Genomic DNA, 57671 nt, shown 5'->3' with positions numbered 1-57671 from the left:
GAACCTGCCGGCGCTCCCCGGAGGCAGCACCGGAGCCCGGGTGCCGCAGGTCGACGACGAGCCGCTGGTGCTGACGCCCACGGCGCCGCTGACGCCGATCCTGGCGAGCCCCGGCGGGTGGGGCGGCAACCGGTGCGTCACCAACCCGACGACGCTCGCCACCGTCCCGATCCCGTCGAACTACGTCCTGCCCAGCGACAACAAGAACCAGAGCGCCGCGTTCCTCGCCGCCGACGGGCGCACGGTCGTGCAGACCCAGCCGCTGGCCCGGTGCGCGGCGGGCGGCCCGGCGACGAGCTACGTGCGGTTCCCCGACCAGGACATCTACGGCCCCGGTGTCCTGGGCTCGCACGGCGGCTCGGGCATGAGCGCGCTCGGCGGCTCGATCCGCGTCGGCGAGCTCCGACCGGGCAGCCAGGGCCCGCGCCACGCCCTCAAGATCAACCTCTACGCCAAGGGCGAGCTCGCCCAGTGCGCGACGCGCGCCGAGTGCTTCCGCTGGCCGGCCGTGAAGTCCGACAGCTACGCGGTCGGCTGGTACGGCGCGAACGGCGGCAACACGAACACCGCGATGCGCATGGGGGCACTGCTCGCCATCCCGCCGTCGGTGAACATCGCGAACATGGGCCTGACCACGGTGCCCGGGCGCCAGATCGCCTGGACGCTGCAGAACTACGGCGCCTACGTCGTCGACGACACCTACGGCCCGTCCTTCGCCCTCAACGCCGAGAACGGCCCGGGCGGCAACACCCGCACGCAGTTCCGCAGCGACTACGGCATGGACTTCGAGGTCTACGCCAGCTCCGCGAACGCCTGGAGCCGCGACATCCAGCGCATCCGCCAGGCGCTCCAGGTCGTCGACAACAACGGCCCGTCGTCCGTCGGCGGGGGCGGCACGCCGCGCCAGCCGCTGCTGCCCGAGCTCGTCGAGCCGCTGATCTCGATCCCGCCGACGATCCCGACCCCGCCGGCGACGACCGAGACCAGCGCCCCCGGGCCCGTCACCTCCACCCCGGCCGTTCCGGGCGGCTGACGCCGCCGGACGGAGCAGGGGCGCTGACCGAATGCGACGCATCGCTGGTCAGCGCCTCTGCGCCACCCCTGAGATCACCCATCCGGACCTTCCCGTGACAGTTCTGTTACTGAACGCTGTCGCGACTGCCGGAGCCTTGGGGGGACCGACTGGTGACGACACCGACCACTTCTTCGTCCGTCCACGGCCGGCGTCACGCGCGGCGCTCGCTCGCCGCGTCCGCGGTGCTCGCCGCCGTCCTCGCGGTCGTCTCCGTCGTGGTGGCACCGTCGGCGGTGGCCGACACCGTCCTCGGCCAGTTCCGGAACGCCGCCGACCGGTGTCTCGAGAACCCGAACAGCGCGACGGCGCCGGGCAGCCGCATCACGGTGAACACCTGCGGCCCCACCACGCCGGAGGCCCAACAGTTCAGCCGCTGGTCGGACGGATCGATCCGGACCCCGGCGAGCCTGTGCCTGGACACCGCGGGCGGCGGGTCCGGCAACAACACCGCCGTCGTCCTCGCGGCCTGCAGCACCGCGGCGACGTCGCAGCGGTGGTCGGTCCGGACCGACGGGACGATCCTCAACCAGAAGGCGAACCGGTGCCTCGCCCCACAGGGCAACGGCGCCACGCCCGGCACCGCGGTGGTCATCACCGGGTGCTCGACGGCGACGGCGCAGCGCTGGACCGTCCCGGCCGTCTCCACCACCACCACCACGACCACGACACCGACCACCACCACGACGACACCGACGACGACGACGACCACCACCCCACCGACGACGACCACGACCACGACCACGACCACGACCACCCCGCCCCCGACCGGCGGGCGTGACCCGCTGCGCCAGCCGTTCGCGTCGACCTCGATCTGGAACATGCCGATCGGCAGCGGCGCCGTGTACGTGCCCGCGAACCTGCCCGCCCTGCCCGGCGGCTCCACGGGCGCGCGGGTCCCCCAGATCGACGACGAGCCGATCGTGCTCACCCCGACCGCCCCGCTGACCCCGATCCGGGCGAGCTCCGGCGGGTGGGGCGGGGACCGGTGCAAGCTCCAGCAGACCACCCTCGCCACCGTCCCGATCCCGGCGGGCTTCGTGCTGCCCAGCAACAACAAGAATGAGAGCGCGTCGTTCCTCGCCGCCGACGGCCGGACGGTGGTCTCGACCCAGCCGCTGGCGCGCTGCGTCGCCGGCGGGCCCGCCTCGAGCTACGTGCGGTACCCCGACCAGGACATCTACGGCCCCGGCATCCAGGGCTCCCACGGCGGCTCGGGCATGAGCGGGCTGGGCGGCTCGATCCGCGTCGGCGAACTGCGCCCCGGCACCACCGAGGGCCCCCGGCACACCCTGAAGATCAACCTGTACGCCCGCGCCGAGCTGGCCCAGTGCGCGACGCGCGCCGAGTGCTTCCGCTGGCCCGCCGTGAAGTCCGACAGCTACGCGGTGGGCTGGTACGGCTCGGTCGGCGGCAACACCAACAACGCCATGCGCATGGGCTCGCTGCTCGCCATCCCGCCGACCGTGGACATCGCGTCGCTGGGTCTCACCACCGAGCCCGGGCGCCAGATCGCCTGGACGCTGCAGAACTACGGCGCCTACGTCGTCGACGACACCTACGGCCCGTCCTTCGCCCTCAACGCCGAGAACGGCCCGGGCGGCAACACCCGCACGCAGTTCCGCAACGACTACGGCATGGACTTCGAGGTCTACGCCAGCTCCGCGAACGCCTGGAGCCGCGACCTGCAGCGCCTGCGCCAGGCCCTCGCCGCCGTCGACAACAACTCCCCCACCAGCGTCGGCGGCGGAGGCACACCGCGCCAGCCGCTGCTGCCCGAGCTGGTGGTGCCGGGCGCGGCCGCGGCGCCGACCTCGGCGACGCCTCCGGCGACCACCGAGACCAGCGCCCCGATCCCGGTCACCTCGACGCCCGCCGTCCCCGCGAACTGACGGGCCGGAGGCCCACCACAGGACGCGGCGCCGGCACGCCACAGACCACGCGACGCAGGAGCGTGGTCTGTGGAACCGGCTTGCCGCGACTCCTAGCCCTCGAGCTCCCGGGCCACCGCGCGCACGACCTCGGCCAGCTGCTTGGTGTGGCGGCGGTCCGGGTAGCGGCCGCGGCGCAGGTCGGGCTGCACCCGGGCCTCCAGAACCTTGATCATGTCGTCGATGAGGCCGTGGAGCTCGTCGGGCGAGCGGCGGGCGGCCTCGGCCACCGAGGGCAGGGGGTCGACGAGGCGGACCTGCAGCGCCTGCGGCCCGCGCCGGCCCTCCGCGATGCCGAACTCGACGCGCTGCCCGGACTTGAGCGCCTCCACCTCACGCGGGAGCGCCCCCTTGGGCACATAGACGTCGGCCCCACCCTCCTGGGTGAGGAAGCCGAAGCCCTTCTCGGCGTCGTACCACTTGACCTTGCCGGTCGGCACCGTCGTCTCCCGTTCTCTGCGCTGAGCCTGCTCACGACGAAGAAGCGCCCCGGCGACCGCCGGAGCGCTGACGTCCAGCTTATCCCCGTCCGGGTACCGCGATTCGGCTGAGCGGACGCCGTCCGGGCGGAGCGAGCAGGTGGGTGCGGGTGGCGCTCAGGCCGTCGCGGTGTTCGAGAGGCCGAGGAGCTCGACGGACTCGGCGCGCATCTCGACCTTGCGGACCTTGCCCGTGACCGTCATCGGGAACTCCTCGACGACGCGGACGTAGCGCGGGATCTTGTAGTGGGCGAGGCGGCCCGAGGAGAACTCCCGGATCGACTCGGCGGTGAGGGGCTCGGTGTTCGGCTTCTGGCGCACCCACGCCATGAGCTCCTCGCCGTAGCGCTCGTCGGGCACCCCGATGACCTGCGCGTCGATGATGTCGGGGTGCGTGTAGAGGAACTCCTCGATCTCGCGCGGGTAGATGTTCTCCCCACCGCGGATGACCATGTCCTTGATCCGGCCGGTGATGTTGATGTAGCCCTCGTCGTCCATGACGCCGAGGTCGCCGGTGTGCATCCAGCGGGCGCGGTCGATCACCTCGGCGGTCTTCTCGGGCTGCTCCCAGTAGCCGAGCATCACCGAGTACCCGCGGGTGCACAGCTCGCCGGGCTCGCCGCGGGGCACGGTGCGCCCGGTCTCCGGGTCGACGATCTTCGACTCGAGGTGGGGCATCGTGCGCCCGACCGTCGACACCCGGCGGTCCAGCGAGTCGTCGGTGCGGGTCTGGGTCGAGACGGGGCTGGTCTCGGTCATCCCGTAGGAGATCGCGACCTCGCTCATGCCCATCCGCTCGACGACCTGCTTCATCACCTCGATGGGGCACGGCGAGCCGGCCATGATCCCGGTGCGCAGGCTGGTGAGGTCGTAGGACTCGAAGTCCTCCAGGCCCAGCTCGGCGATGAACATCGTCGGCACGCCGTAGAGCGAGGTGCAGCGCTCCTCCGCGACCGCCTCGAGCGTCAGCGTGGGGTCGAACCCGGGCGCCGGGATGACCATCGTCGCCCCGGAGCTGGTGCAGGCCAGGTTGCCCATCACCATGCCGAAGCAGTGGTAGAAGGGCACCGGGATGCACACGCGGTCGGCGTCGGAGTAACCGATCAGCTGCCCGACGAAGAAGCCGTTGTTGAGGATGTTGTGGTGCGAGAGCGTCGCGCCCTTGGGGAAGCCCGTCGTCCCGGACGTGTACTGGATGTTGATCGGGTCGTCCGGGGTCAGCTCCGCCTGCACGGCGCGGACGCGCGCGACGTCCCCGGAGCGGTCGAACAGACCCGTCCACTCGTCGGAGTCGATGAGCACGACGCGCTGCAGGGCCGGCCGGTCGCCGCGGACCTCCTCGATCATCGCGGCGTAGTCCGAGCTCTTGAAGCTGCGCGCGGCCACCAGCAGCGACACCCCGGCCTGGTCGAGCACGAACGCGAGCTCGTGGGTGCGGTACGCCGGGTTGATGTTGACCAGGATCGCGCCGATCTTGGCGGTGGCGTACTGCAGCAGCGTCCACGGCGAGCAGTTCGGCGCCCAGATGCCCACACGGTCGCCGACGGCCACCCCGAGCTCGAGCAGGCCCAGCGCCAGCGCGTCGACCTCCGCGACGAACTCCGCCCACGTGTAGCGCTCGCCGCGGGTGCGGTCGACCAGGGCCTCGGCGTCCGGGCGGGCGCCCGCCGTGCGGTCGAGGTTGTCGCCGATCGTGTCCCCGAGCAGGGGGATGTCGGAGATCCCCGACGTGTAGCTGGGCACGAGGGGCTGGGCGGGCGCCGTCACGTCGACCTCCGGGAGCGAACGTTGTGGTGCCGACCACGATGTCACGCGGCCCGACCCCTCGTCACCGGCTGATCGTCCCGGCCGCACGATGTCGCGGAACGGGTCCGCGGCGCAGCGATGAGTTCCCGCCCCGGCGACCGTCCACCCCCCGAGTGCCCCCGACCCGAGAGGCAGGCCCCCATGCGAGCCGCCCAGCGCCGCTACATCGACGAGTTCCTGCCCCACGTGGCGGCGGAGCGCCGCGATCTCGCCGACCAGCTCGAGACCCTCGACGACGCCGCCTGGGCGACCCCGTCGCTCTGCGGGACGTGGACCGCGCACGACGTCCTCGCGCACCTGACCTTCTCGGTCGAGGAGAAGACGCTGCCCCTGCTGGTCGAGGTCGTCCGGGCTCGCGGTGACATGAACGCCGTGTTCGACCGGGAGGCCCGCGAGCGCGCTGCCGCGATGAGCCCGGCGGCGCTGCTCGAGCGGTTGCGCGCCACGGCCGACCACCCGCACCGGCTCGGGCTCAGCGGGCCCACCGACCCGCTGGACGACATCCTGGTCCACGGCCAGGACATCACCCGCCCCCTCGGCCTCGTGCGGCCGATGCCCGTCGAGCGGGTGCTGCTCGTGATCGACGCCTGCTGGGGCAGCCCGGTGTGGGGCACGAAGAAGCGGTTCGCGGGCGTCCGGGCCGTCGCGACCGACGCCGACTGGGCGCGGGGCGAGGGCCCCGAGGTGCGGGGGCCGATCGGCGAGCTGCTGCTCGTCGCCACCGGCCGCCCGGCGGGTCTGGACGCGCTCTCGGGCCCCGGCGTCGCCGAGGTCGCCCGGCGGACGGCGCCGAGCCCGCAGCGCTCGTAGCCCGTCAGCGGTAGACCCGCGTCGTGTGCTCGGTGGTCGCGACGACACGACCACGCTTGATCACGGCGCGGCGGTGCGCGCGGTCCAGGAGGGCGTCGGTGGCGGTGGGCGCGGCCAGCAGGACGAGGTCGGCGACGGCGCCGACGTGCAGGCCGTACCCGTCGCCGATCCCGAGGATCCGCGCGGCGTCGTCGGTCGCCATGCGGATCAGCGTCGCCAGGTCGTCCGGGCCGCCCAGGTGCGCGGTCTGGGCGAGGAACAGCGCGATCTCGAGGACGTCGGCGTTGCCGAACGGGGTGAAGCCGTTGCGGATGTTGTTCGACGACAGGCCGGTGCGCACGCCGGCGTCGAGCAGGTCACGCACGGGAGCGATCCCCCGGCGCACGTTCGCGTCGTCGGAGCGCCCGCCCAGGTGCACGTCGGTGGCCGGGAGCACCACGACGGCGACACCGGCGTCGGCGAGGTCGGCGATGGTGCGCTTCCGCGCGTCGGCGCCCAGGCTCGCCAGCGACGTCATGTGCCCGACGGTGACCCGCCCCGCCATGCCGTGGGCGCGGGTGCGGTCGGCGATGTACCCGGCGAGGGCGTAGCGGGGGTCGGAGGTGTCGTCGGCGAAGTCGGCGTGCAGGTCGACGGGCACCCCGAACCGCTCGGCCAGCGCGAACACGCGGTCGACGTGGTCCCGGCACTCCTCGGGCGTCGATTCCATGTAGCTGCAGCCGCCGACGACGTCGGCACCGGCGCGCAGGCACTCGACGAGCAGGTCCTTGGTGCCCGGGCTCTGCAGGATGCCCTCCTGCGGGAACGCCACGACCTGCAGGTCGACGAGGTCGGCGTGGGACTCCCGGAGCCCGAGCAGCACCTCGAGACCGAGCAGCCCGACGACGGGGTCGACGTCGGCGTGGGCCCGGATCGCGGTCGTGCCGTGGACGACGGCCTGCTCCAGGACCTGCGCGGCCCGCGCGCGGACCCCCTCTCCCGTGAACCCGCGCTTGAGTTCCCGGGTGACCTCGACCGCCCCCGCGAGCGTGCCGTCGACGTTCGGCTTCTCGGCGTCGAGCAGCGCCTTGTCGAGGTGCAGGTGCGGTTCGATCAGCCCGGGGATCACGGCGTCGCCTGCGCAGTCGACGGTCTCCCGGGCGTCGTGGCCGGCCGCGTCCGCCGCTCCGATCGCCACGATCCGCCCGTCCCCGACGGCGATGTCGACCGGCGCGTCACGGCCGGTCACCCGCGCGTTGCGCAGCAGCAGGTCCGTCATCCGCACGCTCCTCGGCCCGTCCGGCGCCGGGACGGCGACGTCGCGCGGGGGTGCCCCCGCGATGCTGGGACGATGCGGGCATGTCCGGACCCCAGCCCGTGACGGTCGACGGCGCCGTGCTGAGCGCCGACGACGTCGAGAAGGCCACCGAGACCCTCGTCGCCACGCTCGCCGACGCCGACGAGGCGGGGTGGTACGGCGCGCTCGAGGTCGAGCGGCCGTGGTCGTCGCACAACCCGCGCCTCGACGGCGAGTTCGCCCGCGCGGGCGCCATCCACCGCTACCTGTGCCGCGAGCTCGCGTCCCTGCTCGTCCTCGGGGCGCGGATCACCGCGCGGGCGTCGCGGCCGCAGCCGCCGTTCGACGACCCCGCGTTCTTCGCCGCGCTCGACGAGGACCGCGTCGACATCCGGGCCAAGAAGCTCTTCCTGTTCTCCCCCGAGCGCATGGCGCTCTCGATCGACCGGATCGGGCACTACACCGGCACCCCGGCCGCGGCCTTCCAGCGCCACGTGCTCTTCACCAACTACGCGATGCACGTCGAGGCGTTCCTCGAGCGCTTCCCCGACGCGGACCGGCCGGCGCGCGAGGGCACGCAGATGCCCGCCTACCACCACCGCACCGAGGCCGGCGACGGCGTGAGCCTCGTGAACATCGGGGTCGGGCCGGCCAACGCGAAGACGGCGACCGACCACATCGCGGTGCTCCGGCCCGACACGATGATCATGATCGGGCACTGCGGCGGGCTGCGGAACCACCAGCAGAAGGGCGACTTCGTGCTGGCCACCGGCTACCAGCGCGCGGACCACGTCCTCGACGAGGTGCTGCCCCTCGACGTGCCCGTGGTCCCGAACCACCGGCTCAACACGTTCCTGCTCGACGCGCTCGCCGCCGCCGGGCGGCCCTACCGCCTCGGCATCGTGCACACCACCGACAACCGCGACTGGGAGTTCAACCAGCAGGCAGCGCTGCGCGCGATGCGCCTGAGCCGCAGCGTCGCCGTCGACATGGAGTCGGCGACGATCGCGACCAACGGCTTCCGCTACCGCGTCCCCCACGCCACCCTGCTGTGCGTCTCGGACAAGCCCCTGCACGGCTCGCCGAAGCTCGCCGCCGGCGCTCAGGAGTTCTACGAGGCCTCCAAGCGCCACCACCTCGACCTCGCGCTGACGGCCCTCGAGTCGGTGCGCCGCGAGCACCCCGAGGGCCTGCCCGGCCAGGAGATCCGCGCCGTCGACGAGCCCCTCTTCGGCGGCCCGCCGGACCTGTGACGGGCCTGCGGCCCACGTGAGGGATGTGGGTCGTCATGACGACCCGACTCACTCACGTGCGACGGAGTCGCCTCCGAACAGGCGACCCGCGCGGGCACGGAAGCCGCGCTCGGTGAGCGCGAGGATCGCCCGCAACGGCGGCGGGGCGTCGGCGACGAGCACCCGGCGCTCGACCGGGGTGGCGTGCGAGACCACCCAGGGCACGACGAACGTGAGCGTGGCGAGCCCGAGCGTGCCGCGGAATCGCTCCTGGAGCCGGGCGTAGTCCTCCACCCGGACCCGGTCGACGATGATCGGGAAGACGTCGCGCTCCTCGTCGGCCACGTGGCGCACGAGGAGGTCCGCCACCTCCCGCAGGACCGCGGCGAGCTCCGGGGTCGCCGCCTCGGCGGTCGCGAGCACGCAGGCCCGGTCGAGCAGGGGGTCGAGCCGCTCGTGGTCCTCGGTGAGCGCGACCAGCGCGGTGCGGTCGCCGGCGATCTCCTCGAGCAGGGGCCAGACGTCGTCGTCCTCCACCCGGTGGTGGTTGAGGATCTCGGACGTGACCCCGCGCAGGTAGCGGCGCAGCAGCCGGAGACGCCGTCGATCCGGGGTCCGCACCAGATCCTCGGCCACGGACGCCAGGCGGGTCATGTCCGTGGTCATGGCGCGGTGCACGACGCGGTAGTCGGTCAGGTCGGGCGCGGGCTCCCCCGGCGTCCGGCTCGTGAGGGCGTTCGGGGTCGTGGTGGTCATGGCACGTCTCCATCGCGTGGAAGGCACTTCCGATGGAGCCACACTAACTCGAATTTAGTCACGGTCAAACCGAATGACTCTCAGCGACCGGACGGATGCACCGCCACCTCGGTGGCCTTCACCGCGAACCACAGCTCGTCGCCCGGCTCGACGCCCAGCTCGGCGACGGCGGCCGGGGTGACGTCGGCGGCCAGCCCCTCCCCCCACGCCGGGCCGCGCCCCGAGGCGCCGGCGCGCAGCCGGACGACCTCGCCCTGCGGCTCCATCGCCGCGAGCCGCACCGGCACGACGTTGCGCGGGCTGCCCGCGGGGCGCTCACGGTGCACGGCCACCGAGCGCGGCGCGAACACCGCGACGGCCGGGTCACCGTGGTCGAGGGGCTCCGAGGCGGCGCCGGAGACCAGGGTCCCGTCGAGGGTGTGGAGCCCACCGGCGCACGCCGTGCCGGTGACGAGGTCGAGGCCGGCGATGCGCGCCGCGAACCCCGAGCGCGGGCGCGCGAGCACCTCGGCCGTCGGACCCTGCTCGACGACCTCGCCGTCCGCCAGCACCACGAGACGGTCGGCGAGGACGACGGCGTCGAGGACGTCGTGGGTGACGAGGAGAACGGTCTGACCTCCCACGACGCTGTCGCGCACGACGCGGCGCAGCACCGCCCGGACGGCGGGCGCCGCGTCGACGTCGAGGGCGGCGAAGGGCTCGTCGAGCAGCAGCAGGTCCGGCTCGACGGCCAGCGCCCGGGCGATCGCCACCCGCTGGGCCTGCCCGCCCGAGAGCTCGGACGGGCGGCGGTCGGCGAGCTCGGCGACGCCCATCTCGGCGAGCCAGCGGTCGGCGACCGCCCCCGCGGCCCGACGACCTTGCCCCGCGCACCGCGGCCCGAAGGCGACGTTCTCGTGCGCGGTCAGGTGCGGGAAGAGCAGCGCCTGCTGGCTGAGCAACCCGACCCGCCGCCGGTGGACGGGCACGGTGATGCCGGCGTCGGTGTCGGTGAGGACCCGGTCGGCGAGGGTCACGGTCGCCGACTCGGGGTCGAACAGGCCCGCCAGCGTCCCGAGCAGCGTCGACTTGCCCGACCCGTTCGGCCCGAGCACCGCGACGACCTCGCCGTGGGCGACCTCGACGGCGACGTCGAGGGTGAAGCCGCCGCGGCGGGTGGTGACGCGGGCGGCGAGGCCCGGGTTGTCGGCGGTGTCGGCGGTGTCGGCGGTGTCGGCGGTGTCGGCGGTGTCCGCGCGAAGGGCACCATCGACCGCTCTCCTTGGCTCACGGTGCCCTTCGCGCGACCCCGGCCCGGCTCCCGCGGCGCTCATCGGACCCCGCTCGCGTCGCGGGTCCGGGTGGCGACGATGACGACGACGGCCACGACGACGAGCAGCAGGGAGAGCGCCACGGCGGAGTCGAGGTCGTCCTGGGAGTCCAGGTAGATCAGCAGCGGGAGGGTGCGGGTGGTGCCCTGCAGGCTGCCGGCGAAGGCGACGGTCGCGCCGAACTCCCCGAGCGCACGGGCGAAGGCCAGCACGGCGCCGGAGACCAGGCCGGGCAGGACGACGGGGATCGTGACGCGGCGCAGGGCGGTCATCGGCGAGGCGCCGAGGGTCGCGGCCACCGCCTCGTAGCGGTCGCCCGCCGTGCGCAGCGCGCCCTCGAGGCTGACCACGAGGAACGGCATGGCGACGAAGGTCTGGGCGATCACCACGGCCACGGTGGAGAACGGCACGGTGACCCCGAACCAGGCGTCGAGCAGCTGCCCGACCGGCCCGGTGCGCCCAAGCAGGAACAGCAGCGTGAGGCCGCCGACCACCGGCGGGAGGACGAGCGGCAGCAGGACGATCGAGCGCCAGACGGGCAGACCGGGCAGGTCCGACCGGGCGAGCACGAGCGCGAGCGGCGTCCCGAACAGCAGGCACAGCGCCGTCGAGGTCAGCCCCGTCTGCAGCGAGAGCCGCAGGGCGTCGAGGGCGGCGTCGCTGGTGATCAGCGTGAGGAAGTTCGGCCAGTCGGCCCGCAGCACCAGCCCCGCGACCGGGACCGCGATCAGCCCGAACCCGACGACCGCGGGCACCCACACCGGCCACGGCAGGGTGTGCCCCGTCGAGCCGGTGCGGCTGCTGCGGGTGCGCGGCGACGAGGGGGCGGCGCGCGTCACCTCAGCCGGAATCCCGCCTGGGTCAGCGCGGCGTCACCCTGGGGCCCGGTGACGAACCGGATCCAGCTGTCGGCGAGGCCGGCGTCCTGGCTGCCGGCGACCGCGCCGATGAGGTAGCTCTGCGCCGCACCCTGGGCGGTGGCCTGCGGGAAGTCGATCCCCTGCACCTGCCCGTCCGCCGACCTCACGTCGGTGACGTAGACGAGGCCCGCGTCGACGTTGCCGGTGGTGACGCGCTGCAGCACGGAGCGGACGTCCTGCTCCTCGCTGACCGGGTCGAGGGTGACGCCCGCCGCGCGCTCGGCGGCCTCGGTGGCGGCGCCGCACGGCACGGCCGGGGCGCAGACCGACTCGGTGACCTGCGGGCCGACGAGGGACGGCAGGCCGGTGACCTGCTTCGGGTTGCCCGGCCGGACCGCGACCTGGAGCTGGTTCGTCGCGTAGGTGACCGGCTGGCCCTGGATGCGGCCGGCCTGCTGCGCGGTCTGCATCGTGCGGGTGCTCGCGGTCGCCAGGACGTCGGCGGGCGCGCCCTGCACGATCTGCTGGGCGAGCGTGTCCGAGCCGCCGAAGTTGAGGCGGACCTCGGTGCCCGGCTCGGCCTGCTCGAACTGGGTCTTGAGCTGTCCGTAGACGTCGGTGAGCGATGCCGCGGCCGAGACGGTGAGCGTGCGCGGGGGCGCCTGCTGCTCGCCGCCGGAGCCCCCGCACGCCGCCACCCCGAGGGCGACGGCGGCGGCCAGGGCCGCGAGGACGAGTCGGGGGACGCGGGTCACGCCATGCCCCCGGGCGTCTCGACGATGATGTGCGTCGCCTTCACGACCGAGACCGCCAGCGAGCCGACCTCGAGCCCGAGCTCCTCGACCGCCTCGGTGCTCATCAGCGACACCACCCGGTGCGGCCCGCACTGCATCTCCACCTGCGACATCACCTTGTCGCTGGCGATCGCGGTGACGAGGCCGACGAAGCGGTTGCGGGCCGAGCGCCCGACGCCCGAGGGGTCCGGGACGCTGTGGGCCTGGGCGCGGGCGAACGCGGCGAGGTCCGCCCCGGCGATGACCTTGCGCCCGCTCGCGTCCATCGAGACCGGCAGGGCGTCCCCGTCGGTCCACCGGCGGACGGTGTCATCGCTGACGCCCAGCAGTCGGGCGGCCTCGGCGATCCGGAAGTGCGTCACGTCCGGGGAGTCTAGAGCCGCCGATGCGCCTGTACAGCCCCGGACCTCGCCGCAGGTCCGGCGCGGCGCCTGCGACGGCGCCGGCGACGGGCGTCACTGCCCTCGCGCGCAGGCCGGGAGCGGTGGGATGGTGCGGGAGTGGACTTCGCACCCAGTGCCGCGGCGCAGGACTACACCGACCGCATGCGGGCCTTCCTCGACGAGGCCGTGCTGCCCGCCGAGAAGGTCTACGAGGAGTGGCGGGAGGAGCGGCGCGGGACGACCGCCGAGCACGAGCTGCCGCCGATCGTCGAGGACCTCAAGGCCGAGGCCCGCCACCGGGGCCTGTGGAACCTCTTCCTGCCCGACGTCTCGGGCCTGTCCAACCTCGAGTACGCGCCGGTCGCCGAGGTGTCGGGCTGGTCGCCGGTCATCGCCCCCGAGGCGATCAACTGCCAGGCGCCGGACACCGGCAACATGGAGACGATGCACCTGTTCGGCACCCCCGAGCAGAAGCAGAACTGGCTCGAGCCCCTGCTCGCCGGCGAGATCCGCTCCGCGTTCGCGATGACGGAGCCCGCGGTCGCCTCCTCGGACGCCACCAACATCACCACCTCGATCCGCCGCGAGGGGGACGAGTACGTCATCACCGGCAAGAAGTGGTGGATCTCCGGCGCGTCCGACCCGCGCTGCCAGATCTTCATCGTCATGGGCAAGACGGACGTCGACGCCCCGACGCACCGCCAGCAGTCGATGGTGCTCGTCCCCCGCGACACCCCGGGGCTGACGATCAGCCGCGCCCTGCCGGTGTTCGGCTACCAGGACCAGCACGGGCACTGCGAGATCGAGCTCAACGAGGTCCGCGTCCCGGTGACGAACCTCCTCGGCGAGGAGGGCGGCGGCTTCGCCATCGCCCAGGCCCGCCTCGGCCCCGGCCGCATCCACCACTGCATGCGCCTCATCGGCATGGCCGAGCGCGCCGTGGACGCCATGGTCCGGCGGGCGAACGAGCGCGTCGCGTTCGGCAAGCCGCTGTCCGAGCAGGGCGTCGTGCGCGAGCAGATCGCGGAGAGCCGCATCGAGATCGAGCAGGCCCGCCTGCTCGTGCTCAAGGCCGCCTGGATGATCGACAACGTCGGCTCGCGCGGCGCGGCCACCGAGATCGCCGCGATCAAGGTGATCTGCCCGCGGATGGCGTGCAGCGTCATCGACCGCGCGATCCAGATCCACGGCGGCGGCGGGGTGTCCGACGACTTCCCGCTGGCCTACGCCTACTCCTGGGCGCGCGCCCTGCGCCTGGCCGACGGCCCGGACGAGGTGCACCTGCGCACCGTCGCGCGCCAGGAGATCAAGGCGCACTGAGTACGTGAGCGATGTTCCCGGCTATAGCCGGGAAGACCACGCACGGGTCAGGCGCGGGCCGAGCGGGCCGAGCGGCTCGGCGCGGGCGAGAACAGGCCCAGGCGCCAGGCGTGGCTGACCGCCTGCGCGCGATCGCTCGCCCCGAGCTTGCGGAACAGGTGCCCGGTGTGGGACTTGACCGTGTGGTCGGAGAGGTAGAGACGCCGGCCGATGTCGGCGTTGGTCAGCCCGCGGCTGACGCCGATGAGCACCTGCACCTCGCGCACGGACAGCTCGAGGCGCTGCTGGGCCTCGAGGTCGACCACCACGTCGCGCAGGGCCCCGTCGCCCACCATCTCGCCGGCGGGGGCGCCCGCGGGGCGCGGCACGAGGTCGTCGCCCGCCGCCGTCGACGCCGCGCTGCGCACGAGTGTGCGGATCATCGCGCGCGGTGCGTCCCAGCGCAGGAAGCCCGCGGCCCCCTCCGCGAGGGCCTGCTGGGCGGGCGCGTCGGCGCCCGCCGAGCCCGCCACGAGGACCGCCGCGCCCGGGACGTCGGCGAGGACGCGGCGCACGACCGCCAGCCCGGTCGGCTCGGTCTCGGAGATCCCGACCACCGCGAACGCCCGCGGCGTCGCGGCGAGGCGCGCGAGCAGATCGTCCGCGTCCCGGGCGGCGGCGACCGGGTCGGGGGCGGCGACGGCGCGGACGAGCAGACGCAGGCGACGACGGTCCTGCGGTCGCTCGTCGTGGACCACACAGGTCGCGCCGGTCCCCCCGTCGTCAGACACCCCGGTAGAGGTACCTCATCGGGACGATCTCCGGTGCAACGACGCGCCACGCGACGATCCAGGGAATGACAGGGGTGTAAGTCGCCGGATCGGGTATCACCCACATGCGTCTCGCGTGTTTCGCTTGTCGACGCTGCGTCGACCTTCTTGCATGGGCGCCGACCGTCCTCCACTCGCGGGGGACACCGACGACTGAGGAGTGCCCATGCCGGGTCGCCGTGTCCTGCTCGCCGCGGTCGCGGTGGGCGCGGCCCTCGCGGCAGGCCTCATCGCCCCGTCGGCCTCCGCCCTGCCGACGAGCGAGTCGTGGGCCGCCGAGCTCGCGGTGGACGGTGGCGACGACAGCAACGTCGTCGTCCGCGATGAGGCGGTGCGCCTGGGCGATCTGGCGCCGCGCCGCACCTCCACCGGTGACGTGCCGGCCGAGGGCGACCTGCTCCTCGCCCCGCGCCGTCCGGCCGCCGTCACCGACCGGGTCGCGGCCGAGGTGACCGCCGACGTGCCCGCGGGCGCGCAGGTGATCGTCGCGGTGCGCGGCATCCGGGACGACGGCACGTGGGGCGAGTGGGACGAGGCGGACGCGGGCGATCCCGCGCAGCTCTCCGAGCTGACGTCGGAGATCCAGGTCCGGATCACGCTCGTCGCGTCGGCCGACGGCCGGAGCCCGGCCCTGCGCCGGCTCTGGCTGACCGCCGACCGTTCGCCCGTCGGCTTCGGCGTCCCGGCCCCGGCCACCGCGCTCACCTCCCGCGTCTTCGCGACCCGGATCGGGCTCGTCGGCAACGACACCGCCAACGGCCACGAGGTCGAGCGCAACGACCGCTTCGTCGCCCTGCCCTCGCGCCGCGGCCTGAGCCCGCGCGGCGGCGGCGACTACACGGTGCGCGTCTGCTCCACTGCCACGCGCTGCACCTGGGCGCCGGTGTGGGACGTCGGCCCCTGGAACACGCGCGACGACTACTGGAACCCGCCGGAGGTGCGCCGGACCTTCGCCGACCTGCCCCGTGGACGCCCCGCCGCGGAGGCCGCCTTCGTCGACGGCTACCGCAACGGCCGCGACGCCACCGGGCGCCGCGTGACCAACCCCGCCGGCATCGACCTCGCCGACGGCACGTTCCGCGACGACCTCGGGCTCACCGACAACGCCTGGGTCACCGTCACCTACCTGTGGACCGGGCGCGGCCCGTCGGGCACGGCGCTCGACCGACGCACGCGGCTCGACGTCCGGGCCGCCCCGGCGCCCGACGCCGCGGTCGTCGGCTCCGTCGCCCCGCAGGCACGCATGTCCTACGAGTGCGCGGCGCAGGCCGCGGGCGGTCGCACCGGGGTCGGCACCCGCTGGATCCGCCTCGGCACCGCCCAGTACGTCCCGGCCGAGCTCGTGGAGGCACGCGATGTCCCGTCCTGCTGATCCCTCCGTGCGGGGTGGCGCGCTCGCCGTCGCCGCCGGGGCCCTCGGACTCGCCGTGGTCCTCGCCGTCCCCGCCGCCGCGGCCACGCCGACGCCCGGCGAGAGCTGGTCCGCCGAGATCGCCCTCGAGGGCGGCGACGACCGGGGCGTCGTGCTCACCGACGGCGCCGTCCGGCTCGACGGCGTCCCGAACGGCGAGGTCGTGCTCGCGCCGCGACGCACCCTCGGGCTCGTCGACGGCATCGCCGGCGTTCCCGCGGTCGACGTGCCCCGCGGCGCGGCCGTCGTCGTCGAGGCCCGTGGCCTGCAGCGCGACGGACGCTGGGGTGACTGGGTGCGGGTGCCCCGGGAAGGCGCCGCCGACCTCGGCGACCCGACCGGCGAGATCGGGATCCGCATCCTGCTGCGCCGCGCCGACGGCGGCGAGAGCCCGGTCCTGCGCGGGCTGTGGCTGACGACCACCGCCGCGGCCCCACCGACCAGCGTGACCACCCGGACCTCGACCGTCACCGTCTCGCCCAGCACGCGACCGACGACCACGACCACCACCACCACCGAGCCGACGACCACCACCACGCGGCCGACCACGACCACCACCCGGCCGACCACGACGACCACCTCGGCGACGCCCACGAGCACGACGACCACGGCGCCCCCGTCGTCGACCACGACCACAAGGCCGACGACCACCACCACGACGCCGCCGGTGACGACGAGGACGACCACGACGCCGCCGGTGACGACGACCACGTCGGCCACCGCGACGACCACCTCCGAGCCCGAGCCGACCACCGAGCCCGAGCCGACCACCGAGCCCGAGCCGACCACCGAGCCCGAGCCGACCACCGAGCCCGAGCCGACCACCGAGCCCGAGCCGACCACCGAGCCCGAGCCGACCACCGAGCCCGAGCCGACGACCACCACGCCGACGAGCACCACCACGACGACCACGACCACCCCGCCGGTGATCCCGCCGCCGGGCCTCGTGCCTCCGGGCCTGCCGGCGCTGCCCACGACGCTGCCGGTGCCCGTCCCCGTGGCGACGTCGGACGCGGGCGAGACGAGCTCCTGGTGGGGCTCGGACCTGATGGGCTGGCTGGCGCGGGCGTTCTGAGCCCCGCTCGCATGGAGCGAGGGTCACCTCGAGTGCGTGGTGCGCAGCGAAGGACGCCCTCGCTGCCTCACCCGGCGCGCGTCAGCCCGGCACGCCGACCGTCTGCGCCGTGAGCACGCCGTCGACGTCGCGCACGCCGATCAGGCTCACACGGGTCCCGCGGGGCAGCGCCGTCACCGGGCCCGGGCGCGGCTCCTGGTCGACGACGCGCGTGGCGGGCGAGGTCCGCACCGCGATCAGCCGCCCCTCCGGGGTGCGGACGGCGAGCAGCCCGTCGGACGTGCTCTCGAGCGTTCCCACGAGCGGCGTGCCCTCACCCGCGGGTGGAGGACAGGTCTCGCAGCCGACGGCGAGGTGGCGGTCCGCGATCACCCCGCCGACGCCGCCGAGGACGAACGCCGTGAGCACCGCCAGCCCGATCACCCAGCGCCGTGGTCGGCGACGTCGATCCGTCGGGGGCGGGGGCAGCGGCTCCCCGCGGGGGTCGGTCTCGTACTCCGCGGGCAGGTAGTCGTCACGGCGGTCGTCGGGGTAGTCGGGGTGGTCCGCGTACTCGTCGCGCCCGCTCACGGCCGCGGCTCCTCGCCGTCGCGCGGGACCAGCACCCGGTCGCCGAGGCGGAGGCCCTCGCGCACCTCGATCGAGGTCGCGTCGGCGATGCCGGTGGTGACGGTGACGAGCCGGTTCGGGCCCCGGCCGTCGGGCGGGGGCGTGAGGACGGTGCCGCGGTTCGGGCCGGTGGGCCGCACCGCCGACGGCGGCACCACGAGCACGCCGACGGCCCGGCTGACGAGGATGCGGACGTCGGCCGCCTGGCCGACGCGCATCGTCTCCGGCGGGAGGGCGGTGGCGACGGTGACGCCGTAGGCGCCGTCCGGACCGGGCGCGGGCTCGACGCCCACGACCTCGCCGAAGACCGTCGGGCCGACCCCGTCGACGGCCGCGGCCGCGGCCTGACCCGGGGCGACACGGGCGACGTCGCGGGGTGCCACCGACGCGCGGACGACGAGGGCGCCGAGGTCGGCGAGGCGCACGAACGGCCGGCGGCTGGGCGCGTCGTCCGGGGTGGGCGCGCCGGCGAGCACGCGGTCACCGACCTGCCCGGCAACGGCGGTCACCGTGCCGTCGCGCGGGGCCCGCAGGACGGTGCCGTCGAGGACGCGGGTCGCCTCGGCGAGCTCCGCGCGGTCGCGCGCGGCCGTCGTCTCGAGGCGCCCGAGCAGCACCGTGTCGGAGGGGACGGCGTTGCGGGCGGCCTGGAGGTCGCGGACGGAGGCCCCGACGGCGACCTGGGCGGCGCTGACCCGCGCGCGCGTCGGGCCGTCGTCGAGGGTGGCGAGCACGTCCCCCGCGCGGACGACGGTGCCCGGCACGACGGGGATCGTCGTGACCTCGCCGCTCACCGCGAACGACACCTCGGACTCGCCCGCGCTGCGCACCGCGCCCGGGACGCGGACCTCGGTGACGACGTCGGCCCGCACGACCGGCACCACGGACGCCGACGAGCCGGCCAGCAGCTGGGGCTGGCGCAGCAGGGTCCAGGTGCCGGCGACCCCGGCGACGAGCAGGAGCACGAGCACGGTCGGCAGCAGCCAGCCCAGGCGGCGCCGACCGGTGGACATGGTCGCTGACGGTAGTGGGCGGCGACGCCCCGTCCGCGGAACCGATCGCCCGGGCGTGTCAGGGCGGCCGACGGCGCGTCAGTCGGCGATCAGTCGGCGATGGCGACGAGGTGCCCGACGGTGTCCCGGTCGGCGGCCGCGCGCAGGATCTCCGTGGCGACGTCGGCGCGGGCCACCCGGTGCCCGCCGGCGAGGTGGCGGTCGAGGGCGCGCCGGTAGCGACCGGTGCGGGGGCCGTCCGTGAGCCGCGGCGGGCGCACGATCGTCCAGTCCAGCCCGCTCGCGCGGACGATCTCCTCCATCCGGGTCAGGTCGGCGTAGTGGTCGCGCAGCACCCACTGCAGGATCGGCTTGACCAGCCCGCGCAGGAGTGGGCCGTCGCCCTCGCCCGGGAGCCCGGCCGCGCTCACGACGAGGAGACGACGGACCCCGGTGCGGCGCATCGCCGCGATCGCCGCACCCACCCCGTCGCTGCACACGCTCGTCGGCCCGCGCCCCCGCGTGCCCAGCGCCGACACCACGACGTCGGCCCCGCGGACCGCGTCCTCGATCACCCCGTCCTCGTCGAACCCGGCCCGCACCACCTCCACCCCGGGCGGCACCACCGAGCCCGTGCGGGCCACGGCCACCACCTCGTCGCCCTCGGCGAGGGCCTGCGCCACGACTTCCCGCCCGGTCCCTCCCGACGCCCCGAACACCACGATCCGCACGGCCCCTCCTTGGTTAGTGAGCACTCACCAACTTAGAATGACGGGGTGCCCCGGACCCGGTCAAGCACCTCGACGCGCGAGCGCATCCTCGACGCGGCGCTCGCGGTCATGCGCTCGCACGGCGTCGCCCGCGCCACGACGAAGGAGATCGCGCGCGAGGCGGGCTTCTCCGAGGCCGCGCTCTACAAGCACTTCGACGACAAGACGGCGCTCTTCGTCGCCGTCCTCGTCGAGCGGGTGCCCTCGCGACTGGGCGAGGTCCTCGACGGCCTACCCGACCGCGTCGGCACCGGCGACCTCGAGGAGATCCTCGCCGAGGTGGCCCACGAGGCGCTGGCGTTCTACGGCGAGACCTTCCCCATCGCGGCCTCGGTGTTCTCCGAGCCCGCGGTGCTCACCGCCCACCGGGCTGCGCTCGACCGCCTGGGCACCGGTCCGCACGTCGTGTTCGACGCGGTCGCGGACTACCTGGCGGGCGAGGCACGGGCCGGGCGGGTCGACCCCGCCGCCGACCCCAGGGCCGCGGCGCTGCTCCTGCTCGGCGCGTGCCAGGCCTCGGCGTTCCTGACGGCCTTCCGCGGCAACGGCCCGCCCCCGGACGCCGCCGCCGAGACCGCCTCCGCCGAGGCCGCCTCCGCCGAGGCCGAGGCGCTCGCCCGCGCCGCCGTCCGGGGGCTGCGGGGGCCGTAGACGTGTGGGCGCCGGCCCCGACGGGCACTACGGTCCTCTCAGGCCGGTCCGGCGCCCCTGGTGCGCCTCTCCAGAGGGACCAATTCTCCGCACCGCACACCGCAGTTGCGATCTCCTCGCGGCGCGGTGCCCGCATCTGCGGAGGGAGCCTGCGACCTGCGGAGACGCCGACCACTCGCGGTCGTCGACGCGGTTAGGGTGGGAAGTGATGAGCGTTCTCGACCTCGGTGTGCCGGCCGTCCCCGGGTCCGCCACCGCCACCACGGACACCTCAGGGCGGCCTGACGACGCGCGTCTGGTCGACTCCTGGGGCCGTGTGGCCACCGATCTGCGGGTGTCGCTGACCGACCGCTGCAACCTGCGCTGCACCTACTGCATGCCCGCCGAGGGCCTGGAGTGGATGCCGAGCGAGGAGGCGCTCACCGACGAGGAGGTCGTGCGCCTCGTGCGGGTCGCCGTCGAGCGCCTCGGCGTCCAGGAGATCCGGTTCACCGGCGGCGAGCCCCTCCTGCGCAAGGGCCTCGAGGACATCGTCGCGGCCACCGCCGCGCTGACGCCCCGGCCCGAGATGTCGGTGACCACCAACGCGCTCGGCCTCACGCGTCGCGCGGCCGGTCTCGCGGCCGCCGGGCTGGACCGGGTCAACGCCTCGCTGGACACGCTGCGCCGCGACCGCTTCGCCGAGATCACGCGGCGCGACCGGCTCGACGACGTCCTCACCGGCCTGCGGGCCGCCCGCGAGCACGGCCTCGACCCCATCAAGATCAATACGGTGCTCATGCCCGGCCTCAACGACGACGAGGCGCCCGACCTCCTGGCCTGGGCGCTCGAGGAGGGCTACGAGCTGCGCATCATCGAGCAGATGCCCCTCGACGCCGGACACTCGTGGCAGCGCGACCGCATGATCACCGCCGAGCAGATCCTCGCCTCGCTGCGCACGCGGTTCACGCTCTCCGACGACCCGGCCGAGCGCGGCGGCGCCCCCGCCGAGCGCTTCCTCGTCGACGGGTGGACCGGCCACGACGGCACCCCGGCCAAGGTCGGTGTGATCGCCTCGGTCACACGGCCGTTCTGCGGCAACTGCGACCGCACGCGACTCACCGCCGACGGGCAGGTGCGCAACTGCCTGTTCTCGCGGACCGAGAACGACCTGCGACGGTTCCTGCGCGGCGGCGGCTCCGACGAGGAGATCGCCGACGCGTGGCGCGTGGCCATGTGGGGCAAGAAGCCCGGCCACGGCATCGACGAGCCCGGGTTCCTGCAGCCCGACCGGCCCATGAGTGCGATCGGAGGATGATGACCGCTCCCACCGCTCCCACCACCGCCGCGACGGCCCCGCCCGTCAGCGTCACCGTGCGGTACTTCGCCGGCGCCAAGGCCGCCGCCGGCACGCGCAGCGAGGACGTCACGGTCCCCGCCGGCGCCACCGTCGACGACCTGATCACGGCATTGGCCGCCGACCACGGCGACGCGCTCGCCCGCGTGCTCGCCGCCGCCAGCTTCCTGCTCGACGAGGTGGCCGTCCGCGACCGGACCCTGGTCCTCGCCGAGGGCGCGGTCGTCGACGTCCTGCCGCCCTTCGCCGGCGGCTGACCGCCACGCCCGAACGCGCCACGCACCGGCCCGCCGAGGTGTTCTCCAGGACATGAGCATCGTCCACGGCACCCCTCTCGGGCCTCTGCACCTCGACGCCTCGCCGCGCGGGCTGACGCTGCTCGGGTTCTCCCCCGCCGCGTCCGACGAGCCGCGTGACGCGGACGCCGAGCGCGTCCTCGACCTCGCCCGCCGCGAGATCGACGCCTACTTCGCGGGCACGCTGCGGGAGTTCACCGTCCCCGTCGACCTCGACGCCCACCCCGCGTGGGACCGCCGGGTGCTCGACGGCCTGGCCTCGGTCGGCTACGGCGAGACCGTGAGCTACGGCAAGCTCGCCGCGGCGGTGGGCCTCGAGCCCGTCGACGCCCGGCGGGTGGGCGGGGCGATGGCCCGCAACCCCGTCGCGATCGTCGTGCCGTGCCACCGCGTGGTCGGCGCCGACGGCAGCCTCACCGGCTACGCGGGCGGGCTCGAGCGCAAGCGCACCCTGCTCGACCTCGAGGGCCGCGACCAGCTCCTGTTCTGATCCTCGACAGGATGACGCGGGTCAGTAGCCGCGACGCAGGTCGGCCAGCTCCTCGAGCACCAGGCAGACGTCGTCGACGTCCTCGACCTCGTAGGGCGCCTCGGCGGCGACACCGATGATCACGTCGTCGGCGCCCGGCTCGTGGTCGGGGACCAGACCGACGGCGACGACGGCCGTCGCGCCGACCTCGTCGCGCAGCGCCGCGACGCCTTCGGGCGCGACGACGCGCGCGCCGCCCTTCGCGCCGGACAGGAACATCAGCTCGGCGACCTCGTCGGCCGGCCGGTCCGACACCACGGCGACGGTCGTGTCGCTCAGGGCCACGAGGACGTTGAGCGCCTCGGAGGACTGCTGCTCCGCCCGGGCCTGCGCGGGGTCGCCCTCCTCGGCGGCGAGCGCGCCGTCGAAGACGCACGCCACGAGCAGGGTCGGCGTCTCCGCCACCCGGCCGAGCGCGCTCCAGAGGGCGTCGTCCGCCGCCACGGCCACCTCCTCGGGCGAGGCCGTGATCAGCCTGGCATGACGTTGACGGCGTGGTCCAGCGCCGCCCAGAGGTACTGCGTCGCGTAGGCCCGGTACGGGCGCCAGGCCTCGGCGCGGGCGACGAGGTCGCGGTCCTTCGTCGGCAGCCCGAGGCGTTCGGCGGCCACGCGGACGCCGAGGTCGGTGGGCAGGAACGCGTCCGTGTCGCCCAGGGCGCGCATCGCCACCGAGTCGACGGTCCACGGCCCGATCCCCGGCAGCGCGCCGAGCGCGGCGCGGGATCCGGCGACGTCGGCCGGGTCGAGGACGACGGCACCGTCGGCGAGGGCGGCGACGAGCGTCAGCAACGTCCGCCGCCGGGTCCGGGGCATCGCCAGCTCCTCGGGGTCGACGGCCGTGAGCGCGGGCGACGACGGGAAGAGGTGGGTGAGCGTGCTGCCGGGTCCGGCGAGGTCCTCGGGCAGCGGCGTGCCGTACCCGCGCACGAGACGGCCGGCGTGGGTGCGGGCGGCGGCGGTGGAGACCTGCTGCCCGAGGACCGCGCGCACCGCGAACTCCTCGGGGTCGGGCGCGCCGGGGACCCGCCGGCCGGGCGCGGCGTCGACCAGCGGGGCCAGCACGGGCTCGGCGCGCAGGGTGTCGTCGACGGCCACCGGGTCGGCGTCGAGGTCGAGGAGGCGCCGGGCGATGCGCTCGGCCGCGTCGGCGTCGGCGGGGTCGGTGAGGGTCAGGGTGGCGTCGATGCCGGCCTCGCCGGGCCGCAGCGCGACCACCCCCGGCCCGCCGGGCAGGGCGAGCGTGCGGCGGTAGGCGCCGTCGTGCCACTCCTCGACGCCGGGTACGGCCGTCGCGACCAGGTGGCCGAACAGGTTGTCCGGGCACAGCGGCGCGGTGAAGCCGAGCGTCCGGTGCACACGCGCATGGTGTCCGATCGGTCCAAGCCCCGCGCCGCGGGCGGTCCCTACGGTGTCGTCCATGCCTCCGCGTCTCGCCGTCGTCGAGCTCGTCGTCTCCGACATGGCCGCCTCGCTCGCCTTCTACCGCCGCCTGGGCCTCGACGCGCCGCCCGAGGCCGACACCGCGCCCCACGTCGAGGTCGAGCTCGCCGGCGGGCTGCGCTTCGCGTTCGACACCGTGGACACCGTCCGGTCCTTCGACCCGTCCTGGACGGAACCGACCGGCGGGCCGCGGCGCTCCGTGGCGTTCGCGTGCGACTCCCCCGCCGAGGTCGACGCGCTCTATGCCGAGCTCGTCGGGGCCGGGTACCACGGCGCGCTCGAGCCCTGGGACGCGTTCTGGGGCATGCGCTACGCCGTCGTCGACGACCCCGACGGGGCGCCGGTGGATCTCTTCGCCGCGCTACCGCAGTAGGAGCTCCGTCGGCGTGGTGTCGGCGAGGGTGCGGACCTCCCGGGCGAGGTGCGGCTGGTCGGCGAAGCCCTCGACGGCGGCCACCTCGGCCCACGGGGTGCCCGCCCGCGCCCGGGCCAGCGCGCGCTGCAGGCGCAGGATGCGCCCGAGGTGCTGGGGGCCGTAGCCGAACACCGGCAGGCAGCGCCGGTGCAGCGTGCGGGTGGTGGTGCCCAGCGCATCGGCGAGCCCGGCGACGTCGGCGCCGCGCGCCAGCGCGGAGAAGACGCGGGCGCCGAAGGGGTCGTCGCTCGCCGGGACCGTGCCGGCGACGTCGCGGAACGCCCGCACGGGGTCCTCGGCGGCGCGCTCGGCGAGCTCGCGTGCGGCGGCGTCGGACCACACCGCCTCGAGGGACACCGTGGTGTCGCGCAGCTCGTCGGCGCGGACACCCAGGCTCACGGGACCGCGCCCGTGGGAGAAGCGCAGGCCGACATGCCGCGCGCCGCCGCCGTCGTGGCGGCGGGCCCCGGCGTCGGGGCCGGCGACGACCAGCGCGCGGCCGTTCCAGATCAGGTCGAGGCAGCCGTCGGGCAGGATCGTCGTTGCGCCGCCGTCGCTCGCCCAGAGCACCATCCCGGGCCCGACCGGTCGCTCGCGGTAGCCCCCCACGGGTCCATGGTGCCCGTCAGCCGACGAGGTCGCGATAGGCCCGCCAGTGCCCGGCGGGGGTCTCGACGGAGCGCGCGGCCAGGACGGCGTGGGCGACGGCGCGGGTCACACAGTCGGCGCCGGCGGTGAGCAGCTCCTGCACCGCGGCGAGGTCCGGGGCGGCGCGCCCGGTGGTCGCGAGGCCGAAGAACGTGTCGCCGTCGGTCATGCCGTGGGCGGGGCGCACGGCACGGGCGAGGCCGCTCTGCCCGACCGCGGCGAGCTTGGCGCACTGCGCGACGCTCAGCCCGGCGTCGGTGGCCACGACGCCGATCGTGGTGTTCAGCGTCGGCGGCGCGGCGGCCTCGCGCAGGGCCGCCAGCAGCGCGGTCCGGTCGGCGGGCAGGGCCGGGGGCTCGACGTCGCCCGGGTGCAGGTGGCGGGCGGCCCACAGCTCGCCGGTGGCCGGGTCGACGGCCGAGCCCGCGGCGTTGGCCACGACGAGGGCGGCCACCACCGTGCCGTCCGAGAGCACCGACGAGGCGGAGCCGACCCCGCCCTTCAGCCCGCCGACGACCGTGCCGCGCCCGGCGCCGACCACGCCCTGCGCCGGCGGCGCGTCGGTGCAGGCGGCGAGGGCCTGCGCGCCGGTCTCCGCGGTCGGGCGCGCCGCGAACCGGCCACCGCGCCCGAGGTCGAACACCACGGCCGCGGGGACGACGGGCACGACCTCGCCGGGCCCCCGGCCGACGGGGAAACCGCGGCCGGCGGCCCCGAGCGCGTCGGCCACCCCGGAGGCGGCCGCGAGCCCGTAGGCGCTCCCGCCGGTGAGCACCACGGCGTGGATGCGCTCGACGAGCGTGCGCGGGTCGAGCGCGTCGGTCTCGCGGGTGCCGGGGCCGCCGCCGCGGACGTCGACACCCGCGACCGCGCCCTCGGGTCCGGGCAGCACGACCGTCGTGCCCGACAGCGCGCCCTCGCCCTCGAGGTCCGCGTGCCCGACCTGCAGACCGGGGACGTCGACGAGCGTGTTCGTGGCGCCGGGGTACACGGCGGACAGCCTGTCACCTGCCGTCGACGACGGCGCGCAGCTCGCGGGCGGCGGCCCCGGGTTCCGCCGCGGCGGCGATCGCCGAGCTCACGGCGAGGCCGGGGACGCCGGTCGCGAGCACCTCGGCGGCGTTGTCCGCGTGCACCCCGCCGATCGCGACCGCCGTGACGCCGAGCCCGGCCGCGGCCTCCCACAGGCGACGCAGACCATCGACACCGGTGGCGGGCGCGGCGTCGGGCTTCGTGGCGGTGGTGAACACGGGGCCGATGCCGAGCAGGTCCACGACGCCGGGCCCGAGGTGGCGGGCGACGTCGAGGTCGTCGGGTCCGGTGACCGACCAGCCGAGGGAGAGGTCCGGTCCCGCGACGCGACGGGCGGCACCGGGCGGGGCGTCGTGTCGCCCCAGGTGCACGCCGTCGGCGCCGGCCGCGAGGGCGACGTCGAGACGGTCGTCGACGACGACCGCGACGCCCGAGCCGGCCAGGGTGTCGATCACGGCCCGGGTGGCGTCGCACAGCTCGCGGCCGGTGGCTCCGGGCGCCCGGACCTGGACGGCGGTGACCCCGCCGGCGACGGCGTCGCGGACGACCGCGAGCGGGTCCGCCGGCCCGTGCACGGGGTCGAGGACCAGGTAGAGGCGCGGGTCGAGGGCCGTCACGCCGGGTCGATGAGGGTGCCGGCCGCGGTGGCACCCCGGGCGTCGAGGGCCGCGAGCGCGTCGAGCCAGGCCGGCACGAACGAGCCCGGCCCGCGGGCCGCGACCCCGGCGGCCGCCCCGCACGCCCCCACGACGGCGTGGGCCGCGACGGTGGCGGCGACCGGGTCGTCCCCGGTGCTCCGGGCGGCCGCGAGGAAGGCCGCGGTGATGGCCCCGAGCGCGCATCCCATCGCGGTCACCCGCCCCATGAGCGGATGCCCGCCGTGGACGTGGAGGACCGTGGTCCCGTCGGTGATCCGGTCGACCGGGCCGCTGACCGCGACGACACCCTCGCACCGCCGCGCGAGCTCGTCGGCCGCGTCGGCGGCGTCGTCGACCGCGACGGTCGCATCGACCCCGCGGCCACGGCCCTCACGGCCGGCGAGGGCGAGGATCTCCGAGGCGTTGCCCCGCACCACGGCCGGCCGGAGCTCGAGCAGGCCTCGGGCCACGTCGGTGCGCATGGTCAGCGGGCCGACCCCGACCGGATCGAGCAGCCACGGCGTCCCGGCGTCGCGGGCGGCCGAGGCCGCGGCCCGCATGCCGTCCGCGCGCTCCGGCGTCATCGTGCCGGTGTTCACCACGAGCGCCCCGGCGACCGCGGCGAGCTCGGCGGCCTCGGCCTGGTCCTCGACCATCGCCGGCGAGGCCCCGAGGGCGAGCAGCGCGTTGGCCGAGAGGTTCGTGGCCACGAGGTTGGTCACGCAGTGCACCAGCGGCGTCTCGTCGTGGACAGTGCTCAGCAGCGAGCTCGTGGACGCGGTCATCTCCCGGGCCTAGCCGTTCACGGTCGCCGCTCAACCCTCGCCGGAACGAGCGAAGGGCACCTTCGGCCGCTCTTGTCGGCCGGAGGTGCCCTTCGATCATGACGAACGTGCCCGGGAACTAGCTCCGCCCGCGGACCACCAGGATGATCGCGATGATCGCGGCGAGGACGCCCGCGCCGATGCCCACGGGGACGAGGCGCTTGAGCACGGCGTCCCGCGAGCTGTCGAGCAGGTCGATCGCCTCGACCTGCTGGCGACGCGGCTGGCTCGGCTGCGCCGCGGCCTGCCCGGAGCCGCTCGCGGCCCCGCCGACCGAGGCGCCGGGCTTGGCGCCCGAGTCGCCCTTGGCGGCCTCGGCCACCGTGGTCGGCATCGCGGCCGCGGCGGGCGCGCCCGAACCGGAGGAGACCGGGGAGGGCGCGGGCGGGCCGGTGACCGGCGCGGCGTCGCCCGAGGCCACGGCCTCCGGCGCGGGGCCGGTGCCGTTGCCGCCGGTGGACCCGGTGTCGGTGCCGCTGACCGTGGCGGCCGCGGGGCCGCCGGCCGTGCTGCTGCCGAACTCGTCGGCCAAGCAGGACGCGAACTGCCCGAGGATCTTGTCGCCGACGTCGGCCATGACGCCGCGCCCGAACTGGGCCGGCTTGCCCGTCACCTGCATCTCGGTGAGGACGTTGACCTTGGTCTTGCCGCCGTCGTCGGTCATCGTCAGCGTGGCCTTGGCCGACGCGGTGCCGTTGCCGCGGGAGTCGCGGCCCTGGGCGTCGACGACGACCTTGTGGTTGGTCTTGTCACGCTCGACGAACGTGCCCTTGCCCTTGTAGGTCATCGAGATCGGGCCGAGCTTCACCTTCACCGTGCCGGTGAAGTCGTCGCCGTCGCGCGAGTCGAGGGTGGCGCCCGGGAAGCACGGAGTGACCTTCTCCGGGTCGTTCAGGGCGTCGAACACGGTGTCGATGTCCACCGGGACGGTGAACTCGTTCTCCAGCTTCACTCGGTACCTCCTGTGCGATCACGACGGCGGCCCGCCCCCGCTGCTGCGGGGGCGGGCCGGGACGTCGCGACGATCGGATCGTCGGACGGGTGGGACCGCGGAGGACTCAGCCCGCGGCGGCGAGGACGGCCCGACCGGTGAGCACCCTGGCGAGGTGCTCGCGGTAGTCGGTACCGGCGTCCGCGTCCGCGGTGGGGCTGGTGCCCTCGGCGGCCGCCTGGGCGGCCTTGCGCACATTGTCCTCGGTGGCGCTCTGGCCGACCAGTGCCGACTCGACGGCCGTGGCGCGCACCGGGACGCCCGCCATGTTGGTCAGCCCGATGCGGGCATCGGAGATCGTGCCCCCGTCGACCTTGATGGTCGCGGCCACGGCCACGATCGACCAGGCCTGGGCGACCCGGTTGAACTTCTCGTACCGCGCGCCCCAACCCGTGTACTTCGGGAAACGGATCTCGGTGAGGAGCTCGGCCTCGCCGATCGCGGTGGAGAAGTAGTCCTCGAAGAAGTCCGCCGCCGCCACGGTGCGGGTGCCGTCGGCCCCCGCGATGACGAACTTCGCCTCGAGGGCCAGCGCCGGCGCGGCGAGGTCGCCGGCCGGGTCGGCGTGGGCGAGGGCCCCGCCGAGGGTGCCGCGGTGGCGCACCTGCGGGTCGGCCACCGTCTTCGTCGCCTCCTGGATGAGGGCGACGTGCTGACGCAGGATGTCGTCACGGGTGACGTCGTGGTGCGACGTCATGGCCCCCACGACGACCTCGTTGCCGTCCTCGCGGACACCCCGCAGCTCCGGGATGCCCCCGAGGTCGATGATCAGCGACGGGTCGGCCATGCGCAGCCGCAGCACCGGCAGCAGGCTCTGGCCGCCGGCGAGGAGCTTGGCGTCGTCGCCGCCGTCGCGCAGGGCCTGCAGCGCCTCCTCGACCGTGGTGGGCCGGACGTAGTCGAACTGGGCCGGGATCACAGGTTGCCTCCCTCGGGCATGTCACGGGCGGTGGAGCCGAGACCGGCACCCGGCGAGGCGACGTTCGCCTCGTCGGCGCGACCGGAGGTCCCCGACGCCTTCTGGATGGCGCTCCAGACGCGGTAGGGGGTGGTCGGCATGTCGATGTCCTTGACGCCGAGGTGCCGGATCGCGTCGAGCACCGAGTTCACGACCGCCGGGGTGGAGGCGATCGTGCCCGCCTCGCCGACGCCCTTGACCCCGAGCGGGTTGGTGGTCGACGCGGTGGTGGTGTTCGCGGTGTCGAAGCTGATGAGGTCCGCCGCGCTCGGCAGCGTGTAGTCGACCAGCGTGCCCGAGAGCAGCGTGCCCTGGTCGTCGTACGCGGCCTCCTCGTAGAGGGCCTGGGCGATGCCCTGCGCCAGGCCACCGTGGACCTGACCCTCGACGATCAGCGGGTTGATCACGTTGCCGACGTCGTCGACGCAGACGTACTTGTACATCGAGACGAACCCGGTCTCGGTGTCGACCTCGACGGCGCAGAGGTGCGTGCCGTGCGGGAACGAGAAGTTCTCCGGGTCGAACGTCGCGTGGGCGTCGATGTCGGGCTCGATGCCCTCCGGGTAGTCGTGGGCGGCGAACACCGCGAGCGCGATGTCCTGGATGCCCACACCCTTGTCGGTGCCCTTGACCGAGAACTTGCCGGCCGAGAACTCGAGGTCGCCCTCGGAGGCCTCGAGCATGTGCGCGGCGATCGGCTTGGCCTTCTCGATGACCTTCTCGGCCGCCTTGACGACGGCGATGCCGCCGACCGCGAGCGAGCGCGAGCCGTAGGTGTCGAGGCCCCGGTAGGACGACTGGGTGTCGCCGTGGAGGATCTCGACGTCGTCGAAGCCGACACCGAGCTGGTCGGCGACGATCTGCGAGAACGCGGTCTCGTGGCCCTGGCCGTGCGGGCTGACGCCGACGACGACCTCGACCTTGCCCGTGGGCAGCATCCGGATGGCCGCGGTCTCCCAGCCACCGGCGCCGTAGTCGAGCGAGCCGAGCACGCGCGAGGGCGCGAGGCCGCACATCTCGGTGAAGGTCGAGATGCCGATGCCGAGCTGCTTGACGTCGCCCCGCCGGCGGCGCTCCGCCTGCTCCCGGCGCAGACCGTCGTAGTCGAACATCTGCATGGCCTGGTCGGTCGCGGCCTCGTAGTTGCCCGTGTCGTAGGTCAGCGTGCTGACCGTCGTGTACGGGAACTCGTCGTGCTTGATCCAGTTCTTCTTCCGGAACTCCATCGGCTCCATGCCGAGCTCCAGGGCGACCTCGTCCATCAGGCGCTCGATGCCGAAGGTGGCCTCCGGACGTCCGGCGCCGCGGTAGGCGTCGGTGAGCGTCTTGGTGGTGAAGACGTTGGTGCAGTCGAACCGGTAGGACGGGATCTTGTAGATCGCGTTGAACATGAACGCGCCGAGGATCGGCACGCCCGGCCCGACGAGGCCGAGGTAGGCGCCCATGTCGGCCAGGAGCTTCACGTCCAGGCCGGTGATCGTGCCGTCCTTGGTGACCGACATCGTCAGGTCCTGGATCTGGTCACGGCCGTGGTGGGCCGTGAGCAGGGACTCCGAGCGGGTCTCGGTCCACTTCACCGGCTTGCCCAGCTTCTGGGCCACCAGCAGGGTGACGACCTCCTCGGGGGCCACGGCGATCTTGCCGCCGAAGCCGCCGCCGACGTCCGGCGCGATGACGCGGATCTTGTGCTCGGGCAGGCCGAGGGTCAGCGCGAGCATCGTCTTGAGGATGTGCGGCACCTGGGTCGAGGACCACATGACGAGCTGCTCGCCCGTGGGGTCGACGACCGTGGAGCGGGGCTCCATGAACACCGGCACGAGGCGCTGCTGGCGGAAGCGGCGACGGACCACGATCTGGTCGTCGTCCGACTCCGCCTTGCTGATGGCCTCCGTCGCGTTGCCGCCGGAGCCCGCCTCGCCCGAGTCGAACACCCACTGGGCGTTCGAGTTCGTGCCCAGCTCCGGGTGCACGAGGGTGGCGCCGTCCTTCAGCGCCTCCTCCATGTCCAGGACCGGCTCGAGCTCGTCGTAGTCGACCTCGACCAGCTCGGCGGCGTCCTTGGCGATCGCCGCGCTGCGCGCGACGACCACGGCGACACCCTCACCGGCGAAGTTCACACGGCTGCCGGCCAGCGCGGGACGCTGGGGCGAACGCATGTCCTTCGTGACCGGCCACGCGCAGGGGAGCTGCACCTGGTCGGCGCCGATGTCGGCGGCCGTGTAGACGCCGACGATGCCCGGCAGCTGCTTGGCCGCCGAGGTGTCGATGCCCTTGATCGTCGCGTGCGCGAACGGGCTGCGGACCATCGCGATGTGCAGCAGGCCGGTGAGGGCCTTGTTGTCGGTCCACTGGGTCCGCCCGGTGATGAGCCGGCGGTCCTCCTTGCGGCGGCGGTCGCGCCCGATCTCCTTGACCGGTGCGTCCGCCGGGTTCTCGGTGGTGGTCATCAGGCGCCCCCGCCGGCCACGGTCTGCTTGGCGCCGGCCTCGGCGGTCGGGGCGGCTCCCGGCTTCATCTTCGAGGCGGCGTCCTGGACGGCGCGCACGATGTTCTGGTAGCCGGTGCAGCGGCAGAGGTTGCCCTCGATGCCCTCGCGGACCTCGTGCTCGGTGGGGTCGGGGTTGTCACCGAGCAGGTCGATCGACTGCATGATCATGCCGGGCGTGCAGTAACCGCACTGCAGTGCGTGGTTGTCGTGGAAGGCCTGCTGCACGGGGTGCAGCTGGCCGTCCCGCTCGAGGCCCTCGATCGTGAGCACCTCGGCGCCGTTGGCCTGGACGGCCAGCACCGAGCAGGACTTCACGCTCATCCCGTCGAGGTGCACGGTGCACGCCCCGCAGTTGCTCGTGTCGCAGCCGATCACCGTGCCCGTCTTGCCGAGCCGTTCACGCAGGTACTGGACGAGCAACATGCGCGGCTCGACGTCGTCCTCGTAGACGAGGCCGTCGACGGTGGTCCGGATGCGTGCCATGGACCTCACTCCTCACTCGGCCGAACGACGTGGCACCGGAGCCCGGACGTCGAGACCGAGGACATGGTGGTGGTGTGTGAACGACGCCCGCCGACTTCGCGCGCGCCTGTGCCCCCATCTCCGGCGTGGTGGCGGACACATCACACCGCCGACCACCGGGCGGCGCAACATCCACTCAGGGGGCGGGTCCCCTACCCGAATGCCCAGGTGGGAGTGGTTACCGACCTGTACACCGCACTCGCGGATCAGACTGCCTTGAACATCCGCGTCTGCGGCTCGACACACGCCGTGGGCAGGCGAATTCCTGCGGAAAAGAACACTCCGGGCGGTAGCCGAACGGTCCGTTCGGAGGGCTCCCACTTCACCCGGGACGCACGCGCCGGCACGGGGCGTGTGCGGTGCGTGGGAGGTGGTGTGGGAGGTGGTACGGGAGGTGGTGTGGGCACGGGGCCGTGCAAGCCCTGCGTCCTCGCTGGCACTCAACGCCAGGATCGCCACATCGTCGCGGCGAGGACACGCCGACGCGGGGTTCAGTGAGGGCGGCGGGCGAGGCGCTCGCGGGCCCAGTGGTGGTAGCCGGCCGGCAGCTCCGGCACCTCGAGGAGGCGGGCCGCACGGTCGCGCTCGTGGTGGACGATCGCGAACACCTCGGCCACGGTGACGCCGTGCGCGGGCCGGTCGACGACCTCGATCGGGTCGCCCGCGGCGAGCGTCCCCGTCGTCGCGACGCGCAGGTACACGCCGGGCCGGACGGCGGCGGTGAAGCGGCGCGGCATGGACCGGTCCCCGGCGCGCAGGCCGAGCTTGAAGCACGGGGTGCGCGGTTGGACGACGACGAGCTCGGCGGTCCCGATCCGCCAGCGCTCGCCGACGACGGCGTCGCGCAGGTCGTAGCCGGCGGTCGTGAGGTTCTGCCCGAAGACCTGGTCGTCGAGCGCGCCGAGCTCGTCGCGCCACCAGGCGAGGTCCTCCTCGCCGTAGGCGTAGACGGACTTCTCCGGACCGCCGTGGCTGACGCGGTCGGCCTGCTCGTCCCCGGCGAGGTTCTCGGGCCCGACCTCGACCGGCCCGTCCACCGGCTCCTTCCAGATGGCGGTGCTCGTCGTCTCGCCGTCGCGGGGTCCCGGGACCTCGCGCGGGAGGCCGACGGCGACGGTGCGGACGATCGAGGTCATCGGTCGGGGCCCTTCCCGCTGAGGTCGGGACGCAGGGGCGCGGCTGTGCGGTGCCGCCACGCGCCCCACCACAGCCCTCCCCCGTAGGCCAGGTCGTCCAGCCGGTGGGCGACGACGTGGCCGACGACGTCGCCCGGCCCGTCGCCGGGCGATCGGAACCGGGCCCAGTCGGCGACGCCCTCGACCACGCCGGCGACGAGCAGCGCGCGGCGGACCCGCCGGGACACCACCGCGCCCACCAGCGCCGCCGGCCACCAGTGCCGCGTGAGGGCCCCGGCCGCCTGCCACGCCGCGCCGCCCAGGCCCCAGGGCGCGAGCACCGCGGCGAGGGTGACGGCGCGTCGGGAGCTCCCCCGGCCCGGACGCGCCAGCCCGCGCGCCAGGCGGGCGGTCGCCAGGAGCGTGACGACGCCGGCGGCGGCGGTGCTCCACCGGCGCTGGACGCCGAGCAGGGTCATGGCGGCCGCGGTCCACGGGGCGAGCGCGACCGGCGGCACGCGGCGCGGGTGGCGCAGGGCCAGCGGGGCGGCGCCGGTGCCGTAGAACGCCTTGCGCTCGAGCCACGCGCCGACGGCGTCGCGGTGCTCGTGCGCCACGCGGGACGACGGTTCGTAGCGCAGGCGCCAGCCGGCGGCGGCGAGGCGCCAGACGAGGTCGACGTCCTCGGCGACGGGCATGTCCTCGGCGAACCCGGCGCCCAGCGCCTCGCGCCGGACGACCAGCGCGGCGCTCGGGACGTAGGCGACGCGGGAGCGGGCGGTCACCGGGGCGGCGCGGGGGCCGAGGTCCAGGCTCGAGCGTCGCTCCTCGTAGCGGGCCACGGTCCGGCGCGCGATCGACGATGCGGCTTTCCTGGCGTTGAGTGCCAGCGAGGACGCAGGGCTTGCATCCGCAGGATGCGGTGTGGCGACGGACGGTGGCGGCGGCGCTTCCCAGGCGACGATGCGAGGGGCGGCGAGGACGACCGCGGGGTCGGCGAGGTGGCCCAGGAGCGGCGCGAGCCAGCCGGGCTCGGGGACGACGTCGGAGTCGAGGAACGCGACGAGCTCGCCGGTCGCGGCGGCGGCCCCGGTGTTGCGGGCGGCGGCGGGGCCGCGGGAGACCGGGTGGCGGACCACCCGCGCGCCGTGGGCGGCGGCCACGCGGGCCGTGGCGTCCGGGTCGGTCGAGCCGTCGTCGACGACGACCACCTCGGCGATCCCCGGCGCGGTCGCCGCGAGCGCACCGAGCAGGCGGGCGAGCTCGCCGGGACGGTCGCGCACGGGCACGACGACCGAGACCGCGCCCGGCGCCGGGGCGTCCGGGTGGCCGGGCTCCGGGTGGGCGACGCCCGCGTCGGTGAGCAGGCGCGCCAGCACCGCGGACGTCGCGTCGGTGACCGTGAGCCGCGCGTCCGGCGCGATCCCGTCCGGGCCGGCGAGGCGCCCGTACGCCGCGGGCGAGAGGTGCAGCACGCGCGGCGGCGAGCCCCCGATCAGCGTGCGGCCGCCGTCGGCGCGCCAGACGCGACGGTCCAGCACGACCGTCCAGCCGTGCGGGGGACGGGTCGGCGTGGCGGGGGCCGCGGGGCTGACGGTGGAGGCGCTGATGGCGGGCGAGTCTAGGCAGCCACGAGGTGCGTCGTCAGCGACCGAGGACACGCAGGACGTCGTCGTCGGTCAGCTGCCCGAAGTCGTCGTAGACGTCGCCGACCGCGCGGAAGTCCGGCGGGACGAGCACGGCGACGACGGTGCCGCCCCAGTCGTCGGCGAGGCGCTCGAGCGCCGGCGGCGCCGCGACCGGCACGCCGAGCACGAGGCTCGACGGGCCACCGGCGGCCAGCGCGCCGAGCGCCGCCCGCGCCGTCATCCCCGTCGCCACGCCGTCGTCGACGAGGACGACGTCCCGCCCCGCCACGCGCCCGCGCCACCCCGACCCGTAGGCCTCCTCGCGTCGCGCGGCCTCGATGCGCTCGGCGGCGACGAGGTCGTCCAGCGCGCCCGGGGTCAGGCCGGCGTTCTGCAGCGCGAGGTCGAACCACACCGGCTCGCCGTCCACGGCCACCGCGCCGAGCCCGGCCTCCGGGCGCTCGAGTGCGGTGATCTTGCGGGCGACGCCGACGTCGACCTCCGCCCCGGCCCCCAGCGCCTCGGCCGCCGCCGCGGCCACCGGTACGCCGCCGCGGGCGAGGCCCACGAGCAGGGGGCGGTGCAGGTCCAGCTCGGCGAGCGCCCGACCGAGAGCCCGGCCGGCGTCGGCGCGATCGGCGAAGGCGGCCACCGACGGAGTCTAGGTCCCGCCGACGATCGACTTCGTGATCTGGCTGAGCGCGACGGGCCGGTCCAGGGCGTCCTCGAGGCCCGCGGTGACCGTCACGAACGCGACCTCCCGGGCCCGCTTCGCCAGGCGGCCGACCACGACGACCCGCTGCCCGGCGGGCGCCGGCCGCAGGTACTGGGTCGAGATCTGGTGGGTGACGGCGTGCTGGGCGGCGGTGAGCGTCGGGAGCACGGCGAGGTACCCGGCGAGCTCGATGGCCGCTCCGAGTGCGGCCGCGTGCGCGGTCGCGGCGGGGGTGACGGCGAGCCCCGCGACGGGCAGCACGACGCCGTCCAGTGGGGCGGAGGGGTCGACGAACTCGACACCCAGGGCGTCGGTCAGTGCGACGGCGAGCGCAGCCTCGGCGCGGGCGAGGAGGTCGTCGCCGGCCAGCGGTCCGGTCATCCGCCCGATCCTGCCGCGGGTCGGTGAACGCGGCGGGTCGGCGCAGCGATGCTGCGTGGACGGGCTCAGGTCAGGCGTCCCGTGGCGTCGTCCACGGCCCACCGCTCGACGGCCGTGACGAGTGCGGCGACGATCACCGAGACCGTCTCGGCGCCCTCGCCGGCAGTCGCGCCGGTCGGGTCGCCGAGCACGCCCGAGGGGCTCACGTCGCGCACCGACCCGGCGCTGATCGCGGGCATGAGCTCGCGCAGCGGGGCCGTGTTGCCGGGGGCGGCGAGGTCCGGGCGCACGGTGTCGGGCGCGAGCGCGAGCATCACGCCGGTCTCGTGGTGCCCGGCGTGCGCGTCCGCGCCGGGGACGCCGCACGGGAACCACGCGACGTCGCGCCCCTCGGAGCGCAGCAGGGCGACCGCGGCGCGCAGGGCGCCGACGTTGCCTCCGTGCCCGTTGACGAGCACGAGCCGGCGGGCGAAGCGGCACGCCGAGCGCCCGAGCTCGACGATCACCGCGGCCAGGATCTCGGTGCCGATCGACACCGTGCCGGGGAAGCTCTCGTGCTCCCCGGACGCGCCGTAGGGCAGGGCCGGGGCCACGGGGAGACCGCTGCGCGCCGCGACCGTCGCCGCGATCGCGGTGTCGGTGCCGAGCGGGAGGTGCGGGCCGTGCTGCTCGGTCGCCCCGACCGGGACGAGCAGCACCGGCACGTCCTCGCACTCCGGCCAGCGGGCATGGGCGATCTCCACGCGCCGACCCTATGTGAGTGATGTTCCCGGCTATAGCCGTGAACTCCGCTCACGGATGCTCTCGCCCGCGGCCGTGCCCTCGCGGATCGCGGCGCCGAGGTCGCGGGGGGCGAGGCAGTCGCCGACGCGGACGACGGGCACGCCCAGCTCCGGCACCTCCGGGGTCGGCGGGCCCGCGTGCACCACCCAGTCGGCGGGCCAGGGCGCCACCTCGCCCCTGAGGTGATCGAGCACGTCGAGGACCGGGCCGGGACGGGCGCCCAGCACCACGCGGTCCGTGTGCTCCACGACCCCGAGGTCGGCGGCCCGACGACGCCAGCGCTCGCGGTCCAGGGTCGGCGCGAGGGCGCCGGCGGCGACGAGCGCCGAGGTCAGCGTGGTCACCGTCGCACCGCGGCGCGCGAGCAGCTCGGCGGTCGACGTCGCCGCGTGCGAGCGCCCCGCGTCGACGACGAGCACGTGCCCGCTCGGGGTGACCCGCCCGGCGAGGACGTCGGTGACGTCGACGACGCGGTCGAGCCCGGACGCCCAGGCGGGCAGGGCGGGCCGGGCGCCGGTCGCGAGGACGACGACGTCGGCGTCCTCGGTGTCCTCCGCAGCCCCGATCGAGCTCCGGAGCCGCACCTCCACCCCCAGCTCGCGGGCCTCGAACGCCAGGTCCGACACGACGTTCACGAGCTCGCCCCGCTCGGGCGCCCGGGCGGCGAGGGCCAGCTGGCCGCCGAGGGCGTCGCCCCGCTCGGCCAGCGTCACCGCGTGCCCGCACCGCGCCGCCGCGACCGCCGCCGCCAGCCCCGCGGGCCCGCCGCCGATCACGAGGACGCGAGCGAACGGGGAGTTCGCGCGCGTAGAAGCAGCGAACGGCCCGTTCGCTGCTTCGTGGCCGGCAGCAGGGTTCACCGCGCACCCCAGGCGCTGGTCGAGGCCCACGCGGGCGATGCACTCCTGGTTGCAGCCGATGCAGCGCCGCACGCGCGCCCCGCGCAGCGCCTTCGCCGCGAAGGACGGGTCGGCGATCTGGCCGCGGACGACGCCGACGAGGTCGCACGACCCCGAGCGCACCGCGTCGAGGGCCTGCGTGGGCGTCGTGAACCGACCCACCCCGATCACCGGCACCGACACCGCGGCGCGCACCGCGGACGGCACGTGCGCCGCGTACCCCGCGGGCACGCCCATCGGCGGCTCGATCAGCGGCAGGGTCCGGGTGGCGACGCCGACCGCGGTGTTGACGTAGTCGACGTGCGCCTCGACGGCGACGGCCAGGCGGACCGCGTCGTCGGCGGTCGAGCCCCCCGGGACTCCCTCGTCGCCCTGCAACCGCACGCCGAGCACCCGGTCGGGCCCGATCGCCTCGCGCACGGCCGCCAGCACCGCCAGCAGGAGCGGCAGCGCCCGCGACGGGGCCAGCTGCCGGATCAACGACGCCTGCGAGCACTGCACCTCGACCCCGTCGAGCCCGCCCGCCGCGACGTGCCCGGCGACGACCCCGAACCCCGCCACGAGCCGCGCCAGCCCGTCCTCGGCGAGCGGGCGCGGGACCTCCCGGAACATCGGGTCGGCCTCGTCGTCGGCGCCGTCCACCGGGGCCCGCGAGTACAGCGACGACGACTGCCCGCCGTTGTGCCCGAGCTGTGCAAACACCAGCGCGCCGTGCGCGTGCACCGCGTCGGCGATCGCGCGGTAGCCCGGGACGACGGCGGGGTCGGTGCCGTCGACGAGCTTCTCGTAGGGCTGGTCGGCGGGGTCGACCGACTGCTCCTCGGTGATGACCAGCCCGGCACCGCCGGCGGCGCGCGCCCCGTAGTACGCGGCGTGCTGGGCGGTGGGGAGGCGCGCCACGGCGGCGTTGGTCAGGTGCGCCGGGAAGGCGATGCGATTGCGCGCCACGAGGGGTCCGAGCCGCACGGGGTCGGCCAGGAGGCTCACGACAGCAATTCCTGCGCGGCGCCCCGACCCTCGCGCACGGCCTCGGCGACGGTGCGCGGGGCGACGGCGTCGCCGACGACGTAGAGATCCGCCCGCGGCGACGGGCCGGCCGGCGCGCGGCGCGGGCCGGCGTCGACGAGCACCGCCGCGGGCAGCGACGTGGTCGCCCCCGTGATGACGTCGGCCACGGTCGCCGAGCCGGACGACCACCCGACCACCCGCGCCTCGGTGACCCGCCGGACGCCGGCGCGCGCGAGGCGGACCTGCGCGTCGACGAGGTCGCCGGTGCGCGCCAGACCGGGGCCGACGAGCACGCCGGGCGCGACGATCGCGACCTCGCGGCCCTCGCCGGCCAGGCGTTCGGCCAGCGCCACGGCCGCGCCGTCGCCGAGGGGGTCGTCGAGCACGACGGGGCCGGGCGGCAGGCCGTCGCGCAGCGCCGCGGCGATCGGCGTCCCACGCCCCGGCCGGTCCACCGCGCCGGTGGCCAGCAGCACGCGGCCGGACGCGGGCACCTCGGCCACGACCCCGAACGCCAGGTCGACACCCAACGCCGACAGCTCACCCGTGTACCACTCGACGAGCCGCGCGAAGCGCTCCCGGCCCGGCAGCCCGGCCACCCACCGCAGCAGGCCGCCGGCGGCGTCGGCACGCTCGACGACCCGCACCGCGCACCCGGCCCGCGCGAGCGTCCGCGCCCCCTCGAGCCCCGCCGGGCCGGCGCCGACGACGAGCACCGGGTCGGCGCGACGGGCGACCACCCGCTCGGGGACCTCCGGCGCCGCGACCGTGCACGAGACCCGCGGGTTGCGGACGTCGCGCGCCCGGCACTCCTGGTTGGTCAGCACGCACGGCCGGGGTGTGTCGCCCGCGCGGACGAGGGCGACGAGGTCGGCGTCGGCGAGCTGGGCGCGGGTCATCTCGACGACGTCGGCGTCGCCGGTGGCCAGCGCGGACCCGGCGTCGGCGGCGTCCACCACGCTCCCCGCCAGCACCATCGCCACGCCCGGCACCCGCAGCTCGGCCAGGAGCGGGCGCAGGAAACCGGGCGGCGTGTGCGCGTCGGGCCGCGTCGCGCCGACCGACAGCGCCGAGCCCCGCACGGGGACGACGAGGTCGACGAGCCCCGCGACCCGCTCGAGGACCGCCCGGGCCGCGCCCGGCGTGATGCCCGCCCACGGCGCGAGCTCGTCGACCGCCAGGCGCAGCCCGACCAGCGCGTCGGCCCCGACGGCGTCGCGCACCGCGCCGAGCACCTCGGCCAGCAGCAGCCCGCGGTCCGCGCCGTACGCGTCGTCGCGCTGGTTGGTCAGCCCGGACAGGAACTGCCGCAGCAGCGCGTGCTGTCCCGCCTGGATCTCGACGCCGTCGCACCCCGCCTCCACGGCCGCCGCGGCAGCGCGGGCGAAGCCGGAGACCACCGCGGCGATCCCGTCGGCGTCCAGCACCGCCGGCACCTCGCCCGAGGCCGGGTCGGGCACCGCCGACGGCGCGCGCAGCGGCCCGCGCGTGTACGCCGACGAGCCCTGACTCCCGGTGTGTCCGAGCCCGGCGAGCACGAGCGTCCGGTAGGGACGGCAGGCGTCCGCGATCGCGGCCCAGCCGTCCGCACACTCGGCGGCGAGCGGCGCGTACTCGTAGGGGTGGTCGTCGGCCACCACGGACGCCACCTCGGTGACCACCACGCCGGCGCCCCCGGCGGCGCGCGCCCGGTAGTGCCCGACGTGGTCGGCGCCGAGCGCCCGCGGCCGCCGCGGGTCGGCGACGTTGGTGACGTGCGGCCCGAAGAGCACGCGGCTGCCCGCCGTCCGCACGCCGAGCACGACCGGATCGCCGAGCACGACCGGGTCGGCGGGCACGGGCGTGACGGTAGCCGTTCTCCACGGGAGCCGAACGCGCCGGCGACTAGGTTGTCCTCCCGTGGCGACCGATGACCCGACGCCCGTGATGCGGGCCGGCGACGCGGACCGCGAGGTCGTCGCCGAGATCCTGCGCACCGCGCTCGGCGAGGGCCGGCTCGATCTCCACGAGGTCGACGAGCGCCTCACCCGCACCTACGCCGCCCGGACCTACGCCGAGCTCGAACCGATCGTCGCGGACCTCCCGGGGGCGACGCTGCCCTGGCGGGCCGCGACCGCACCGGCGACGAGGGACGAACGCCCGCTCACCGTGAGCGCGAGCTGGTCGAGCGAGAAGCGCACCGGCGAGTGGCGCGTACCGGCGCGGATCGTCGCGGAGCCCGCCATGTCCGACGTGAAGCTCGACTTCCGCGAGGCCACGGTCACGGGCACCCGCATCGACCTCGAGGTCCGCGGCGGCATGGGCAGCGTCGTGCTCGTCCTGCCCGACGGCTGGTCGGTCGACACCGAGGACCTGAAGGCGACCTGGGGCACGGTCAAGAACCGCCACCGCGCCCCGGCGGGCCCCGGGCGGCCGACGATCCACGTCACGGGCTCGATCGGCATGGGGACCTTCAAGACCCGCGGGGCGCTCTTCTACGAATGACTCCATCGTGGTGCGAACGGCCCCGTTCGTCCGTCCTTCTGCCACGCACCGTGACCGCGTTACCCGTCTGTGACGAGTCCGACGGCCCGTGGCGGTCGCGTTTCGCGACCGGGGCCGCCGAGGTACTGACACGCCCAGTCCGGCGTCACCACGCCGGACTCCGACGAGCGATGACGCCGTCGACGACGTCCCCGCGGTGCCGATCCACCTCACCGCGTGCCGCCCGGGGACGCCGACGGGGAGAGGCAGCCGATGACGGGAGCCGTCACCGAGGACGCGACCCGGCCACTGCCACGGCACCTGCCACGGCAACCGGGCCCGGACCCGGCGACGGGGCCCTCACGCCTGCCGGAGGCGCGGCTCGAGCACGTCTTCGAGCGCACCGCCGACTCGACGCCCGGGGCGACGGCGGTCGAGCACGAGGGGCGGGCGACCAGCTACGCCGACCTCGACGCGCGCGCCAACCAGCTCGCGCACGTCCTCGCCGACCGCGGCGTGCGGCCCGGCGCCCGGGTGGCGCTGTTCCTCGAGCGCTCGCCGGAGACCTACGTCGCCCTGCTCGGCGCCCTCAAGGCGGGCGCGGCCTTCGTGCCCGTCGACCCCGAGTCGCCCGCCGACCGCCTGGCCTACGTCGCCGACGACGCCGGCGTCGACCTCCTCCTGACCTCCACCGCGCTCGCCGACACCGTCGCGCCGCTGGGCCGCGCCTGGCTCGCCGTCGACGGCGAGGCCGCCACCCTCGACGCCGCCCCCACGCACCGGCCCGTCGACCGCACCCCCGACGACGGCAACGGCGGCGAGCGCACCGACGACCCCACCGCGTACGTGATCTACACGTCCGGCTCGAGCGGGCGCCCCAAGGGCGTCGAGGTCGCGCAGTCGAGCATCACGAACTTCGTCGCGGTCGTGCCGACCGTCTACGACGTGCGGCCCACCGACCGCGTCCACCAGGGCATGACGATCTCCTTCGACTTCTCGATCGAGGAGATCTGGCCGACCTGGGCGGTCGGCGCGACGCTCGTCGTCGGGCCGAACGACGAGCGGCGGCTGGGCGCGGACCTCGCCGATCACCTCGAGCGCGCACGCGTCAGCGTCCTGTACTGCGTGCCGACGCTGCTCGCCACCGTCCCGCGCGACCTGCCCGGGCTGCGCACCGTCCTCGTCGGCGGCGAGGCCTGCCCGGCCGAGCTCGTCGAGCGGTGGAGCGCCCCGGGGCGGCGCCTGCTCAACACCTACGGGCCCACCGAGGCCACGGTGACGGCGACGTGGTGCGAGCTCGTGCCCGACCGCCCGGTCACCATCGGCCGGCCGCTGCCCACCTACGGCGTCGAGCTGCTCGAGGCCGAGGACCCGACGCCGCGTGTCGTGGGCCCGGGCGAGGTCGGCGAGATCGCCCTGGCCGGGCCCGGCGTCGCGCGCGGGTACGTGGGCCTGCCGGAGAAGACCGCCGCGGTGTTCGTCACCCACCCGGGTACCGGCGCCCCCCTCTACCGCACCGGGGACCTCGGTCGGTGGACCGCGGACGGCGAGATCGAGTACCTGGGCCGCGCGGACGCCGAGGTGAAGGTCCGCGGCCACCGCGTCGACCTCGGCGAGATCGAGAGCGTGCTGCTCACCGACCCCGAGGTCGGCAGCGCCGTCGTCGCCCTCGACCCCGGCGGCGGGGGTGACGCCGGTTCCGGGGACCTCGCCGCCTACGTGGTCGGGGAGATCGCCGACGCCGAGGCGCTCACGGCCCGGCTGGTCGCGGCGCTGCGCGAGCGGCTGCCCGCGTACATGATCCCGGCGACCCTCGACGTCCTGGACGAGCTGCCGACGCAGGTCAGCGGCAAGGTCGACCGCGCGCGGCTGCCCGCACCCGCCGGGCGCCGGCTGGTCGCCGCCACCGGCCCGGTGGTGGCCGCGGAGGGCGAGCTCGAGGAGCAGATCGCCGCCGTGTGGGCCGAGGCGTTCGGGCTGGCCCCCGCCGAGCTCTCGGTCGAGGCCGACTTCTTCGACGAGCTCGGTGGCCACTCCCTGCTCGCGGCCACCACCGTGACGCTGCTGCGGGAGCGCGGGGTCGGCGGCAGCCCCGCCGTCCGGGACCTCTACGCGCACCCCTCGGTGCGGGCGCTCGCGACCCACCTGGCCGACGCCGGGTCCGCCACCGCGACCTCCGCGGCGCCCCGGCCCGGTCCGGTCCGGTCCTCGACCCGGCGGGTCGCAGCGGCCGGGACGGCCCAGGCGGCGGTGCTCTACCTGTTCCTGCTCGCCGTGACGCTGCCGGTGAGCTGGGTCTACACGGCCAACGACGGCACGGTCTCGACCGAGGTGCTCGCCCAGGTGCTCGCCGCGGGCGCGGTGGCGTGGCTGGGCGTGCGGTGGCTGCTGCCGGTGCTGCTCGCCCGGCCGCTGGCCGCCGGGATCCGACCGGGCCGGTACCGCCTGTGGGGGGTGACGTTCCTCCGGCTCTGGACCCTCGACCTCGTCCTGCGGCTCGCGCCGCTGCCGGTGCTCGTCGGGTCGCCGCTGCTCGCCCCCTACCTGCGCCTGCTCGGCGCCCGGGTCGGGCGCCGGACCCACGTCGCCACGGCCGACCTCACGCTGCCCCGGATGCTCCACCTCGACGACGACGCCACCGTGGGCTACGGCGCGGCCCTGCACCCGTGGTCGGTCGAGGACGGCCAGGTCGTCGTCGGACCCGTCCGGCTCGACCGTCGCGCCGTGGCCGGCGCCAACACCGTGCTCGCCGCGGGCAGCCGGATCGGCCCCGTCGGGATGCTCGCCGAGCAGTCCGCGCTGGGCCGTGACGAGGTGGTCCCCGCCGGGCGGACCTGGGCGGGCTCGCCCCCGCAGGAGCACGAGACCCAGGACGCGGCGCTGGTCGCCATGCGCGACGCCGGCCCGCTGCCGGGCTGGCGGGCACGGCACCTGGCCGCCGCGCTGGCCGGTCTGGTCGGTCTCGAGGTGCTCTCCATCGCGATGGTCGTGCCCTCGGTGATGCTCGTGTGGTCGGCGCTGCTCGGCTTCGGTGTCCTCGCCGGGTTCGCGGCCACGCTGCTGTCCGGGCCCGTGTTCGTCCTGACGGTCTGCGTGGTGGTGGCGCTCGGGCGCCGCGTCGTCCTGGCGCGCACACCCGTCGGCATCCACCCGGTGCGCTCGTCGCTGGGGCTGCGCAAGTGGATCGCCGACGCGCTGCTGGCGCAGAGCCTGACGTTCACCAACTCGCTCTACGCCACCCTCTACACCGTCCCGTGGCTGCGGCTGCTCGGTGCGCGCGTCGGGCGCGGCGCGGAGGTCTCCACCGCGGCGCACCTCGATCCCGACCTGCTGACCCTCGGCGAGGGGAGCTTCGTCGCCGACATGGCCAGCGTCGGCGCCGCCACGTTCGCCGACGGCCGGATGCTGCTGCGGCCCACGTCCGTCGGCGACCGCGCCTTCGTCGGCAACGCCGCGCTCGTCCCGTCGGGCACCGGCACCGGACACGGCTCGCTGGTCGGCGTGCACACGGTGCCGCCGCCCGCGGGCGTGCCCGACGGCAGCTCGTGGCTCGGCTCCCCCGCCATGCACCTGCCGCAACGCCAGGACTCCGGGGACCACGACGAGCAGGAGACGTTCCACCCCACCCGGCGGCGGGTGCGCGAGCGCCTGGCCGTCGAATTCGTCCGGGCCACGCTCCCCGCCTCGCTGATCGGGGTCGGGCTCTACCTCTACCTGCTCGCGCTCTCGGCGCTGGCCCGCGGGCGCGACCTGCTGCCGACCGCGCTCGGCGCCCCGGTGATCGCCGCGGCCGCGAGCGTCGCGGTCGTCGCCTACGTCGTCGCGGTGAAGCGCCACGTCGTCGGCACCTACCGGCCGCGCGTCGCGCCGCTGTGGGACCCGTTCGTGCGCCGCACGGAGTTCGTCACCGGGCTCTACGAGGCGGCCGCCGTCCCGACGCTGCTGAGCCTGCTCGTCGGCACCCCGTTCCTGCCGGTGGCCCTGCGCCGCTTCGGGGCGCGCATCGGGCGGCGGACCTACCTCGCCACCACCTACCTCACCGAGTTCGACCTCGTCGAGATCGGCGACGACGCCGCGGTCGGACCGGGGGTGTCCCTGCAGACGCACCTGTTCGAGGACCGCGTCATGAAGATGTCGACGGTCCGCGTCGGCGACGGCGCGACCGTCGGGGCGCGCAGCATCGTGCTCTACGACGCCGGCGTCGGCCGCGACGTCGACCTCGACGGCCTGACCCTGCTGATGAAGGGCGAGGAGCTGGGCGAGGGCACCCGCTGGCGCGGCATCCCCGCCCGTGGGGTGGCGGAACCCGAACCCGAGACCGTCGAACTACCGGTCGTCGGCGACAGGACCGGCGGCCGGATCGGGGAGGCGGCGTGACGGCGCTGGTGTACCGGGGCCCGGCGAGCGTCCCGGGATGTCCCGAGGCCGTCGCGTCCCTGCTGGCCGAGCCGCGGTGGGGCCTCGACGTGCGGTTCGTCGGCCCGCAGGAGGACCTGGCGCTGACCGAGCAGACCCTCGCCCGCGCCGAGATCTACGCCCAGCCCGGCGGCGGGACGCTGCGCCGGGGCTGGCGACGGATGCGGCGCCACCGCCGCGCCGTGCGGAGCTACGTGCACGGCGGCGGGCGCTACCTCGGCTTCTGTCTCGGCGCCTACCTCGCCGGCGAGTCGCCCGGGTTCGGGCTGCTGCCCGGCGACACCGACCAGTACGTCGCCGGCGACGACGCCGTGCTCGACACCGAGGACGACGCGCTGGTCGACGTGGACTGGGGCGGACACCGGCGCACGGTGTTCGCCCAGGACCCGGCGACGTTCGTCCTCGACGAGCGCGCCGACGCCGGCGTGGAGATCCTGGCCCGCTACCCCGACGGGCCCCCGGCGGCCCTCGTCGCCCCGCACGGCCACGGCCGCGTCGGGGTGGTGGGACCGCACCCCGAGGCCACGCCCGACTGGTTCACCGACGCCGGACTGCCCGTCCGCGACGCCCGTGAGCTCGCCCGCGACCTCGTCGACCGCACCCTGGAGCGTGGCCGCCCGTGAAGCTCGCCCTCCTCTCCCTGATCACCGGCCTCGCCGCGCTCGCGGGCTGCTCCGTCGGGCCCGCCGAGGCCGCCGCCCCGTGGGACCAGCGACCCGCCGTCGACCTCGCGATGGACGTCGCGCCCGACCTCCGCAGCGTGACCGGCCGCGAGACGGTGACGTTCACGCCCGACCAGCCGATCTGCGAGCTGGTGTTCCGGGCGTGGCCGAACGCGCCGTCGCCCGCCGGCGAGGGCAACGCGCTGCAGGTGACCGACGCGTCGGTCGGTGGGCGCCCGACGGCGCCGGTCGTGCGGCCCGCCGGGGCGACGGCCGGGGCGCCCGGCACGCTCGTCGAGCTGCCGCTGCCCGCCTGTGTCGGGGCCGGCGAGGTCGTGCGCGCCGAGCTCGGGTTCACCCTGCGCCTGGGTGCCGACGCCGACGAGCGCCTCGGCACCTCCCCCGCCACCGGCACCGCATGGTTCGGCTCGGCGTTCCCGATGCTCGCCTGGGTGCGCGGGCAGGGCTGGATCCGCGACGACGCCGTGCGCATCCCCGGCGAGACCGCGGTCAGCGAGGACTTCCGGCTCGACGCGCTGCGCGTCACCGCCCCGGAGGGCGCGGCGGTCTCGGGCGCCGGACGCGCCGATCCGCCGGCCCCGGGCCCCCGGGCCGGCACCACGACCCACGTCTTCCGGGCCGACGCCGTCCGCGACGTCTCGGTCGCCGTCGGCGCCTACCGCGTCCTCGAGCGCGACATCGCCGGCACGCGGCTGCACCTGTTCACGCCCGTGACCGGCACCCGCACCGACCCGGAGCGGTGGGCCGCCGAGCTCGACGGGGCGGTCCGGCGGCTGCAGGACCTGTTCGGCCCGTTCCCGTACCCGGACCTGTGGGTGGCGATCGCGCCCTCGCAGACCTCGGGCCTCGAGTACCCCGGGGCCCTGCAGTTCGGCGACACCCCGCCGCGGGAGCTCGGGGAGCTGGCCGCCCACGAGCTCGCCCACCAGTGGTTCTACGCGCTGGTGGGCAACGACCAGGGCCGCGACCCGTGGATCGACGAGGCCTTCGCGACCTACGCCCAGGCCGTCGCCACCGGCACGCAGGACAACTACGACCTCGACGACGTCCCCGCACGCCTGCGCGGCCGGCTCGGCGACCCGATGGCCGTCTGGGCCGAGCGGGGCTTCGGGCCCTACAACGTCGGCGTCTACACCCAGGGCGCGGCCGCCCTCGTCGCCGCGCGCGAACAGGCGGGCGAGGACCGCTTCGACGAGGCCGTGCGGGCCTACGTCGCCGCGAACGCCCACCGCGTCGTCACCCCCGACGACGTGGCCCGCGGCTTCGCCGACCTGCCCGCCGTGACCGACCAGCTGACCCGCGCCGGCGCGCTGCGCCCGCCCGGCTGAGCACACCCCCCGAGAAGTCCCGAGGAGCGACAGCGATGGCCCCCACCGAGACCCCGGTGCGCGACCCCGGCACCGCCACGCCGGGCCGCGCCCGGCACGCGGCACCCCTCGTCCCGGGCAGCCGCGGGCGCGTCGTCGGCGTCGACGCCGCCCGAGGCCTGGCGCTGCTCGGGATGATGGCGGTCCACGCCCTCTACGTCTCCGACGCGGCGGGGGCGCCGACCTGGGTCGGGCGGATCGCGTCGGGCAACGCCGCGGCGCTGTTCGCGGTGCTGGCGGGTGTCGGCATCGCGTTCATGAACGGCCGCACCCGTGTCACGGGCGCCGGTCCGGCCCGGCGGGCGGGCGCCGCACTGGTCGCCCGCGCCGCGGTGATCGGGCTGCTGGGGCTCGCTCTCGGGGTCGTCACCGACGCCGAGGTGGCGGCGGTGATCCTCCCCGCCTACGCCGTGCTCTTCGTGCTCGCCGTGCCGCTCGTGCTCCTGCCGACCCCCGTGCTCGTCGGCGGCGCCGTGCTCGGGGCCGCCGGGCTCCCCGCGCTCAGCCACCTCGTGCGCGCCGGGATGCCCCCGCCCGTGCTCGACAACCCGTCGCTGACCCGGCTGGTCACCGACCCGACCGGGCTCCTGCCGGAGCTCCTGCTCACCGGCACCTACCCCGCGCTGACGTGGATCCCCTACCTCGCGATCGGTCTCGCGCTCGGCCGAGCGCACCTGCGCTCGTCCCGGTTCGCCGCCGGGCTCGCGGCCGGCGGCGCGGCCCTCGCGGCGGCCGCGTCCGGCGCGTCGGCGTTTCTGCTCGGGCCCGCCGGCGGCCTCGCGGCCCTCTCCGCGACGTCCGCGACGACCGGCCAGGACCCGGCCGACCTGCAGGCGATCCTCGCCTCCGGCGCCGACGGCACCACCCCGACGACCACGTGGTGGTGGCTCGCGGTGGACGCCCCGCACACCTCGACGCCGCTCGACCTCGCCCGCACCACCGGGATCGCGCTGGCCGTCATCGGGGTCATGCTCTGGCTCGACGCCGCGCACCGCCCGTCCCTGCGCGTCGCCGTGACGGTGCTGCGGGCGCCCCTCGCCGCCGCGGGGGCCATGACGCTGACCCTGTACACGGCGCACGTGCTGTTCCTGAACTCGCCGTTCGACGTCTACGCGCCGGTGCCCGGCTACGTCGTGCAGGTCGTCGCGGTGCTGCTGCTCGGCCTCGCCTGGCGGGCCACCGCGGGGCGCGGACCGCTCGAGACCGTCGCGTCCGCCGCCGGTGCCCGCGCGGCCCGGGCGGTCTCCCCGGAACGAGGGTCCACACCCCCCTGACGTGGGGTTCTCCCTACTCCCCGATCGTCGCCGCGCCGCGAGGCTCATGGTCGTCCCGCTCCTCCACGACCGCGCACACGGAGACGACCATGACCTACCACCTCGGCGTCGACCTCGGCACGACGATCACCACCGCCGCCGTCGCGCGGGACGGGAAGGTCGGCGTCGTCACGCTCGGCGAGCACAGCGCGGCCATGCCCTCGGTCCTGTACTGGGGGGCCTCCGGCCCACCGCTGGTCGGTGACGCCGCCGTGCGGGCGGCCGCGACGGACCCGTCCCGCGCGGCGCGCGAGGTCCGGCCCCGCGTCGCCGACCCGACCCCGCTGCTCCTCGACGGCGCACCCTTCGCGGCCACCGCCCTGCTCGGCGCCATGCTGCGACGCGTCGTCGACCTCGTCGCCGAGCGCGAGGGCGGCGCCCCCGACGGGATCGTGCTGACCCACCCCGCCACCTGGGGCGACGAGGAGCGGGAGGCGTTCGCGGGCGTCGCGGTCAGCCTCGGGCTCGGCGCGGTCTCCCTGGTCTCCGAGCCGGAGGCCGCCGCGGCGCGGTACGCCGCCCGTGAGGGGCTGCGCGACGGCGGCGCGGTCGCCGTCGTCGACCTCGGCGGCGGCAGCGTGGACGCCACCGTCCTCGTGCACCGGGGCGGGGCGTTCACGATCGCCGGACGTCCCGAGGCCGTGCCGTACCCGACCGACACGCACCCCTCCGACGGCGCCGCCGTGGCCGGGCTGCACCGCGCCCTCGCGAGCGCCCGGCGCCTGCCCGGGGACCTCGACGCCGTGGTGCTCGTGGGGTGGAGCACCCGCACCGGCGCGATCGCGGCGGCGCTCGCCGACGAGCTCGGGCGCCCGGTCTCCCTCGAGAACGAGCCCGAGCACACGGTCGCGCTCGGCGCCGCCGGCCTCGCGGCCCGGGGCCAGCAGAACGGGGCCACGACGTCCGTGCCGGTCCCCCGCACCCAGGTGGTCGCCGCGAAGGCGGCGCGCCGACGATCGGCACCTCCGCAGGGCCCGCGGAAGACCGCGAGCCTCCCGGCCGCCCCGGCCGACGCGCACGTTCCGGCACCCGCCCTCGCACCGGCGCCCCGCCGTCGCGCTCCCCGTCGCGGGCTCACCGTCGGCCTCGCCGCGGGGGCGATCGTCCTCGGGATCGTGGGCGGCGGCGCGTTCGCACTGACCGGGGCCGCGTCGCCGGCCGCCGCCTCGGCGCCGCTGCCGCAGGTCTCCTCCGCGCCGCTGCCGGCGCCGGTGACCCCGAGCCCGGCCGCCGACGAGCCCGTCCCGACCACGACGGCGCCGGCGGTCGCCCCGGTCGCCGAGCAGACCACCACCACCACCACCACGACCACCACCGAGCGCGCCTCCCGCCCGGCCACCGGGGGCTCGTCGAGCGGCCAGGGGTCGCCGAGCCGTCCCGGCTCGCACGGAACGACCGGCCACGGCGGCACCACCGGCGGCGGCGAGCACGGCACGGGCGGCGGCTCCGGCCACGGCTCCGGTTCGGGCTCCGGTTCGGGCTCCGGTTCGGGCTCCGGCTCGGGCTCCGGTTCGGGCTCCGGTTCGGGCTCCGGTTCCGGCTCCGGCAGCGGCTCCGGCAGCGGCTCCGGCTCGACGCCGGGCAGCGGCGGCTCGCAGCAGGGCGGCGCAACGCCGAGCCAGTAGGGCCTTACGAACGGACCGCCGTGAGGGCCTCGGCCATGCACGCCGCGGTGAGCAGGGTCGGCCGGTCGAAGGCCTCCCGCACGATCGCCGCACCGGTGACGTCGTGGCGTGCGGTGTCGTCGTTGGTGACCACCACCGTCGCCATCCCGGCGACCAGGGCCGCGCGCAACCCGGGCCCGGAGTCCTCGACCGCCATGGTCCACGTCGCGTCCAGACCGAGGCGCGACAGGGCGAGCAGGTAGGCCGCGGGGTCGGGCTCGAGATCGGTGACGTCGTCGCCGCAGATGACGACCTCGGCGGTGTCCGCGCCGATCAGGTGGGCGAGCAGCGGCTCCACCCACGCACGGCGGCCGGTGGTCGCGACCGCGATCCGCACCCCGTGGGAGCGCAGGTCGTCGAGGAGCTCGGGCAGGCCCGGCCGGGGATCGATCTCGCCGCGCCGGACGATGTCGACGAACAGCTCGGTCTTCGTCCGGTGCACCCGCGCGGCGACCTCGTCGGCCTCGGCCGCCGGGACGCCCTCCTGGCGCAGCGCGTACGCGACCCGCCGGCGCCCGCCGGTGAGCACCATGAGCTCGCGGTAGCGCTCGACGTCCCACCGCAGGTCCACGCCGTGCCGGTCGAAGGCCTCGTTGAACGCGACCCGGTGGCCGTCGCGCTCGGTCTCGGCGAGGGTGCCGTCGACGTCGAAGACGACGGCGGCGGGGAGGTGGGTCACGGCGTTCACCGGGCCGCGTCCGTCAGGTGGTAGAGCAGCAGGAGCTGGGCGATCGCCAGCGGCTCGCTACGGGCGTCGCCGAGGCGCCCGAGGCACTCCGGGGTCGCGGTGTCGGGCTCGCCGAGCGCCGACCAGATCGCCTTCTCCACCGCGAGACTCTCCTCGCGCGGCACGTAGCCGTGCACGTGGAGGGTCTCCACCGGACGACCGTCGGGGTCGCGCTCGAGTTTGAGGTGCATCGCTCGGGTGAGCCCGGACTGCAGCACCTCGTTGAGGTCGGGGTGGTCGATGGTCGGGCGCATCATCAGCGACGCCGACAGGGCCGTGCCCTCGGGGTCGTCACGGCCCTCGATCGGCGCGAACCGGACGACGAGGTCGGCGTTCTGCCGCTGCGGGCGGATGTACGCCGCCGATTCCTCCTCGCGGCGCTCGAGCTCGGCGAGCACCTTCTCCTCGGTGTAGCCGCGCTCGGCCGTGTCGCGCGCGACCTTCCAGCCGCGCCGGATCTCCTCGGGCGGGTCGAGGAACGCGGTGACGTCGAAGCACGCCCGCGAGAGCCTGCTCCACAGCGGGAAGAGCCCCTCGACGATGACGAACTCGGCGGGCTCGACCAGCTCGGGGCGCACCAGCTCGCCCGTGGCGTGGTCGTACACCGGCTTGAGCACCGGGTTGCCCGTCGCGAGCAGCTGCAGGTGCTGCTCCATGATGTCGAGGTGGTTGCCGTCCGGGTGGAGCGCCGTGAACGGCAGCTCCGTGCGCTCCTCCCGGTCGAAGCGGCGGTAGTCGTCGGTGCACAGCGACACGCACCGATCGCGCCCGAGGGCCTCGACGAGCCCGCGGGTCATCGTCGTCTTGCCGGCAGCGCTGTCCCCGGCGATCGCGAGCATCACCGGCCGCTCGACCAGGCCCCGACCGCCGACGCGCCGCATGCGCAAGGACTTGTCGGGCACGAGGTCTCCTGGTGGTTCGACGCCGAGGCTACGACGGCCCCACGTTCAACCCCTCCCCGCGGCGGGGGGCGATGCGGGGGAGAACGGCCATAGGGTGGACCGATGACCGAGACCACAGCGCAACGCGCGGGGCCGCTGCGGGTCGTCGTGGTGGATGACCACGAGATGGTCGTCGTCGGCCTGAAGGCCATGCTCGCGCCGTTCGCCGGCCGGGTCCGCGTGGTCGGCACCGCGAACGGCGCGGAGGAGGCCCTCGACGTCGCCCTCTCCCTGGTCCCCGACATCGTGCTGTGCGATGTCCGCCTGCGCGGCGACAGCGGGCTGGACCTGTGCCGCGCGCTGGCCGAGCGGGCGCCGGGGCAGAAGGTCGTGCTGCTCTCGGTCTACGACGACGAGCAGTACCTCTACCAGGCGCTACGGGCGGGCGCGGCGGGCTACGTGCTCAAGCACACGGGCGGCGAGGAGCTCGTACGCCACCTCGAGCTCGCCGCCGCGGGGACGACCGTCGTCGACGCGATGATGGCCGGGCGGGCGGCGGCATCGGCAGCCCGGATGGAGCGGGACGAGTTCTGGCCCGGCGCGCACCTGGGGCTGACCCAGCGTGAGAGCGAGGTCCTCGCCCTGCTCGTCGCGGGTCACAGCAACCGGGCCATCGCCGGCCAGCTCGTCATCGGCGACGAGACGGTCAAGAGCCACGTGCGCTCGCTGCTGCGCAAGCTGCAGGTCCCGGACCGCACCGCGGCCGTCGCGGCCGCGCTGCGCGAGGGGGTGTTCCGGTGACCACACGGGGGCTGGGTCTCGACGACCCGCAGCGCGAGAACGAGGTCCTGCTCGCCATCATCGAGGCCACGACGAGCGGCCCGGGCGTCGAGCCCCTGGCCGCCGCGGTGGCCCGCGTGATCACCGGGGCCACCGCGACCGACGTCTGCTTCGTGCACGTCCTCGACGACACCGAGCGCTCGCTGACCCTCGCCGGGGCGACGCCGCCGTTCGACGCGCAGGTCGGCCGGGTCCGGCTGCCGCTGGACACCGGCGTCGCGGGCTGGGTCGCGAGCCACCGCGAACCCGCGGTGATCACCGGCGACAAGCGGGCCGACCCGCGCTACGTCGCCATCCCGGAGCTGCACGGCGAGCAGTACACGTCGATGGTGTCGGTGCCGATGGAGAGCGAGCCGGCGGGACTGGCCGGGGTCCTCAACGTGCACACCGTGGCGCACCGGGAGTTCGACGACCGCGACGTCCGCGTGCTCACCGCGATCGGCAGCCTCGTCGCCGGGGCGCTGCACCAGGCGCGGATGCACCGCAGGCTCGCGGCGCGCGAGGAGGCGCACGGCCGGTTCGCCGAGCAGATGATCGCCGCGCAGGAGGCCGAGCGGCAGCGGCTGGCCCGCGACATCCACGACGGCATCTCCCAGCGCCTGGTGACGCTCTCGTACCACCTCGACGCCGTCCGCACGTTCCTCGACCGCGACGACGCCGCGGCGGCCCGGGAGGACCTGACCACGGCGTCGGACATGGTCCTCACCACCCTCGACGAGGCCCGCGCCGCGATCGGGGCGCTGCGCCCGCCCGTCCTCGACGACCTCGGCCTGGCCGGCGCGCTCGCGGCGCTCGCCCGCGGGCTGCCCGACGTGCGGTTGGCCCTCGACCTCGACGACCGCCGACTGCCCGAGCACCTCGAGGTCGCGCTCTACCGGATCGCCCAGGAGACGCTGCAGAACGTCCTCAAGCACGCCCGCGCGGAGGAGGTCACGGTGCGCCTGACCGCCGGATCGACCGGCGTGCGGCTGGAGCTCGCCGACGACGGCGTGGGGTTCGATGTCGCCGACCGGGCGGGCGCGGACGGCACCGGCTACGGCCTCGCCTCGGTCCGCGAGCGCGCGGAGCTCGTCGGGGGCTCGGTCCGGGTCACCTCGCGGCCGGGGACGGGAACGACGGTGACCGTCACGGCACCCGTCGACTCTGAGTTCTTCGACGACGTGTCGCCGGGCAACGCCTGATTGTCCTTCTCAGGGAACACCCCCCACTATCGGGGCATGGCCGACCGATGGAGTGCGGGTGTCATCCCCTACGCGGAGCTGGGTTACTGGCAGCCCGACTACGAACCCAAGGACACCGACATCCTGTGCGCGTTCCGCGTCACGCCGCAGGAGGGGGTGCCGCCGGAGGAGGCGGGGGCCGCGGTCGCCGGTGAATCGAGCACGGCCACGTGGACCGTGGTGTGGACCGACCGCCTCACGACCTTCGATCACTACCAGGCGAAGTGCTACCGCGTCGACGCCGTGCCGGGCGTCGACGGCCAGTGGATCGCCTACATCGCCTACGACCTCGACCTGTTCGAGGAGGGGTCGATCGCGAACCTGACCAGCTCGATCATCGGCAACGTCTTCGGCTTCAAGCCGCTCAAGGCGCTGCGTCTCGAGGACATGCGCATCCCGACGCACTTCGTCAAGACGTTCCAGGGACCGCCGCACGGGATCGTCCAGGAGCGCGAGTACCTCAACAAGTTCGGGCGCCCGCTGCTCGGCGCGACCACCAGGCCCAAGCTCGGGCTCTCGTCGCGCAACTACGGCCGCGTCGTCTACGAGGCCCTGCGCGGCGGCCTGGACTTCACCAGGGACGACGAGAACGTCAGCTCTCAGCCGTCCATGCGCTGGCGGGACCGCTACCTGGCGTGCATGGAGGCGGTGAACAAGGCCCAGGCCGAGACCGGCGAGGTGAAGGGCCACTACCTCAACATCACCGCCGGCGACATGGAGGACATGTACGAGCGGGCCGAGTTCGCGCGCGACCTCGGCAGCGTCATCGTCATGGTCGACCTGACCGTGGGCTACACGGCGATCCAGTCGATGTCGAAGTGGGCTCGGCGCAACGGCGTGATCCTGCACCTGCACCGTGCTGGGCACGCGACCTACACGCGGCAGAAGAACCACGGCGTGAGCTTCCGCGTCATCTCCAAGTGGATGCGCCTCGCCGGCGTCGACCACATCCACGCCGGCGCGGCGGTCGGCAAGCTCGAGGGCGACCCGGCGTCGGTCCACGGCTTCTACGACGTGCTGCGCAAGAACTCGTACACGGCGGACCCGTCGAAGGGACTCTTCTTCGACCAGGAGTGGGCGTCGATGCCGGCGACCCTGCCGGTGGCGGCGGGCGGCATCCACGCCGGGCAGATGCACCAGCTGCTGCACCACCTCGGCGAGGACACGATCCTGCAGTTCGGCGGCAGCACCATCGGCCACCCCATGGGCATCGCCCAGGGCGCCGAGGCCAACCGCGTCGCCGTCGAGGCGATGATCAAGGCTCGGAACGAGGGTCGCGACTACCTGGCCGAGGGCGCGGACATCCTGCGCGAGGCCGGCAAGCGCAACAAGCCGCTCGAGATGGCCCTCTCGACGTGGAGCGACATCACCTTCGACTACGCCTCGACCGACACCGTCGACGCCACCCCGACTCCGTAGGGAGAATCCCGTGCGCCTCACCCAGGGCACCTTCTCGTTCCTGCCGGACCTCACCGACGACGAGATCCGGCTGCAGATCGAGTACGCCCTCGCCCACGAGTGGCCGCTGTCGATCGAGTTCACCGACGACCCGCACCCCCGCAACACCTACTGGGAGATGTGGGGCCTGCCGATGTTCGACCTCCAGGACCCGGACGCGCTGCTCGACGAGGTCCGCGCCTGCCGCGACGAGCACCCGGAGCACTACGTCCGGGTCGTCGCCTACGACGCCTCGCTGGGGCGACAGACCGTCGCGCTGTCGTTCCTGGTCAACCGGCCCTCCGAGGAGCCGGGCCTCCGCCTGGAGCGCCAGGAGGGCAAGGACCGCCAGATCGCCTACACCACCCACGCGTACGCCACCGACCGTCCGTCGGGGCAGCGCTACGGGCGCCACGGCTCGCACGACGGCGCTCGCGGCAACGGCGACGGCCGGGGCTGAGGGACGCACATCGTTCGGGTCCTCCGGGCGCCCGTCGCCGTTGGCCGGGAGGCCGAGGCCCCCCGTGCGGGGTAGCTCGCCCGTACGTGAGTGGGATTCCCGGCGATTGCCGGGAATCCCACTGACGGGGGGATGCTGGCGCGCGTGACCACCACCGCGCGCCCCCGACGAGGCGCTGGGGTGGCACCGGTCTCATTCAGGCCGCGGGGACGTTGCGGTCGATCTCGCGACGTAGTGCGGAGCGGCCCGCGTCGACCCGCGCCGGGTCCCCGGCCCAGGCCGCCAGAGCGGACGAGACCAGCGCCCGGCCGAACGAGAACGTCAACGGCCAGGGCCCGCCCCGCCGGCGGATCGCGGCGAGGTTCGCGGCGGCGGTCTCCGAGGACTGGCCGCCGGAGAGGAACGCGACCCCGGCCAGCTCCGGGCGCATCGTGGCGCGCAGGGTGTCGACGGTCGCGCGGGCGACCTCGTACGGGTCGGCGGGCTGCCGCGAGCCCTCGCCCGAGGTGACCATGTTCGGCTTGAGCACCATCGCGGCCGGGTCGACCCCGGCGGCCTCGAGCGCGCGGCCGAGCGTCGCCAGCGTCCGCGCGGTACCCGCGGCGCACACCTCGAGCCGGTGCCCGCCCGCGGACAGCACCTCCGGCTCGACGATCGGCACGAGGCCGCCGTCCTGGCAGACGCGGGCGTAGCGGGCCAGGGCCTCGGCGTTCGCGTCGAGCGCCCGGACCGACGGACGGCCCGCGCCGAGGTGCAGGACGGCCCGCCACTTGGCGAACGTCGCCCCGAGCGCCACGTACTCCGCGACCCGCTCGGCGAGGCCGTCGAGCCCCTCGGTGAGGGTCTCCCCGTCGTCGGGGCCGTCGAGCGCCACCGTGCCGGTGTCGACCTTGATGCCGGTCTGCAGCCCCGCGTCGGCGAGCGCCCGCGGGAAGGGGCGACCGTCGGCGAGCTGCTGGCGCAGCGTCTCGTCGCACAGGATGACCCCGCTGATGCGGCCGGCCAGGCCCTCACCCGCGACGAGCAGCTCGCGGTACGCCCGGCGGTGCTCCTCGGTCGGCTCGACGCCGACACCCTCGAGGCGTCGCGACATCGTCCTCGGGCTCTCGTCGGCCGCGAGGATGCCGCGACCGCCGGAGACCAGCGACGCGGCGGTCGCGCGGAGGTCGGTGGTGGCGGGGGTGCCGGGGCGGGCGGGGCTGGTGG

At 75.4% G+C, this 57671-nt stretch carries 54 protein-coding genes (1 of these 54 running past the window's edge); 22 read left to right on the top strand and 32 right to left on the bottom strand.

Annotation, left to right across the window (positions count from 1 at the left end; translation table 11 throughout):
* Positions 1-1033, top strand: partial view of an RICIN domain-containing protein gene (locus PH191_RS00270; RefSeq protein WP_274192627.1) — the 3' portion only. Its footprint begins 680 nt before the window's first position; only the last 1033 of its 1713 coding nucleotides appear in the window; the start codon falls outside the window, past its left edge; the stop codon is at positions 1031-1033.
* Between the two features lie 152 nt (positions 1034-1185).
* The gene (locus PH191_RS00265; protein WP_274192626.1) at positions 1186-2964 is read left to right on the top strand and encodes an RICIN domain-containing protein; all 1779 of its coding nucleotides are present in this window, start codon (positions 1186-1188) and stop codon (positions 2962-2964) included.
* A gap of 92 nt (positions 2965-3056) precedes the next feature.
* Here the strand turns inward: PH191_RS00265 and PH191_RS00260 are convergent, their stop codons facing one another.
* Both PH191_RS00260 and PH191_RS00255 read right to left on the bottom strand, forming a co-directional pair.
* On the bottom strand, positions 3057-3443 hold the full coding sequence (locus tag PH191_RS00260) for a cold-shock protein (RefSeq protein WP_274192625.1): 387 nt from the start codon (positions 3441-3443) through the stop codon (positions 3057-3059).
* Positions 3444-3599: 156 nt separating this feature from the next.
* Positions 3600-5249: an AMP-binding protein gene (locus PH191_RS00255; protein ID WP_274192624.1), complete on the bottom strand. Its 1650-nt coding sequence runs from the start codon at positions 5247-5249 to the stop codon at positions 3600-3602.
* A 180-nt stretch (positions 5250-5429) separates the two neighbouring features.
* Between PH191_RS00255 and PH191_RS00250 the strand changes: the two genes are divergently transcribed.
* Positions 5430-6098, top strand: a complete 669-nt coding sequence (locus PH191_RS00250) for a maleylpyruvate isomerase family mycothiol-dependent enzyme (RefSeq protein WP_274192623.1) — start codon at positions 5430-5432, stop codon at positions 6096-6098.
* Between the two features lie 4 nt (positions 6099-6102).
* Here PH191_RS00250 and PH191_RS00245 read toward each other — a convergent pair whose 3' ends face one another.
* Positions 6103-7356: an amidohydrolase family protein gene (locus tag PH191_RS00245; protein ID WP_274192622.1), complete on the bottom strand. Its 1254-nt coding sequence runs from the start codon at positions 7354-7356 to the stop codon at positions 6103-6105.
* Between the two features lie 80 nt (positions 7357-7436).
* On the opposite strand from PH191_RS00245, the gene PH191_RS00240 reads away from it, so the two are divergent.
* Complete coding sequence (locus tag PH191_RS00240; RefSeq protein ID WP_274192621.1) at positions 7437-8627, top strand: phosphorylase family protein; 1191 nt, start codon at positions 7437-7439, stop codon at positions 8625-8627.
* Positions 8628-8675: 48 nt separating this feature from the next.
* Here PH191_RS00240 and PH191_RS00235 read toward each other — a convergent pair whose 3' ends face one another.
* From PH191_RS00235 to PH191_RS00215, 5 genes are all read right to left on the bottom strand, one after another.
* Positions 8676-9362, bottom strand: a complete 687-nt coding sequence (locus tag PH191_RS00235) for a hemerythrin domain-containing protein (protein ID WP_274192620.1) — start codon at positions 9360-9362, stop codon at positions 8676-8678.
* A gap of 80 nt (positions 9363-9442) precedes the next feature.
* Positions 9443-10675 carry a sulfate/molybdate ABC transporter ATP-binding protein gene (locus tag PH191_RS00230; RefSeq protein WP_274192619.1) on the bottom strand — a complete coding sequence of 411 codons (1233 nt, stop codon included), beginning with the start codon at positions 10673-10675 and terminating at the stop codon, positions 9443-9445.
* On the bottom strand, positions 10672-11445 hold the full coding sequence (locus PH191_RS00225; RefSeq protein WP_274193643.1) for an ABC transporter permease: 774 nt from the start codon (positions 11443-11445) through the stop codon (positions 10672-10674). The genes PH191_RS00230 and PH191_RS00225 overlap by 4 nt, the downstream gene beginning before the upstream one ends.
* A gap of 62 nt (positions 11446-11507) precedes the next feature.
* The gene (modA, locus tag PH191_RS00220) at positions 11508-12287 is read right to left on the bottom strand and encodes a molybdate ABC transporter substrate-binding protein (protein WP_274192618.1); all 780 of its coding nucleotides are present in this window, start codon (positions 12285-12287) and stop codon (positions 11508-11510) included.
* On the bottom strand, positions 12284-12688 hold the full coding sequence (locus PH191_RS00215; RefSeq protein WP_274192617.1) for a TOBE domain-containing protein: 405 nt from the start codon (positions 12686-12688) through the stop codon (positions 12284-12286). The genes modA and PH191_RS00215 overlap by 4 nt, the downstream gene beginning before the upstream one ends.
* A 138-nt stretch (positions 12689-12826) precedes the next feature.
* Here PH191_RS00215 and PH191_RS00210 point away from each other — a divergent pair, with 138 nt between their 5' ends.
* A complete protein-coding gene (locus tag PH191_RS00210) occupies positions 12827-14029 on the top strand; it encodes an acyl-CoA dehydrogenase family protein (RefSeq protein ID WP_274192616.1) in 1203 nt (400 codons plus the stop codon).
* A 47-nt stretch (positions 14030-14076) separates the two neighbouring features.
* Here the strand turns inward: PH191_RS00210 and PH191_RS00205 are convergent, their stop codons facing one another.
* Positions 14077-14799 (bottom strand): response regulator transcription factor, encoded by a 723-nt coding sequence (locus tag PH191_RS00205; RefSeq protein ID WP_274192615.1) that lies wholly within the window; start codon positions 14797-14799, stop codon positions 14077-14079.
* A 205-nt stretch (positions 14800-15004) separates the two neighbouring features.
* Here PH191_RS00205 and PH191_RS00200 point away from each other — a divergent pair, with 205 nt between their 5' ends.
* Together PH191_RS00200 and PH191_RS00195 are read left to right on the top strand one after the other, a co-directional pair.
* On the top strand, positions 15005-16210 hold the full coding sequence (locus tag PH191_RS00200) for a hypothetical protein (RefSeq protein WP_274192614.1): 1206 nt from the start codon (positions 15005-15007) through the stop codon (positions 16208-16210).
* Positions 16194-17324: a hypothetical protein gene (locus PH191_RS00195; protein WP_274192613.1), complete on the top strand. Its 1131-nt coding sequence runs from the start codon at positions 16194-16196 to the stop codon at positions 17322-17324. The genes PH191_RS00200 and PH191_RS00195 overlap by 17 nt, the downstream gene beginning before the upstream one ends.
* Positions 17325-17405: 81 nt before the next feature.
* On the opposite strand, the gene PH191_RS00190 is transcribed toward PH191_RS00195, so the two are convergent.
* The 3 genes from PH191_RS00190 to PH191_RS00180 form a co-directional block, all read right to left on the bottom strand.
* Entirely contained in the window at positions 17406-17894 is a 489-nt protein-coding gene (locus PH191_RS00190; protein ID WP_274192612.1) for a hypothetical protein, read from the bottom strand.
* Entirely contained in the window at positions 17891-18946 is a 1056-nt protein-coding gene (locus PH191_RS00185) for an efflux RND transporter periplasmic adaptor subunit (RefSeq protein WP_274192611.1), read from the bottom strand. Before PH191_RS00185 ends, PH191_RS00190 begins: the two co-directional genes overlap by 4 nt.
* Before the next feature lie 89 nt (positions 18947-19035).
* Positions 19036-19656: an NAD(P)-dependent oxidoreductase gene (locus PH191_RS00180; protein ID WP_274192610.1), complete on the bottom strand. Its 621-nt coding sequence runs from the start codon at positions 19654-19656 to the stop codon at positions 19036-19038.
* Between the two features lie 45 nt (positions 19657-19701).
* Here PH191_RS00180 and PH191_RS00175 point away from each other — a divergent pair, with 45 nt between their 5' ends.
* From PH191_RS00175 to PH191_RS00160, 4 genes are all read left to right on the top strand, one after another.
* A complete protein-coding gene (locus tag PH191_RS00175; protein ID WP_274192609.1) occupies positions 19702-20346 on the top strand; it encodes a TetR/AcrR family transcriptional regulator in 645 nt (214 codons plus the stop codon).
* Between the two features lie 208 nt (positions 20347-20554).
* Positions 20555-21643, top strand: a complete 1089-nt coding sequence (gene moaA / locus PH191_RS00170) for a GTP 3',8-cyclase MoaA (RefSeq protein ID WP_274192608.1) — start codon at positions 20555-20557, stop codon at positions 21641-21643.
* Positions 21643-21939, top strand: a complete 297-nt coding sequence (locus PH191_RS00165; RefSeq protein ID WP_274193642.1) for a MoaD/ThiS family protein — start codon at positions 21643-21645, stop codon at positions 21937-21939. Before moaA ends, PH191_RS00165 begins: the two co-directional genes overlap by 1 nt.
* A gap of 52 nt (positions 21940-21991) precedes the next feature.
* Positions 21992-22468: a methylated-DNA--[protein]-cysteine S-methyltransferase gene (locus PH191_RS00160; protein WP_274192607.1), complete on the top strand. Its 477-nt coding sequence runs from the start codon at positions 21992-21994 to the stop codon at positions 22466-22468.
* Between the two features lie 21 nt (positions 22469-22489).
* Here the strand turns inward: PH191_RS00160 and PH191_RS00155 are convergent, their stop codons facing one another.
* Both PH191_RS00155 and PH191_RS00150 read right to left on the bottom strand, forming a co-directional pair.
* Positions 22490-22951: an HAD family hydrolase gene (locus PH191_RS00155; RefSeq protein ID WP_274192606.1), complete on the bottom strand. Its 462-nt coding sequence runs from the start codon at positions 22949-22951 to the stop codon at positions 22490-22492.
* A 26-nt stretch (positions 22952-22977) separates the two neighbouring features.
* The gene (locus PH191_RS00150) at positions 22978-23865 is read right to left on the bottom strand and encodes a DNA-3-methyladenine glycosylase family protein (RefSeq protein ID WP_274192605.1); all 888 of its coding nucleotides are present in this window, start codon (positions 23863-23865) and stop codon (positions 22978-22980) included.
* 61 nt (positions 23866-23926) lie between these two features.
* On the opposite strand from PH191_RS00150, the gene PH191_RS00145 reads away from it, so the two are divergent.
* On the top strand, positions 23927-24322 hold the full coding sequence (locus PH191_RS00145) for a VOC family protein (protein ID WP_274192604.1): 396 nt from the start codon (positions 23927-23929) through the stop codon (positions 24320-24322).
* Here the strand turns inward: PH191_RS00145 and PH191_RS00140 are convergent.
* The 15 genes from PH191_RS00140 to PH191_RS00070 form a co-directional block, all read right to left on the bottom strand.
* The gene (locus PH191_RS00140) at positions 24311-24973 is read right to left on the bottom strand and encodes a helix-turn-helix domain-containing protein (RefSeq protein ID WP_274192603.1); all 663 of its coding nucleotides are present in this window, start codon (positions 24971-24973) and stop codon (positions 24311-24313) included. The two genes, PH191_RS00145 and PH191_RS00140, sit on opposite strands and share 12 nt — an antisense overlap.
* 16 nt (positions 24974-24989) lie before the next feature.
* Entirely contained in the window at positions 24990-26012 is a 1023-nt protein-coding gene (locus tag PH191_RS00135) for a P1 family peptidase (protein WP_420791757.1), read from the bottom strand.
* Between the two features lie 4 nt (positions 26013-26016).
* Entirely contained in the window at positions 26017-26661 is a 645-nt protein-coding gene (gene thiE, locus PH191_RS00130) for a thiamine phosphate synthase (RefSeq protein WP_274192601.1), read from the bottom strand.
* Positions 26658-27467: a hydroxyethylthiazole kinase gene (gene thiM, locus PH191_RS00125; protein WP_274192600.1), complete on the bottom strand. Its 810-nt coding sequence runs from the start codon at positions 27465-27467 to the stop codon at positions 26658-26660. The genes thiE and thiM overlap by 4 nt, the downstream gene beginning before the upstream one ends.
* Before the next feature lie 118 nt (positions 27468-27585).
* Positions 27586-28458, bottom strand: coding sequence for an SRPBCC family protein (locus tag PH191_RS00120; protein ID WP_274192599.1), 873 nt, complete (start codon positions 28456-28458; stop codon positions 27586-27588).
* Between the two features lie 106 nt (positions 28459-28564).
* The gene (locus tag PH191_RS00115) at positions 28565-29416 is read right to left on the bottom strand and encodes an FAD binding domain-containing protein (RefSeq protein WP_274192598.1); all 852 of its coding nucleotides are present in this window, start codon (positions 29414-29416) and stop codon (positions 28565-28567) included.
* Complete coding sequence (locus tag PH191_RS00110; protein WP_274192597.1) at positions 29413-31902, bottom strand: xanthine dehydrogenase family protein molybdopterin-binding subunit; 2490 nt, start codon at positions 31900-31902, stop codon at positions 29413-29415. The genes PH191_RS00115 and PH191_RS00110 overlap by 4 nt, the downstream gene beginning before the upstream one ends.
* On the bottom strand, positions 31902-32426 hold the full coding sequence (locus PH191_RS00105; protein ID WP_274192596.1) for a (2Fe-2S)-binding protein: 525 nt from the start codon (positions 32424-32426) through the stop codon (positions 31902-31904). Before PH191_RS00105 ends, PH191_RS00110 begins: the two co-directional genes overlap by 1 nt.
* A 530-nt stretch (positions 32427-32956) precedes the next feature.
* A complete protein-coding gene (locus PH191_RS00100) occupies positions 32957-33601 on the bottom strand; it encodes an MOSC domain-containing protein (RefSeq protein WP_274192595.1) in 645 nt (214 codons plus the stop codon).
* On the bottom strand, positions 33598-35241 hold the full coding sequence (locus PH191_RS00095) for a glycosyltransferase (protein ID WP_274192594.1): 1644 nt from the start codon (positions 35239-35241) through the stop codon (positions 33598-33600). The genes PH191_RS00100 and PH191_RS00095 overlap by 4 nt, the downstream gene beginning before the upstream one ends.
* Positions 35225-35860, bottom strand: coding sequence for a phosphoribosyltransferase (locus PH191_RS00090; protein ID WP_274192593.1), 636 nt, complete (start codon positions 35858-35860; stop codon positions 35225-35227). Before PH191_RS00090 ends, PH191_RS00095 begins: the two co-directional genes overlap by 17 nt.
* A 9-nt stretch (positions 35861-35869) precedes the next feature.
* A complete protein-coding gene (locus PH191_RS00085) occupies positions 35870-36304 on the bottom strand; it encodes a PaaI family thioesterase (protein WP_274192592.1) in 435 nt (144 codons plus the stop codon).
* 65 nt (positions 36305-36369) lie between these two features.
* A complete protein-coding gene (mftE, locus tag PH191_RS00080; RefSeq protein ID WP_274192591.1) occupies positions 36370-37047 on the bottom strand; it encodes a mycofactocin biosynthesis peptidyl-dipeptidase MftE in 678 nt (225 codons plus the stop codon).
* 30 nt (positions 37048-37077) lie between these two features.
* On the bottom strand, positions 37078-38973 hold the full coding sequence (locus PH191_RS00075; protein WP_274192590.1) for an oxidoreductase: 1896 nt from the start codon (positions 38971-38973) through the stop codon (positions 37078-37080).
* Positions 38970-40832: an oxidoreductase gene (locus PH191_RS00070; protein ID WP_274192589.1), complete on the bottom strand. Its 1863-nt coding sequence runs from the start codon at positions 40830-40832 to the stop codon at positions 38970-38972. The genes PH191_RS00075 and PH191_RS00070 overlap by 4 nt, the downstream gene beginning before the upstream one ends.
* 61 nt (positions 40833-40893) lie before the next feature.
* Here PH191_RS00070 and PH191_RS00065 point away from each other — a divergent pair, with 61 nt between their 5' ends.
* The 6 genes from PH191_RS00065 (at position 40894) to PH191_RS00040 (ending at position 50861) form a co-directional block, all read left to right on the top strand.
* Positions 40894-41478 (top strand): DUF1707 SHOCT-like domain-containing protein, encoded by a 585-nt coding sequence (locus PH191_RS00065; RefSeq protein WP_274192588.1) that lies wholly within the window; start codon positions 40894-40896, stop codon positions 41476-41478.
* A gap of 252 nt (positions 41479-41730) precedes the next feature.
* Positions 41731-45834 (top strand): Pls/PosA family non-ribosomal peptide synthetase, encoded by a 4104-nt coding sequence (locus PH191_RS00060; RefSeq protein WP_274192587.1) that lies wholly within the window; start codon positions 41731-41733, stop codon positions 45832-45834.
* Positions 45831-46496 (top strand): BPL-N domain-containing protein, encoded by a 666-nt coding sequence (locus PH191_RS00055; RefSeq protein WP_274192586.1) that lies wholly within the window; start codon positions 45831-45833, stop codon positions 46494-46496. Before PH191_RS00060 ends, PH191_RS00055 begins: the two co-directional genes overlap by 4 nt.
* Positions 46493-47884: a M1 family aminopeptidase gene (locus PH191_RS00050; RefSeq protein WP_274192585.1), complete on the top strand. Its 1392-nt coding sequence runs from the start codon at positions 46493-46495 to the stop codon at positions 47882-47884. The genes PH191_RS00055 and PH191_RS00050 overlap by 4 nt, the downstream gene beginning before the upstream one ends.
* A 35-nt stretch (positions 47885-47919) precedes the next feature.
* Entirely contained in the window at positions 47920-49197 is a 1278-nt protein-coding gene (locus PH191_RS00045) for a heparan-alpha-glucosaminide N-acetyltransferase domain-containing protein (RefSeq protein ID WP_274192584.1), read from the top strand.
* An 89-nt stretch (positions 49198-49286) separates the two neighbouring features.
* Positions 49287-50861 carry an Hsp70 family protein gene (locus PH191_RS00040; protein ID WP_274192583.1) on the top strand — a complete coding sequence of 525 codons (1575 nt, stop codon included), beginning with the start codon at positions 49287-49289 and terminating at the stop codon, positions 50859-50861.
* 4 nt (positions 50862-50865) lie between these two features.
* Here the strand turns inward: PH191_RS00040 and PH191_RS00035 are convergent, their stop codons facing one another.
* A complete protein-coding gene (locus PH191_RS00035; RefSeq protein WP_274192582.1) occupies positions 50866-51588 on the bottom strand; it encodes an HAD-IA family hydrolase in 723 nt (240 codons plus the stop codon).
* Complete coding sequence (locus PH191_RS00030) at positions 51585-52529, bottom strand: phosphoribulokinase (protein WP_274192581.1); 945 nt, start codon at positions 52527-52529, stop codon at positions 51585-51587. Before PH191_RS00030 ends, PH191_RS00035 begins: the two co-directional genes overlap by 4 nt.
* A gap of 102 nt (positions 52530-52631) precedes the next feature.
* On the opposite strand from PH191_RS00030, the gene PH191_RS00025 reads away from it, so the two are divergent.
* From PH191_RS00025 to PH191_RS00010, 4 genes are read left to right on the top strand one after another with little or no spacing between them, the layout of a single operon-like run.
* Positions 52632-53309: a response regulator gene (locus tag PH191_RS00025; RefSeq protein ID WP_274192580.1), complete on the top strand. Its 678-nt coding sequence runs from the start codon at positions 52632-52634 to the stop codon at positions 53307-53309.
* Positions 53306-54529: a GAF domain-containing sensor histidine kinase gene (locus tag PH191_RS00020; RefSeq protein WP_274192579.1), complete on the top strand. Its 1224-nt coding sequence runs from the start codon at positions 53306-53308 to the stop codon at positions 54527-54529. Before PH191_RS00025 ends, PH191_RS00020 begins: the two co-directional genes overlap by 4 nt.
* 36 nt (positions 54530-54565) lie before the next feature.
* The gene (locus PH191_RS00015; protein ID WP_274192578.1) at positions 54566-55987 is read left to right on the top strand and encodes a ribulose-bisphosphate carboxylase large subunit; all 1422 of its coding nucleotides are present in this window, start codon (positions 54566-54568) and stop codon (positions 55985-55987) included.
* Positions 55988-55997: 10 nt separating this feature from the next.
* A complete protein-coding gene (locus PH191_RS00010; RefSeq protein ID WP_274192577.1) occupies positions 55998-56465 on the top strand; it encodes a ribulose bisphosphate carboxylase small subunit in 468 nt (155 codons plus the stop codon).
* 196 nt (positions 56466-56661) lie between these two features.
* On the opposite strand, the gene PH191_RS00005 is transcribed toward PH191_RS00010, so the two are convergent.
* On the bottom strand, positions 56662-57609 hold the full coding sequence (locus PH191_RS00005; protein WP_420791756.1) for a class I fructose-bisphosphate aldolase: 948 nt from the start codon (positions 57607-57609) through the stop codon (positions 56662-56664).
* Positions 57610-57671 lie beyond the last annotated feature (62 nt).

This window comes from Actinomycetospora callitridis (assembly GCF_028737265.1).
Taxonomy (GTDB): Bacteria; Actinomycetota; Actinomycetes; order Mycobacteriales; family Pseudonocardiaceae; genus Actinomycetospora; species Actinomycetospora callitridis.
The sequence above is the reverse complement of the archived record's forward strand: the minus strand, read 5'-3'. Positions and strand labels throughout refer to the sequence as shown.

Bases quoted from the DNA above. Each gene is read 5' to 3' on its own strand.
- PH191_RS00105 (WP_274192596.1), bottom strand. From the start codon at position 32,426: ATGGCACGCATCCGGACCACCGTCGACGGCCTCGTCTACGAGGACGAC.
- PH191_RS00110 (WP_274192597.1), bottom strand. From the start codon at position 31,902: ATGACCACCACCGAGAACCCGGCGGACGCACCGGTCAAGGAGATCGGG.
- PH191_RS00060 (WP_274192587.1), top strand. From the start codon at position 41,731: ATGACGGGAGCCGTCACCGAGGACGCGACCCGGCCACTGCCACGGCAC.
- PH191_RS00085 (WP_274192592.1), bottom strand. From the start codon at position 36,304: ATGACCGGACCGCTGGCCGGCGACGACCTCCTCGCCCGCGCCGAGGCT.
- PH191_RS00230 (WP_274192619.1), bottom strand. From the start codon at position 10,675: ATGAGCGCCGCGGGAGCCGGGCCGGGGTCGCGCGAAGGGCACCGTGAG.
- PH191_RS00250 (WP_274192623.1), top strand. From the start codon at position 5,430: ATGCGAGCCGCCCAGCGCCGCTACATCGACGAGTTCCTGCCCCACGTG.
- PH191_RS00165 (WP_274193642.1), top strand. From the start codon at position 21,643: ATGACCGCTCCCACCGCTCCCACCACCGCCGCGACGGCCCCGCCCGTC.
- PH191_RS00040 (WP_274192583.1), top strand. From the start codon at position 49,287: ATGACCTACCACCTCGGCGTCGACCTCGGCACGACGATCACCACCGCC.
- PH191_RS00025 (WP_274192580.1), top strand. From the start codon at position 52,632: ATGACCGAGACCACAGCGCAACGCGCGGGGCCGCTGCGGGTCGTCGTG.
- PH191_RS00045 (WP_274192584.1), top strand. From the start codon at position 47,920: ATGGCCCCCACCGAGACCCCGGTGCGCGACCCCGGCACCGCCACGCCG.
- PH191_RS00185 (WP_274192611.1), bottom strand. From the start codon at position 18,946: ATGTCCACCGGTCGGCGCCGCCTGGGCTGGCTGCTGCCGACCGTGCTC.
- PH191_RS00015 (WP_274192578.1), top strand. From the start codon at position 54,566: ATGGCCGACCGATGGAGTGCGGGTGTCATCCCCTACGCGGAGCTGGGT.
- PH191_RS00240 (WP_274192621.1), top strand. From the start codon at position 7,437: ATGTCCGGACCCCAGCCCGTGACGGTCGACGGCGCCGTGCTGAGCGCC.
- PH191_RS00245 (WP_274192622.1), bottom strand. From the start codon at position 7,356: ATGACGGACCTGCTGCTGCGCAACGCGCGGGTGACCGGCCGTGACGCG.
- PH191_RS00200 (WP_274192614.1), top strand. From the start codon at position 15,005: ATGCCGGGTCGCCGTGTCCTGCTCGCCGCGGTCGCGGTGGGCGCGGCC.
- PH191_RS00145 (WP_274192604.1), top strand. From the start codon at position 23,927: ATGCCTCCGCGTCTCGCCGTCGTCGAGCTCGTCGTCTCCGACATGGCC.
- PH191_RS00160 (WP_274192607.1), top strand. From the start codon at position 21,992: ATGAGCATCGTCCACGGCACCCCTCTCGGGCCTCTGCACCTCGACGCC.
- thiM (WP_274192600.1), bottom strand. From the start codon at position 27,467: ATGACCGCGTCCACGAGCTCGCTGCTGAGCACTGTCCACGACGAGACG.
- PH191_RS00195 (WP_274192613.1), top strand. From the start codon at position 16,194: ATGTCCCGTCCTGCTGATCCCTCCGTGCGGGGTGGCGCGCTCGCCGTC.
- PH191_RS00235 (WP_274192620.1), bottom strand. From the start codon at position 9,362: ATGACCACCACGACCCCGAACGCCCTCACGAGCCGGACGCCGGGGGAG.
- moaA (WP_274192608.1), top strand. From the start codon at position 20,555: ATGAGCGTTCTCGACCTCGGTGTGCCGGCCGTCCCCGGGTCCGCCACC.
- PH191_RS00100 (WP_274192595.1), bottom strand. From the start codon at position 33,601: ATGACCTCGATCGTCCGCACCGTCGCCGTCGGCCTCCCGCGCGAGGTC.